The sequence below is a fragment of the Pseudomonas sp. LAMO17WK12:I10 genome, assembly GCF_900215185.1.
Classification (GTDB): Bacteria; Pseudomonadota; Gammaproteobacteria; order Pseudomonadales; family Pseudomonadaceae; genus Aquipseudomonas; species Aquipseudomonas chlororaphis.
On sequence record NZ_OBDX01000003.1, the window covers coordinates 1 to 56297 of the forward strand.

52 protein-coding genes and 3 pseudogenes (1 of these 55 running past the window's edge) are annotated in these 56297 nt (G+C 64.0%); 28 read left to right on the top strand and 27 right to left on the bottom strand.

Features of this window, described 5'->3' with window-relative positions:
* Positions 1-102: pseudogene (locus CRO75_RS04445) on the bottom strand (transposase); the annotation flags it as partial.
* An 88-nt stretch (positions 103-190) separates the two neighbouring features.
* Between CRO75_RS04445 and CRO75_RS04450 the strand changes: the two are divergent.
* Entirely contained in the window at positions 191-382 is a 192-nt protein-coding gene (locus tag CRO75_RS04450; RefSeq protein ID WP_239990557.1) for a hypothetical protein, read from the top strand.
* Between the two features lie 43 nt (positions 383-425).
* On the opposite strand, the pseudogene CRO75_RS04455 reads toward CRO75_RS04450, so the two are convergent.
* The 8 genes and pseudogenes from CRO75_RS04455 to CRO75_RS04490 all read right to left on the bottom strand — a co-directional run.
* Positions 426-578: pseudogene (locus CRO75_RS04455) on the bottom strand (porin family protein); the annotation flags it as partial.
* A gap of 392 nt (positions 579-970) precedes the next feature.
* Positions 971-1900 carry an AraC family transcriptional regulator gene (locus tag CRO75_RS04460; RefSeq protein ID WP_097134556.1) on the bottom strand — a complete coding sequence of 310 codons (930 nt, stop codon included), beginning with the start codon at positions 1898-1900 and terminating at the stop codon, positions 971-973.
* Positions 1901-1932: 32 nt separating this feature from the next.
* A complete protein-coding gene (locus tag CRO75_RS04465; protein WP_097134557.1) occupies positions 1933-2283 on the bottom strand; it encodes a hypothetical protein in 351 nt (116 codons plus the stop codon).
* A 179-nt stretch (positions 2284-2462) separates the two neighbouring features.
* Complete coding sequence (locus CRO75_RS32965; RefSeq protein WP_177409721.1) at positions 2463-2882, bottom strand: hypothetical protein; 420 nt, start codon at positions 2880-2882, stop codon at positions 2463-2465.
* A 96-nt stretch (positions 2883-2978) separates the two neighbouring features.
* On the bottom strand, positions 2979-3458 hold the full coding sequence (locus CRO75_RS04475) for a hypothetical protein (RefSeq protein ID WP_097134558.1): 480 nt from the start codon (positions 3456-3458) through the stop codon (positions 2979-2981).
* Positions 3455-4273, bottom strand: coding sequence for a winged helix-turn-helix domain-containing protein (locus tag CRO75_RS04480; RefSeq protein WP_007924524.1), 819 nt, complete (start codon positions 4271-4273; stop codon positions 3455-3457). Before CRO75_RS04480 ends, CRO75_RS04475 begins: the two co-directional genes overlap by 4 nt.
* Before the next feature lie 430 nt (positions 4274-4703).
* Positions 4704-5165 carry a hypothetical protein gene (locus tag CRO75_RS04485; protein WP_097134559.1) on the bottom strand — a complete coding sequence of 154 codons (462 nt, stop codon included), beginning with the start codon at positions 5163-5165 and terminating at the stop codon, positions 4704-4706.
* Between the two features lie 131 nt (positions 5166-5296).
* Positions 5297-5977, bottom strand: coding sequence for a DUF3313 domain-containing protein (locus CRO75_RS04490; protein ID WP_097134560.1), 681 nt, complete (start codon positions 5975-5977; stop codon positions 5297-5299).
* Positions 5978-6902: 925 nt separating this feature from the next.
* On the opposite strand from CRO75_RS04490, the gene CRO75_RS04495 reads away from it, so the two are divergent.
* The 15 genes and pseudogenes from CRO75_RS04495 to CRO75_RS04565 all read left to right on the top strand — a co-directional run.
* Positions 6903-7982 carry a Gfo/Idh/MocA family oxidoreductase gene (locus CRO75_RS04495; protein WP_087087341.1) on the top strand — a complete coding sequence of 360 codons (1080 nt, stop codon included), beginning with the start codon at positions 6903-6905 and terminating at the stop codon, positions 7980-7982.
* Entirely contained in the window at positions 7972-9081 is a 1110-nt protein-coding gene (locus tag CRO75_RS04500; RefSeq protein ID WP_009041455.1) for a DegT/DnrJ/EryC1/StrS family aminotransferase, read from the top strand. The genes CRO75_RS04495 and CRO75_RS04500 overlap by 11 nt, the downstream gene beginning before the upstream one ends.
* Positions 9081-9593, top strand: coding sequence for an NUDIX hydrolase (locus CRO75_RS04505; protein ID WP_239990559.1), 513 nt, complete (start codon positions 9081-9083; stop codon positions 9591-9593). The genes CRO75_RS04500 and CRO75_RS04505 overlap by 1 nt, the downstream gene beginning before the upstream one ends.
* Positions 9590-10696 carry a DegT/DnrJ/EryC1/StrS family aminotransferase gene (locus CRO75_RS04510; protein WP_097134562.1) on the top strand — a complete coding sequence of 369 codons (1107 nt, stop codon included), beginning with the start codon at positions 9590-9592 and terminating at the stop codon, positions 10694-10696. The genes CRO75_RS04505 and CRO75_RS04510 overlap by 4 nt, the downstream gene beginning before the upstream one ends.
* Positions 10677-12047 carry an FAD-dependent oxidoreductase gene (locus CRO75_RS04515; RefSeq protein WP_097134563.1) on the top strand — a complete coding sequence of 457 codons (1371 nt, stop codon included), beginning with the start codon at positions 10677-10679 and terminating at the stop codon, positions 12045-12047. Before CRO75_RS04510 ends, CRO75_RS04515 begins: the two co-directional genes overlap by 20 nt.
* Complete coding sequence (locus CRO75_RS04520; RefSeq protein ID WP_097134564.1) at positions 12044-12742, top strand: HAD family hydrolase; 699 nt, start codon at positions 12044-12046, stop codon at positions 12740-12742. Before CRO75_RS04515 ends, CRO75_RS04520 begins: the two co-directional genes overlap by 4 nt.
* Before the next feature lie 2 nt (positions 12743-12744).
* On the top strand, positions 12745-13857 hold the full coding sequence (locus CRO75_RS04525; RefSeq protein WP_085532662.1) for a fatty acid desaturase: 1113 nt from the start codon (positions 12745-12747) through the stop codon (positions 13855-13857).
* Positions 13854-14765 (top strand): S-methyl-5'-thioadenosine phosphorylase, encoded by a 912-nt coding sequence (mtnP, locus tag CRO75_RS04530; protein ID WP_097134565.1) that lies wholly within the window; start codon positions 13854-13856, stop codon positions 14763-14765. The genes CRO75_RS04525 and mtnP overlap by 4 nt, the downstream gene beginning before the upstream one ends.
* A gap of 4 nt (positions 14766-14769) precedes the next feature.
* Entirely contained in the window at positions 14770-15378 is a 609-nt protein-coding gene (gene nudK / locus CRO75_RS04535; RefSeq protein WP_009041448.1) for a GDP-mannose pyrophosphatase NudK, read from the top strand.
* Entirely contained in the window at positions 15371-16276 is a 906-nt protein-coding gene (locus CRO75_RS04540) for an extracellular solute-binding protein (RefSeq protein ID WP_097134566.1), read from the top strand. Before nudK ends, CRO75_RS04540 begins: the two co-directional genes overlap by 8 nt.
* Complete coding sequence (locus CRO75_RS04545) at positions 16269-17471, top strand: MFS transporter (RefSeq protein ID WP_097134567.1); 1203 nt, start codon at positions 16269-16271, stop codon at positions 17469-17471. The genes CRO75_RS04540 and CRO75_RS04545 overlap by 8 nt, the downstream gene beginning before the upstream one ends.
* On the top strand, positions 17468-18124 hold the full coding sequence (locus CRO75_RS04550; protein ID WP_085532670.1) for an HAD-IA family hydrolase: 657 nt from the start codon (positions 17468-17470) through the stop codon (positions 18122-18124). Before CRO75_RS04545 ends, CRO75_RS04550 begins: the two co-directional genes overlap by 4 nt.
* A 58-nt stretch (positions 18125-18182) precedes the next feature.
* Complete coding sequence (locus CRO75_RS04555; RefSeq protein WP_085532672.1) at positions 18183-19085, top strand: LysR family transcriptional regulator; 903 nt, start codon at positions 18183-18185, stop codon at positions 19083-19085.
* A gap of 130 nt (positions 19086-19215) precedes the next feature.
* Entirely contained in the window at positions 19216-19839 is a 624-nt protein-coding gene (locus CRO75_RS04560) for a glutathione S-transferase (RefSeq protein WP_097134568.1), read from the top strand.
* Positions 19840-19904: 65 nt separating this feature from the next.
* Positions 19905-20777 (top strand): annotated as a pseudogene (locus CRO75_RS04565) (pyridoxamine 5'-phosphate oxidase family protein); the annotation flags it as partial.
* Positions 20778-20782: 5 nt separating this feature from the next.
* Here the strand turns inward: CRO75_RS04565 and CRO75_RS04570 are convergent.
* From CRO75_RS04570 to gmd, 7 genes are read right to left on the bottom strand one after another with little or no spacing between them, the layout of a single operon-like run.
* Positions 20783-21913, bottom strand: a complete 1131-nt coding sequence (locus tag CRO75_RS04570; protein WP_097134570.1) for a glycosyltransferase family 4 protein — start codon at positions 21911-21913, stop codon at positions 20783-20785.
* Positions 21914-23044, bottom strand: a complete 1131-nt coding sequence (locus CRO75_RS04575) for a glycosyltransferase family 1 protein (RefSeq protein WP_097134571.1) — start codon at positions 23042-23044, stop codon at positions 21914-21916.
* On the bottom strand, positions 23028-24404 hold the full coding sequence (locus CRO75_RS04580) for a glycosyltransferase family 1 protein (protein WP_097134572.1): 1377 nt from the start codon (positions 24402-24404) through the stop codon (positions 23028-23030). Before CRO75_RS04580 ends, CRO75_RS04575 begins: the two co-directional genes overlap by 17 nt.
* Complete coding sequence (locus CRO75_RS04585; RefSeq protein WP_097134573.1) at positions 24401-25675, bottom strand: ABC transporter ATP-binding protein; 1275 nt, start codon at positions 25673-25675, stop codon at positions 24401-24403. Before CRO75_RS04585 ends, CRO75_RS04580 begins: the two co-directional genes overlap by 4 nt.
* The gene (locus CRO75_RS04590) at positions 25675-26472 is read right to left on the bottom strand and encodes an ABC transporter permease (RefSeq protein WP_009041437.1); all 798 of its coding nucleotides are present in this window, start codon (positions 26470-26472) and stop codon (positions 25675-25677) included. The genes CRO75_RS04585 and CRO75_RS04590 overlap by 1 nt, the downstream gene beginning before the upstream one ends.
* Positions 26472-27914: a mannose-1-phosphate guanylyltransferase/mannose-6-phosphate isomerase gene (locus CRO75_RS04595; protein WP_097134574.1), complete on the bottom strand. Its 1443-nt coding sequence runs from the start codon at positions 27912-27914 to the stop codon at positions 26472-26474. The genes CRO75_RS04590 and CRO75_RS04595 overlap by 1 nt, the downstream gene beginning before the upstream one ends.
* Before the next feature lie 3 nt (positions 27915-27917).
* Positions 27918-28889 carry a GDP-mannose 4,6-dehydratase gene (gmd, locus tag CRO75_RS04600; RefSeq protein WP_097134575.1) on the bottom strand — a complete coding sequence of 324 codons (972 nt, stop codon included), beginning with the start codon at positions 28887-28889 and terminating at the stop codon, positions 27918-27920.
* Positions 28890-29719: 830 nt separating this feature from the next.
* On the opposite strand from gmd, the gene CRO75_RS04610 reads away from it, so the two are divergent.
* Genes CRO75_RS04610 through CRO75_RS04630 form a run of 5 tightly spaced genes read left to right on the top strand, consistent with a single transcriptional unit; the run spans position 29720 to position 35490 of the window.
* A complete protein-coding gene (locus CRO75_RS04610) occupies positions 29720-31327 on the top strand; it encodes a glycosyltransferase (protein WP_097134577.1) in 1608 nt (535 codons plus the stop codon).
* Positions 31327-32631 carry a glycosyltransferase gene (locus tag CRO75_RS04615; RefSeq protein ID WP_097134578.1) on the top strand — a complete coding sequence of 435 codons (1305 nt, stop codon included), beginning with the start codon at positions 31327-31329 and terminating at the stop codon, positions 32629-32631. The genes CRO75_RS04610 and CRO75_RS04615 overlap by 1 nt, the downstream gene beginning before the upstream one ends.
* Entirely contained in the window at positions 32631-33518 is an 888-nt protein-coding gene (locus tag CRO75_RS04620) for a methyltransferase domain-containing protein (protein WP_097134579.1), read from the top strand. Before CRO75_RS04615 ends, CRO75_RS04620 begins: the two co-directional genes overlap by 1 nt.
* Positions 33515-34672 (top strand): acyltransferase, encoded by a 1158-nt coding sequence (locus CRO75_RS04625; protein WP_097134580.1) that lies wholly within the window; start codon positions 33515-33517, stop codon positions 34670-34672. The genes CRO75_RS04620 and CRO75_RS04625 overlap by 4 nt, the downstream gene beginning before the upstream one ends.
* Positions 34666-35490: a class I SAM-dependent methyltransferase gene (locus tag CRO75_RS04630; RefSeq protein WP_097134581.1), complete on the top strand. Its 825-nt coding sequence runs from the start codon at positions 34666-34668 to the stop codon at positions 35488-35490. Before CRO75_RS04625 ends, CRO75_RS04630 begins: the two co-directional genes overlap by 7 nt.
* 132 nt (positions 35491-35622) lie before the next feature.
* Here CRO75_RS04630 and CRO75_RS04635 read toward each other — a convergent pair whose 3' ends face one another.
* Complete coding sequence (locus CRO75_RS04635) at positions 35623-36249, bottom strand: LysE family translocator (protein ID WP_087087387.1); 627 nt, start codon at positions 36247-36249, stop codon at positions 35623-35625.
* Positions 36250-36395: 146 nt separating this feature from the next.
* Here CRO75_RS04635 and CRO75_RS04640 point away from each other — a divergent pair, with 146 nt between their 5' ends.
* A complete protein-coding gene (locus CRO75_RS04640; protein WP_009051665.1) occupies positions 36396-36869 on the top strand; it encodes an Lrp/AsnC family transcriptional regulator in 474 nt (157 codons plus the stop codon).
* A gap of 141 nt (positions 36870-37010) precedes the next feature.
* Here CRO75_RS04640 and lpdA read toward each other — a convergent pair whose 3' ends face one another.
* The 7 genes from lpdA to CRO75_RS04675 form a co-directional block, all read right to left on the bottom strand.
* Positions 37011-38411 (bottom strand): dihydrolipoyl dehydrogenase, encoded by a 1401-nt coding sequence (gene lpdA, locus CRO75_RS04645; RefSeq protein ID WP_097134582.1) that lies wholly within the window; start codon positions 38409-38411, stop codon positions 37011-37013.
* Positions 38412-38642: 231 nt separating this feature from the next.
* Positions 38643-39575, bottom strand: coding sequence for a phosphatidate cytidylyltransferase (locus CRO75_RS04650; protein WP_007927638.1), 933 nt, complete (start codon positions 39573-39575; stop codon positions 38643-38645).
* Between the two features lies 1 nt (position 39576).
* Entirely contained in the window at positions 39577-40200 is a 624-nt protein-coding gene (locus tag CRO75_RS04655) for a lysophospholipid acyltransferase family protein (protein WP_062824171.1), read from the bottom strand.
* Positions 40201-40209: 9 nt separating this feature from the next.
* Complete coding sequence (locus tag CRO75_RS04660) at positions 40210-40665, bottom strand: hypothetical protein (protein ID WP_009041424.1); 456 nt, start codon at positions 40663-40665, stop codon at positions 40210-40212.
* Complete coding sequence (locus CRO75_RS04665) at positions 40655-41998, bottom strand: phosphatase PAP2/dual specificity phosphatase family protein (RefSeq protein WP_097134722.1); 1344 nt, start codon at positions 41996-41998, stop codon at positions 40655-40657. Before CRO75_RS04665 ends, CRO75_RS04660 begins: the two co-directional genes overlap by 11 nt.
* Positions 41998-43755, bottom strand: a complete 1758-nt coding sequence (locus tag CRO75_RS04670; RefSeq protein ID WP_097134583.1) for a bifunctional alpha/beta hydrolase/class I SAM-dependent methyltransferase — start codon at positions 43753-43755, stop codon at positions 41998-42000. The genes CRO75_RS04665 and CRO75_RS04670 overlap by 1 nt, the downstream gene beginning before the upstream one ends.
* A gap of 10 nt (positions 43756-43765) precedes the next feature.
* A complete protein-coding gene (locus CRO75_RS04675) occupies positions 43766-44419 on the bottom strand; it encodes a CDP-alcohol phosphatidyltransferase family protein (RefSeq protein ID WP_009041421.1) in 654 nt (217 codons plus the stop codon).
* A 240-nt stretch (positions 44420-44659) separates the two neighbouring features.
* Between CRO75_RS04675 and CRO75_RS04680 the strand changes: the two genes are divergently transcribed.
* The 5 genes from CRO75_RS04680 (at position 44660) to cfaB (ending at position 52062) form a co-directional block, all read left to right on the top strand.
* On the top strand, positions 44660-46627 hold the full coding sequence (locus tag CRO75_RS04680; RefSeq protein WP_097134584.1) for a protease modulator HflK: 1968 nt from the start codon (positions 44660-44662) through the stop codon (positions 46625-46627).
* Positions 46624-47667, top strand: coding sequence for a protease modulator HflC (locus CRO75_RS04685; protein ID WP_007927627.1), 1044 nt, complete (start codon positions 46624-46626; stop codon positions 47665-47667). The genes CRO75_RS04680 and CRO75_RS04685 overlap by 4 nt, the downstream gene beginning before the upstream one ends.
* Positions 47664-48722 carry a protease modulator HflK gene (locus CRO75_RS04690; RefSeq protein WP_097134585.1) on the top strand — a complete coding sequence of 353 codons (1059 nt, stop codon included), beginning with the start codon at positions 47664-47666 and terminating at the stop codon, positions 48720-48722. The genes CRO75_RS04685 and CRO75_RS04690 overlap by 4 nt, the downstream gene beginning before the upstream one ends.
* Positions 48719-50623, top strand: a complete 1905-nt coding sequence (locus tag CRO75_RS04695; protein ID WP_097134586.1) for a cation-translocating P-type ATPase — start codon at positions 48719-48721, stop codon at positions 50621-50623. Before CRO75_RS04690 ends, CRO75_RS04695 begins: the two co-directional genes overlap by 4 nt.
* 251 nt (positions 50624-50874) lie before the next feature.
* Positions 50875-52062 carry a C17 cyclopropane fatty acid synthase CfaB gene (gene cfaB / locus CRO75_RS04700; protein ID WP_062824178.1) on the top strand — a complete coding sequence of 396 codons (1188 nt, stop codon included), beginning with the start codon at positions 50875-50877 and terminating at the stop codon, positions 52060-52062.
* A 10-nt stretch (positions 52063-52072) separates the two neighbouring features.
* On the opposite strand, the gene cls is transcribed toward cfaB, so the two are convergent.
* Complete coding sequence (gene cls / locus CRO75_RS04705; protein WP_097134587.1) at positions 52073-53512, bottom strand: cardiolipin synthase; 1440 nt, start codon at positions 53510-53512, stop codon at positions 52073-52075.
* A 222-nt stretch (positions 53513-53734) separates the two neighbouring features.
* Between cls and CRO75_RS04710 the strand changes: the two genes are divergently transcribed.
* A complete protein-coding gene (locus CRO75_RS04710; RefSeq protein ID WP_007927620.1) occupies positions 53735-54256 on the top strand; it encodes a DUF3617 domain-containing protein in 522 nt (173 codons plus the stop codon).
* 80 nt (positions 54257-54336) lie between these two features.
* Here CRO75_RS04710 and thrS read toward each other — a convergent pair whose 3' ends face one another.
* Positions 54337-56235, bottom strand: a complete 1899-nt coding sequence (thrS, locus tag CRO75_RS04715) for a threonine--tRNA ligase (protein ID WP_097134588.1) — start codon at positions 56233-56235, stop codon at positions 54337-54339.
* Positions 56236-56278: 43 nt separating this feature from the next.
* On the bottom strand, positions 56279-56297 hold the 3' portion of the coding sequence (locus tag CRO75_RS04720) for a dihydroorotase (protein ID WP_097134589.1). The gene runs 1319 nt beyond the window's last position; 19 of the gene's 1338 nt are visible here — the last part of the coding sequence; its start codon lies beyond the right edge, outside the window; the stop codon is at positions 56279-56281.

Sequence of the window (56297 nt, forward strand, 5' to 3'; positions counted from 1 at the left end):
CGGATCGCTGTAGCCGAACCAGTTCTGCATCAGGTGTATGCGTAGCATCGCCATCAACGGATAAGCCGGACGACCACCTTCACCCTTCGGGTAGTGCGGCTCGCGTTTTCCCGAGTGGCGGCGGTCCTTTGGAGTAAGTGACGTCGGAGTAGTGTTCGTGCCGGCAGCAATGGCGGGAGAGGAGACTGAGATGAACGTCATGCTTTGCGCCTACGAGGATGGGCAGAGCACAGTAGTGCACCTGGATTACCGTTTTGTGCCCAGTGACTGGCTGAAGCGCGAATTCCCCAAGCACTTCGAGCTGATCGAGATTGTTGAGGCACGTGCACAAATTGTATTGGGTGAGCTCGGACAGCCAGAGCCAGCAGCTATCCTGGATTAGGATCACGGATTGGCTTCAGCACGATCGCACCGTCGACCAATTCGATGCTGTAGCTGTAGTCCTCATCGCTCAGATGGGTTTTGTCGGTTTCGATGCTGCTCACGCCTGCGCCAAGATACAGGCCTCTGTCATCGGCCAGTGCCTGAAAAGACAGCAACGAAAGCAGTGAAACGAAGCCAATTTTTCGCAATAGCATGTGAAATAAAATCCTCTACAGGTTTATCGATTGGGTTATCTGAATTCGATTGATCGCGAGACCGATAACGACATTGATTGATTTTGATGCGTGACATCTCCCAAAAAGAAACGCGGGAGTTATTGATAGAAACAACTAACTACTGCTGCGGCGAAGTTTTCAAAGCAAGAGTATTAGTAACAATCAATCAACCAGGCCAATGCGACTCCACATAAATAGGCGGCGAGGCAATAGAAGATTTTCTGTTTGAGCGACAGTGCATTTAATCGATAGCGCATGCTTGTCCGTCCCTTGAGTTGGAAATAATCAATATTGGCCATTGGGCTTGGCGGATGAAAACTATTGATTGTCATTTCTTGGGCTTGATGCCGCTGCAGGGAGCTGCGAGGCCATCAGTTCGTGGCGTTGCGCCTGGCCGTCTCTGACGGAGGTTCCCCATAGGCGTCCTGATAGGCCTTGGAAAACCGGCCCAGGTGGTGGAAGTTCCAATACATCGCGGTTTCGGTAACCGTTGGCCAAGTGTTGCGGATCAAGTCTCGACGAACATTGGCGAGCCGCAGGTTCTTAATATAGGCGATCGGCGAAATTCCGAAAGTTTCGGAAAAGCCGTGGTGCAAACTGCGCGAGGTGGTTTCAAACTGCATGACCAGCGCGGTGATGTTGAGCGATTTCTTGGTGTTCTGGTGAATGTAATCCATGACTTCTGTCGCGACTTTCCTTCTTCTCGGAGGGTAAAGTTCGGAGCGATTAGCAGGCGTCAGGGCCCGTAATAGAGAAGCCAGCAGAACACTTTCAATGGCGGCGCGGCGGCGCTGTGTGGCGTCGATAAAATAAGTGCCAATTTTCTGCAGGGCAGCTTGAATCAGCTTGAAGTTCGCAGCCTGAAAGCGCTGCTCCTTTCGATGTGCAAATACATCAATCACCGAATGTTCTTTGAGGCACTGTGCATAATGTTCCAGCGTCGTGCTCAGGATGAAAATGGTTTCATTCGGTTCGCAAATGTAATGCACGGGCTCGCGGCTATAGAGCACGACGATTTCGTTAGGCCGCAGTGCGTGGTTGTTCACCAGCGGACGGCCGACGGAAGTCTGTGAAATGACAAAGGTCACAAAGCCATGGGGAACCGAACCGGTCAGGGTGACGGTTGAATCGAACTCCAGCCTGCTGCGTTGGAACCTGGAGCTGTGAATGAGCTTGTGTTGTCGAATGCTTGCTTTGCGCTCTGATGGAATGAGGTTCATCCCCCACGGGCCAATCGTTCTCTTGGGAGTGCCCGCGGGACTTGAAGTTACATGAAAGACGTCATCAGGGATGTTGCGCATGGAATTGAATACTCTTCAGCCAATGGATAGTGCTAAACGGTTTTTTCAGGCGTCGACGGCTCTGGCGTAAGCTCCAGTGCTGCTGAAAAAACGTACGTATCGCTTGTTGGCAAATTCAGGTTTTGAAGTTTGCATGACGCTGTTTTCGAACCGAAGATCGCTGTTTTCTGAGCTGTTGGGTCGATGGCTGCTGCATCAAAGGCAAAGTAATTGCTGGCTGGATAGTAGCTGCGAATCCTGTAGTTGGACTGTTCATCGGCCAATGTCTTTTTGCGGTTTTCAATAGTGGTCAGGTCAGGCCGGTAGACTTCCTCATCCTTGATCATGGCCTTGAGCGAAAGCACGACACCCAAAGAGACGGTTGCGAGATTTTTCAGCAGCATTGATGTGCGTTCCCTATTAATGATTTTCAGGCAGAACACAGCGTCAGCCGCATCGCTTCACGGCTTGGCCTGTGGATAGTCTTGCGATGCGTATTAAGGTCAGAACTCAGGTGGTCGATGGTCAAGTAGCGGATTTTTGCGTTTTTTCAAAGTCCGGCTAGTCCGCTAAGGAGCCATGATCAAATGGGGATTAATGAAAAGTCTTGAACTTTATTAATCGTGTTCGGTGGCGGGAAAGGAGCAGGACGATCCATCGTGCCTTCGTCGTCATGCTGTTCATTTTCAAAGTAGATTTTCAATTGCGACAGTTTCAGTTTTTCGTTCGGGCTCAACTCGATCTGGTAGAACTCGATCTCGGTGCTGGCGCTGGAGTGCTCGTTTTGCGCCGCCGAGTAAAAGGGCAGTGCAACCAAAGAGAGCACTGCCAGGATCCTGGTTATCATCGATTTGACGACTCGCAAAAAAGGTATGTTTGCATCGGGCACCCGCAAGAGTGTTTGAATGAGGGCCGCGGAGCCGGTTTTCTGCCGGGGGGCAACAGGCACGGCTCCGAACGCTACAATGGCGAGATCTTGAAGGGGAGGGAGCGTCTGATCCAAATCAGTGATTATTATTTTTCTGTTTGAATCGGCATTGGCGGACCACGGGCATCAAGCGCTGGCGCCTGGTCAAGCTCAGGTGAGGCATCGCAGGGGCTAGTGACTCATGCAGCGCAGGCGGCTCAGTTCATGCACATAAACACACATGGTGTTTTTATCGGTAGTGGGGATCAGTTCGTAATTTAGAACCGCGCCTTCTTGCAGGACGTATTGGCGTTTGAAAAAAAGATCCGGCGTCTTTTCGATGGCGAACAGTTCGTTATCCTGGCTTAACTTGACGGTCCTGATTTTAATTTGAACGTGATGATTACTCTCACGGATAACGTCCGCCGAAATAGTAGAGTTACGAATTTTTCCGTTCAAGCTTTCCAGCGTGGTTTGGGTAAGTCGACCGTGCCCGATGGTCATGTACTCTTCCGTATTGAGTTGGTTCGAATCTTCCAGCCATTGTTGGGTGATGGTTTGATAACTGATGTTTTCCATGTAGTGAGTGGGCGAGTAAGTCAGCGAGAAAATACACGCGGCGTTAATGGCTCCCAGCACTAGCCAATGGGCGGTCGATACTGTTGGCTTCATAGGGTGGCTTCCAAACATTGCCGGATCATCAGTGCGAGATCTTTCTGTTCGCTGTGCGATTGCAGGTTTGCAGTGCTTAGATCCGGGCGGACGCACGAAACGGAATAGTTTGATTTAGCGAGATTCAACCAGACCTGGCCTTTCAACTCGGGTGACTGTTGAACCTGTTTCGCCGAAAGATCCCTCAGCGATTGGGCTTCGGCGACCGTGTTGGCCACTGCATGAATGACCAGATCGTTCTGTTTTATGCTGGAAACTTCAATTTTCGGCGTGTCGAAGCCGGAGCGGAAACCGGTAAAGGCACACACGCCCAAGGTCAGGATGTAACCGATCAACTGGGCTTTGGTGATGCGAGTCGATGGCCTGGCTTTTTCCGAAGGCAACGGCAGGGCTTCTTTCGGGTTGGCCTCCAGCACTTCCATGACCGGCTCGACAGGTTGTGCGGCGGTATCTGGCGGCATCGGCAAGTCGGCGGGCGCATTGACTACATACTGGCGATTGAAGCAATAACCTCTTCGCGGAACCGTCATCAAGATCTCGTGATCTCGACTGTCGTTGAGAATGTTGCGAAGGGAAAAAACGGCTTGATTCAAACTGCCGGAGGCGACGACACGGTCATTCCAGGTGTAGTCGATGATCTCTTCGCGGCTTTTAGTCTGACCCGGTTCCATCAGCAGCAGATTCAGTAGACGCGATTCAGCCCTGCCTATCGTGGAGTTTTGCACCTCTCCAAGAGGTGTAGTGATAGAGAGCAAGGCGGTATCCGGGTCGAAAACAACCATGGCGTCGTTTTTCAACTTGAAGGCGTAGCGCATGGGAATCCTTCGTTCAGGTGGTTCTGGCTGAGTATAGAGACGGCGTCGATGGCGCGCGGATGGGCGCGCGAAGTGCAGGGAGAATCACTGGACACTGCTGGAACAGCCCATCAAAAGTCTCATTGGAATCAAGCAAGGAAATCCACGGGAGTTAATCGCAGGCAGCGATGATGCTCAGTGCGAGTCCTCTCCGCCATCCGAAAAGTGCAAGGCAGTGTATCGGACGGCCTGTTATTCAAGCACAAGCTTGCGGCCAGTCATATCCGTCGTGTCGTATTGCCGTGAACCGCTGGACAAGGATTGCAGGCAGAGGGAGAAGGAAAGATGGGGCAGGGGGGAGGGGCGAACGTGCAGGCATTCCAGTGCAGCATGCGAAATTGATTTTCCAATCTGCATCAAGAATGCCTGCGCTGTGTAAAAGTTCGGCGGCTCAAGGCAGGACGTTGTAGCCACGCTGTTGCAGGCAACTGGTGTATACCGAGTTATTGGCGGTGATGTTCTGTTCGCTGGTTTTCAGGTCCTGCCTGCGTTCCTGGCGCTGTCTCGACGCGCCGATCATTGCCCCGGCCGTCGCGGCGCTGCGTGCACGGTTCTGGCGATAGTTCTGCTTGATATCGTCGTCGATCTGATCGTAGACGTTTTCATGTTGCCGACCCCGGACCTCCGCGGCAGTGGCCCCGGCGATGGCCGCGGTGGTGGCGCCTTTTACCCGGCCGCCGGCCGGCACGGTGTTCTGTGTCGGGAACTGCGCGTTGGCCTGCGACTGGCAGGCGCTGGTGTCTTGCTGGATCGTCTGGGAAGTCTGGCCCTTTAATGGAACCACCGTCGCCGCCATCGCACCGGAGCTGGCGAGAAATACAAAGGCCGATAAGGCAAAGCTGAAAATTTTCATCAAGTCGGACTCTCAATGGCCGTCGTTACCCGGCCTGGCGGTTTGTCTTTGCAGACGCAGCGCGACTGCCGTTCCTGAAACCCTGAACCTTTCGATGCAATGCAACGTTTGCACCCGGGCCTACGCGCTGGTTACTGCTTGGAAAGCAACGTCTGCATGTCGTTTGTCATGCTTTTGAATGCAGCCTTGAAGTCATTGGCGACTATCGGCTGGCTGGCATTTTCCAAGGTCTCGCCGAACACCTTGCGAACCATCTTGGCGACCGGCAAACCGGTTTTAGCATCGATCAAATCGGCTTCGAGATACAGCTCCGCCGTCTGATCGCGATGACCGGTAGCGGCCTGTGTTGCGCCGACGATTGCAGCGATGGGGACGACCTCATACCAATGCATGCCTTCGTTGCTGGCGCTGACCTGGGTGATTGCCGCCTGCAGGATCAAGGTCTGCGAATGGGGCGCTGCCTGGCGCACACTCGAGACGACCGTGTAGGACGGTGCGAATGCGTTCCTTACGCTGTTGCTGGCGTTGACCTGCAGGTCCCTGAGGGTTTGCAGGTTGACCCGCTCGGTCGCTTTCGGCGAGGGATACAGTATCACTTCCTTGAACACGACGGTGGAATAGGCGTGAGGATCAAACCCTGGTGCTACCCAGCGCAGCACTGTCTGCTCACTGGGCGTGGTGTGTTCTTCCAGGCCCTCATAGTTAGGCAAGAAGCCCGAATATTGCTCTTGCTGCGCCACCTTCGAGACACAGCCGGCCTGGAATACGCAACTCAGGACAATTCCTACGAGCCATTTGTTCGACATGCACATATGTTCTGTTTCCCAGTGTTGAAAGTTGACATTGCGGTTTCCTGACCTTGCCCCCGATACACGCTTGAGCTGACGCGAGGCGATGCCTGCCTGTCGCTCAAGGCGTAGCGCAATGCTGCCCGTAGGGGCTGGATAATCCGAATCAATAATCCTCAACAATGATCAAACTTCAGCGCCAGGGCCCGTGCGGCCTCAGGTCGTGAGATTGCGCAACCCGCTATGCCCGGTCGTCGCGACGCTTGCGCAAAAGACGCAATGGATGGCGCGGGTCAATTTGGCCGCGGGTTCAACAACGCCGGGTCCGGGCCTATATGGCCCGTTGCCTTATGTCCGGATTATTCAAAACAATATGATGAAACGATATAGCAACTGATTTGCGCTCCTAAAAAGCCTGATCTATACCTCCAAGCCACACATTGATGAGGTGTGTGGAAAGCAAGGGCTCACGGAACCGGAGCTCCTGCATAACAAGGGATAGAAACAGCGCTTCAAGGATGATTCAGTTATGCATGCGTATCGGCATTTCGGTCGTTGTTCCGTTTTTAAACGAAGCCACAATTCTTCGATCCAGGTTTTCGGCCGGGTAGCTCATTGCCACCGGCGCTCGATTCGACCTGATTCCCCTCCTACCTATCGCCTTCGCGGCGCTATCCCTTCTGCCCATCGCGCCTCTATGGCTCCTCGGCATCAGCCGGGTGTCGGCGTGTGGCGAGAAACATCCGAGTGTTCCACCCGGGTGACCCTGGGCAACAGCCCGAACGGACTCTGTAAAGGTGATCCGTTGTTCTGAGGCAATCCTGCCTCGATTGAAGCGAATGTCGGACCGGATCGGCTCACCCCGCAGGTGACCCGAAGCGGATCCCGTGTAGTCGTTCGTCCAACCTTTTTATGACGCAGTACCCACTTTTCCAGGATGGAGATGGTTATGACTGTACTCAGAGTTGGCATCGTCGGTCTCGGCGCGCAGATGCAAGAAAACCTGCTGCCCACGCTTCTGCAAATGCCGGATATTCGCATCGTCGCGGTGTGCGACAGCGACCTGACCCGCGCCGGACAGATTCACCGCTTCATCTCCGAGGTCGCGATCACCGACGACTTCGACGACATGCTCGATACCGCTGCGCTGGATGCGGTGGTCATGGCGTGCCCGCCCCAGGCGCACCGCGACCTGGCGATCAAGGCAATGGCCAAGGGCGTGCATGTCTTCGTCGAGAAGCCGCCGTGCTTCACCCTCGCCGAGCTCGAATACCTGATCGGCGCGGCGCGCCAGGCCCAGGTCGTCACCGGCGTGGGCATGAACTTCAAATATGCCAAGCCCATGCGCCAGCTGCGCGATATGACGCGCACCGAGCAGTTCGGCAAGGTCGTGCACATCCAGCTCAACCACTATGCGAGCAAACCCACCGCGCCGCTGTGGGGGCTGGATTCCACGCTGCGTTCGTTCCTGCTGGCCCAGGCGATTCACACCATCGACCTTGGCGTGACCTTCGGCGGTGGCGAATTGCGCGATATCGAATCCCGGGTCCAGCGCCACGAGGACTCGCTGCTGGTGAGCCTGGAGCTCGGTTTCAGCTCCGGCGCGACGGTCAGCCTGCTGAGCGGGACGATGTTCCCGTACTTCGAATTCGACATGAAGATCGTCAGCTCCAATTCGATGATGGTCGAGCTCAACAACCTCTGGAACATCACCCTGCACGAGCCGGTGCATGGCACCGGGGCAACCGGCACCGCCAAGCGCTGGCGCGGCGCGTGGCAGCCAGGGCCGCTGGATTCGGGTTATGAGCGCAGCGGTTATTTCGGCGAACTGGAGAAGTTCTTCGACGCGGTGCGCAACCGTACGCCTTACGAGGCCAGCTTCGAGAGCCTGCTGCCGACCTTCCGGGTGATCGAGCAGATCTGTCATGCCGACAGCGCCCGCGCCGATGTCGCCCCCGTGCTTGCCCTCCACTCCACCCATGCCGCCAAGTCCCCAGCCTTTCTCGGAGCCCAGACCAATGTCCTCTAATCTCTCCAGCGCCGCCCGCATCTCCGTTTCCGACAAATACCGCCCGGTGTACGCCGACGATCTGCTGACCTTGCAGAACACCCTGGAACGGCCGCTGTCCGGCACCAGCGATGTGGTGGGCGAATACGAGGCCAAGCTGGCAGCCTGGTTCGAGGCGCGGCATGCGATCGCGGTCTCCTCGGGTGGCGCGGCCCTGAGCGTGGCGATCTACGCCGCCGGCGTCGGTCCCGGCGACGACGTCCTGCTGACGCCGAGCTGCCCGCTGTGCACCATCTATCCGATCATCGCCGCGGGCGCCAACCCGATCTTCGTCGACACCCGCCGTCACGGTTTCGGCGCCGACCCGGAATCGATCAAGGCCCGCATTACCCCGCGGACCCGGGCGATCATCGATATTCCGATGTGGGGCTACCCCACCGAAGTCGATGAGCTGCAAGGCCTGACCCGCGAGCTGGGGATCAAGCTGATCCTCGACCTGGCGCATTCCCATGGCAGCACCCTCAATGGCCGGCCGCTGTCGGCCTACGGCGACCTGTCGTGCTTCAGCACCCACGAACGCAAGCCGCTGGCCACCGGAGAGGGCGGGTTCATCCTCACCGACGACGACCAACTGGCCCAGCGTTGCCGCGACTACAGCCGCTTCGGCAACCTCAACGGCAAGGACTTCGGCCTCAACTACAAGCTGGCCGCGCTGCCCGCCGCCCTGGGCGCCAACCGCCTGGACTCGCTGGCCGCGCAGATCGAGCAGCGCCGCGCCAATGCCACCTACTTCCTGCAGCAGCTCGACCACAGCAAGGTGCGGGAAAAGGTCATCATCGAGGGCGGGCGGACCAACTACTACTTCCTCAACCTGGAGCTGCATTTCGCCGACAACCGGGCCTTCATCGATTACCTGGACGAGGCGGGCATCCCGTCGGACATCAAGCGCTACGGCTGCAAGGCGCTCTATGAGTTCCCGGCGTTGGCCCAGTACCGCAACGACTGCCCTAACGCCGAGGCGCTGCTGGCCAGCATGACCACCATCCCGGTCCATCCGGACATCACCCGCGCCGAACTGGACTACATGGCCGAACGGATCAACCAGTACGGGGCCGCATGATGACGGACGTTCCTGATCGTTCGACCCTGGACCGGCATTTCACGGCCTCGGCGTTCGTGTTGAACCCCGACCGCAAGATGCTCCTGCTGCACCACCGCAAGCTGGGGGTCTGGCTGTATCCGGGCGGCCATATCGAGCAGGGGGAAACCCCTGATGTGGCGGTGCTGCGCGAGATCTACGAAGAAGCCGGGATTCACGCCGCCCTGCTGGGCGAGCGTGACTTGGAACTGGCCGATGCCGAGACCGACGTCACTGTGTTGCACCAGCCTTACCGGATCCTCTGCGAATACATTGATGACAAGCGCGGGCCGCATTACCACCTGGACCTGATCTACCTCACCGCCACCGACCTGCGGGCTTGCCCGCCGGAGCGCGAGGTGGAAAACGCGCGCTTCTTCAGCCGGCAGGAAACCGCCGAGCTGAAGATGTTCCCCAACTTCCGGCGCATGGTGGACCGGGTGTTCGCCGATGCCGAGGTATGGGACATGGTCGGCCGGAAGGTGGCGCCATGAACCAGGCCCTTGCTCAACAGGCCCGGGTCATCGCGGACAAGTGCGGCCACGATACCCCCGACGATGTGCCCGAACTGCAACGCGCCCTGGCGACAGGGCTGACCGGCACCTCGCAGATCGTCGAGGACTACGAGACCGCGCTCGCCGTGTTGTACGGCGTGCGTCATGTGATCGCCGTGTCGTCGGGGGCCGCTTCGGTCACCGCGGCACTGGCCGGCGTGCGGTTCCAGCCGGGGGACGAAGTGATAGTCGCGCCCACGTGCCCGATCTGCACCGTCCTGCCGATCCTGTCCCTGGGCCTGGTCCCGGTGTTCTGCGATGTGGCGCCGGACAACTTCGGGCTCGACCCGGATGACCTGCAACGCTGCATCGGCCCGCGGACCTGCGCGGTGATCGAGGTGCCGATGTGGGGGTACCCGATCGCCTCGCATACCACCTGGGCCACCACGCGCCAGGCCGGCATCCCGCTGATCCAGGACCTGGCCCATGCGCACCTGACGCGCCTGAACGGCAGCTGGCTGGCGCAGCATGGCGACATCAGCTGCTTTAGCACCCACGACTGCAAGTTCATGTCCACCGGCGAGGGCGGTTTTGTCATGACCGATGACGACGAGCGCGCCAGCCGTATCCGCGCCTACACCCGTTTCGGCAACCTCACCGGCGAAACCCTGGGCATCAACCTCAAGCTCGGCGGCCTGCAGGCCGCCCTCGGGCTGGCGCGTTCGCGGCAGCTGGAAAGCCGCTTGCACCAGCGCCAGGCCAACCGCCGGCAGCTGCTGGAGCAACTGGACAACCCGGCGCTCCGCGAACTGCCGCTGACCCCCGGTGGAGAGGCCAATGCCTATGCCTTGCTGTTGCAGGCGGTGGGGCACGACGGGCGTGAACTGGTGCACTACCAGCAGCGTCACGGCATCCCTTCGGACATCGGCAAGTACGACAACCAGCCGCTGTACCAGCTGCCGCTGCTGGCGCAGTACCGCCGCGATTGCCCCAACGCCGCCCGGTTGCTGCGTTCGCTGACCACGGTGCCGCTGCACCCGGGCCTGGCGGGCGACGACCTGGCTTACATTGCAAAGGTGCTCAATGACTACTCCCCAGCCTGATACCGCCACGGGCGGTCGACATGCCGTGGTCATCGGCGGCAGCGTGACGGGCTGCCTGACGGCCGCGGTCCTGGCCCGGCGTTTCCAGCGGGTCACGGTGATCGAGAAGAGCGATTTCTTCGACGAGACCGGGCCTCGCCAGAGCCTGCCCCAGGAGCACCACGTCCACCTGTTGCTGCTGCGCGGCAAGCAGATCATCGAAGGCATCTTCCCCGGCACCCTGAGCGCCCTGGAGCAGGGCGGCGCGCAAGTGGCCGACCTGGGTCACGACGTGAAGTGGTACCAGGGCGGGCGTTGGAAAAACCGCTACCGCAGTGGCATTTATGCCCATTACTGCAGCCGGCGCCTGATCGACAACCAGCTGCGCCGGGCTTTGCTCGGTGTGCTGAACGTCGAGGTGCTGTCGAGCACCCGGGTCACGCAGATCGAGTTCACCGGGGTCGATCCTTCCCGGCGGGTCGAGGCGGTGACCGTCGACGATGGGCAGGGCGAACGTAGGCTGCGCTGCGACCTGCTGGTCGACGCCAGCGGGCGTGGCACGCGCTTGCCGACGTGGCTGAAAGAGGCTGGCTTCGGCGAGGTCGAGACCAGCGTGGTCAAGACCGAGCTGGGTTATGCATCGCGCATCTACCGGCGCCTTCCGGCCTATGCCGAGCAATGGCAAGTGCTGCTGGTACTGCCCAAGGCGCCGTTGCAGCGTTCCATGGGAGTGATCAGCCCGATCGAAGGCGACCGCTGGATGGTCACCACCGGTGGCTGGTTCGGTCACTTTCCCGGCAACGACCCGCAGGAGTTCCTGCAGGCGCTGGCGGCGCTTCCGGTGCCGGATATCCATGAGGTGATCCGCGACGCCGAGCCGCTGTCGCCGGTCCATACCTTCAAGATGCCCGGCAGTCGCCGCACGCACTTCGATCGGGTCGAGCACTGGCCGGCCGGGCTGCTGGTGGTCGGCGATGCCCTGAGCAGCATGAACCCGCTGTACAGCCAGGGCATGACCATCGGCGCGCTGGAGGCCGATTGCATCGACCGCCACATCGACCAAGTATTGCAGGGCGGCCAGGGCTTTCGCCAATTGCAGGGCCGCCTGTGCGAAGTGGTCGATGGCGCCTGGAGCATGGCCACCACCGAAGACTTCCGTTTTCCCGAAACCGTGGGCCAGCGCAGTTGGCGCACGCGTTTCCATCATTGGTACGGCGCCGGCCTGGGCCAGGTCTCGGCGAACAATCGGCGGGCCCTGGAAACCCAGATTGGCGTGACCAACCTGGTGATGGAGCCGAGCAAGCTCTACACACCGGCGATCGCCTCGCGCATCGCCCTCAACGCCCTTCTTGCGGAGAAAACCCGACCATGATCGATGATCGACTGCACTTCTCGGGGATCGAACACCTGGTCTTCGACTGGAACGGCACCCTGATCGACGACATCGCCCTGGCGGTCAGCGCGGTCAATCGCTGTGGCGAGCGCTATGCGGTGCCGCCCATCGATGCCGCGCGCTACCGTGCGCTGTTCGACTTTCCGATTGCCGATTTCTACGCCTCCCTGGGGTTCGACCTGCAGCGCACGCCCTTCGCGCGAATCGTCGAGCACTACCTGGAGCATTTCGATACGCATGTCGCGCAGTGCCCGCTGCACGACGGGGTATTCGAGGTGCTGGAGGCGGCGCGTAATGCCGGTATCGGCATCTCCATCGTGTCCGCCTCGCATTGCGCCGTGCTGCGCAAGACCCTGGAAGCCAAAGGCCTGCTCGGACATTTCGAGCATGTCGTGGGGCTGAGCCACAACCAGGCCACCAGCAAGACCGCCGAGGCCCTGATGCTGCAGGAGAAGCTCGGCACGCCGGCCGGGCGTACCCTGTTCATCGGCGACACCCTGCACGACTACGACGTGGCGCGGGCCGTCGGCTGGCAGCCGCTGCTGGTCAGCACCGGCCATCAGGACCTAAACCGCCTGCGGCAGGCCGACGCCCCGGTCTTCAGCGGATTGGGCGAACTGCTGGGCCATTACGCCAGCAACGAGCGGCGCGCCGTCGTTCACGAGGGGGCCTGATCATGGACACCGAGCACATGGTCCTGCTGGGCCTGATCGCTGTTTCGCTGCTGTTGCGCGCGCTGGTGGCGTTTTATTACCGGGATGCGCAGCGGGTGCTGCGCCTGCTCAAGCTGATACCGCGCCTGGAGGGGCGGCGGGAGCAGTACTACCGCCCGCTGGATACCTGGTTCGCGCCGCTGCCCTTTGTCTGGACATGGCTGGATATAGTCGCCGCGGTGCAGGCGGCGTCGATCTACTCGTCGCCGCTGGCCTGGCTGGCGGTGCTGCTGTGGAGCGGCGGGCGCATGCGCGCGTTGCAGGAGTTCGGGCACAACGCGGTGCACTTCGCCCTGTGTCGCCACCATGCCTGGCAGTGGTGGCTGAGCAACGTGTTCTACCAGTTCCCGATGTTCAAGCGCGACATGCGCAGCCGGCACCAGACCCATACCCTGGAGCACCATCGCCACCCCAACCATCCGCAACTCGACCCCAACCGCGCCCGGGTGCATGCCGGCGGCTATGTGGCGGGCCTGTCGCCCAGCGGTTTCTATGCGCTGTTGCTGTACCCGCTGACTCCTCGCGGGGCTTGGGTGAACCTTACCACCCTGGTGCGCAGCAGCCTGCTCAACCATTCCCGCCTGACCACCCTGGTGCGGTGCCTGAGCGTGGCGGCGGTGGCGGCGTTGCTGTACGCCTTCGGCGGCTGGAAAGGCGTGTTGTTCGGCTGGTTGCTGCCGTTGCTGACGTCCTATCCGGTGTTTGCCTGGATCTCGCTGCTGACCGAGCACCGCTGGTTCATCGAGGGCACCGCGCGCAATCGCCGCGAGCTGGAATACCTGGCGGGCCGGCCCACCGATTACTTCGGGGTTTCCGGCTGGCTGGTGCGGGTATTCATCGCCCCGACGTCCGACGCCTATCACCTGGCGCATTCCCTGTACCCCGGCGTGCGCTGGAACTACCTGCCGGCGATCGACCGGCACCTGAAAATCCACGAACCGCGCTACAGCAGCAACGCCAGCGAAGGGTTGCTGTTGCCTCGCGGCAATGCGCCCACGGCCCTGTCCGAACTCTATGAGCGCCTGGTGTGCAGCGAACACGAACCGTCCCCCCTGAAGTCGAGAGGTAGCCTGTGACCCATTCCACTCCAACCCAGCACGTTCAACGTATCGGCATCATCGGCGGCAGCGGCCTGCAACAGCTGCCAGGCCTGCAGGACATTCAGCAAGTGGAATGCACGACCGCCTTCGGCACGCCGTCGTCGCCGCTCACCCTGGGCACGCTCAATGGCGTGCCCGTGGCCTTTGTGCAACGGCATGGCGTGGGGCACGTGATACCACCGGCCTCGATCAATGCCCGGGCCAACATTGCCGCGCTGCGCAGCGTCGGTTGCACGCAATTGCTGTCGGTCAGCGCGGTGGGCAGCCTGACCCACGACGCGCCTCCCGGCAGCTTTGTGCTGATCGACCAGTACATCGACCGCACCATCCAGCGGGAAAAAACCTTTTTCGGCCCCGGGCTGGTCGGCCATGTGCCCTTCGGCGAGCCGGTCTGCGCGCGCATGCGCGGCGTGCTCGCCGAGAGTGCCGAGGCTGCCGATATCCAGGCGCGCAATGGCGGCACCTACGTGGTCATGGAAGGCCCGCAGTTCTCCACCCGCGCCGAGTCCCACCTGTACCGCCAGTGGGGCGGCACGGTGATCGGCATGACCGCGATGCCCGAAGCCAAGCTGGCCCGCGAGGCCGAGCTTTGCTACGCGATGATCGCCATTCCGACCGATTTCGACTGCTGGCACGAATCCCACGAACCGGTGAACGCTACCCTGGTGGCGCAACGCATGGCGGACACCTTCAACCTGACCCGGCGCCTGGTGACCGAAGCCGTGACGCGCCTGGGCCAGCATGCCGGTGCCTGCCCCTGCGGTTGCGACCGCGCCCTGGACACCGCGGTGATGACCGCGCCCGAGCACCGCGACCCGCGCATGGTCGAGCGTCTGCTGAGCGTTGTGCCCCATGCCACTTATCTCTCTGCGAGCAAGGAATAAAGCGATGAACCAGGCCATCTCCACCAAGGACCGGGTGCGGATCCATCAGGTCGAAGTGCTTTCGGACAACTGGTACGTACTGCGCAAGACCACCTACGACTTCCAGGGCCGCGACGGTGTCTGGCGCACCCTGGACCGGGAAACCTACGACCGCGGCAATGGCGCCACCATCCTGCTGTACAGCAGGGCCAAGCAGACGGTGGTGCTGACCCGGCAGTTCCGTTTCCCGGCCTTCGTCAACGAACACGACGGCATGTTGATCGAAACCTGCGCCGGGCTGCTGGACAAGGACGATGCGCGGACCTGCATTCACAAGGAGACGGAGGAGGAAACCGGCTATCGCATCCGTGAGGTGCGCAAGGTGTTCGAAGCCTTCATGAGCCCGGGGTCGGTCACCGAGCGCCTGCATTTCTTCGTCGGCGAATATTTCGATGAAGACAAGCAAAGCGAGGGCGGCGGCCTGGAACACGAGGGTGAAGAGATCGAAGTGCTGGAGCTGCCGATCGACCGGGCCCTGGCAATGATCGACAGCGGCGAGATCTGCGACGGCAAGACCATCATGCTGCTGCAGTACGCCAAGCTGCACCGGCTGCTGGAGGCCACCGATGACTGAGCTCAACGCCATCAGCTCGATGGAAAACGCCGAGCTGGCCGAATTCATCGCCGGCATCAGCCAGCACATCGGCATGCCGGTGCGCCTGACCCGTTGTTCCACCTCGGAGCTGATCGAGCGCCTGCACGGTGGCAGCGCCGGGGCCTGGGACCTGTTGCTGGGCACGGCGGCCACCGCCTTGCTCGACCCGGCCCTGGCCTGGCAACTGATGCCGCTGACGGACATCGAATTCTCCGGCCTGCCGGACGCCGCGGTGGCCACCGATCGCCGCTGGTTCGCGGCATCGGGTTTCGTCCCGGCCTTCTGTTATGACCCCAAGGTCCTGGCCCGCGAGGGCCTGGCGGCGCCGACCCGCTGGCAGGACCTGACAGGCCCCGAATGGGCCGGGCGCATCGCCTTGCCCGACCCCGCGCGCTCCGGTGCCGGTTACCTGCACCTCAGCGCGTTGCTCGAGCATTACGGCGAACCCGCCTGGACACTGCTGGCCCAGGTGGCCGGGCACGGCCCTGCGATCAGCGGTTCCTCCACGGCGCCGATCGAGGCCGTCGTGCAGGGGCAGGCCTGGCTGGGGGTGACGGTGTCGACCGCGGCCACCCGCGCCGCCGAACAGCACCCGCAGCTGCGCTGGTGCGTGCCCGAAGATGCACGCTGTTATGAGGACGAGGTGTTCGCCTGCCGAGCCGGCTCGCCCAACGCCGCCTATGCGCAGCAGGCATTGCAGTGGATGCTCACCCCGGCCGCGGCGCAGATCAGCCAGCGCTATGGCAAGGTCGTGCCGGGCCAGGCTCACCCGGTCGGCGCGCTGCAACCGCTGCCGGCCTTGCAGGCCAGTCGCGACAAGGCGGCGCGCTGTCGGCATTGGCAGGCGCTGTTCAGCCGGGAGACGGCCCATGGCTGAAGCCGCGCGGGATTCCAGTCAAGCGCTTAGCCGCCAGGAGCAGGTCCGCGAGGCGCGCCCGTGGTTTCTTTACCTGCTGTTCGGGCTGTTCGGCGCCCAGCAAGGGCTGCTCGGGCCGATCATGCCGTTCCTGCGCGACACCCTGGCCCTCGACCTCGGTTGGGCCGGCCTGCATTTCGCCGCCTATGCCGCCGGCCTGGCGCTGGTCGGCTGGCCCTATCGCTGGCTGGAACGACGGTTGCGCTCGACGAGCATGAGCACCATCGCCTGCCTCTCGGTGGTTATTGCCAGCAGCCTGTTCGCCCTTGCCGGACACTGGTCGCTGAGCTTGCTCGCCGCCGGGGCGATGGGCCTGTCGGGCGGATTTGTACTGGCGGTAGGGCAGGCAGCCCTGGGCGAGCGTTATCGCGAACAGGCCGCACCGAGGCTGGTGGAGGCGCACATCGTCGCCGGGTTGTGCGTGCTCGGCGGCGCCCTGCTGGTGGGTGGCATGACCGGCCTGGGTCTGTCCTGGCGCCTGGTGCCAAGCAGCATCGCCGCTATCGCGCTGCTGGTGACCTTGCTCTCGCTGAATGCCTGGAACGCCCCGGCGACACTCGCCGCCACCGATCAAGCCTGCGAGAGCGGGCAGACCCTCATGACCCGGCGGGTGCAACTGAGCCTGTGGGCCTCGGTGCTGCTGGGTATTTCCGCGGAATGGGGCGTCGGTTTCTGGGGCGCGGAATACCTGGCCGTGCATGTCCAGGTCAGCGCCTCGGCCGCGGCCACGCTGATGAGCCTGTATTTTGCCGGCACGGTGTGCGGGCGCCTGGCCAGCCGTTATGCGTTGATCCGCATCAGCCCGTTGCCGCTGCTGGTCGGCGTGATGCTCGGGGCCATCGCCACCCTGGTGCTGCTGTACTTCAGCCAGACCCGGCTGCCGACGGCCTTGTTCATCTTCGTCCTGGGCGCCTGCCTGGGCAATTTCTTCCCGTTGATCCTCGGTTCGGCGATGCGCATCGCGCCCCAGGCCAGCTCGGCCATCAGCGCCCAGGCCTCGCAGGCGGTGGGCGTGGCGCTGCTGCTGGCGCCTTTCCTGCTGGGCTTGCTGTCCTCGCGGATCGGTGTCGAAGCGGCTTTCAGCCTGTTGATCGTCTACCCCTTTCTCATGCTGCCGATCGCCTGCGGTCTGCATTTTCCCGGAGCACGCCCTTGAAGCTTTCTGCCCTGTTGTTCGATCTCGACGGCACCCTCATCGACACCGATGACCTGCACCTCAACGCCTACAACCAGTTGCTGGCGCGCTGGGGAAAATCCATGAGCCTGGATTACTACAAGGCCCACGTGATGGGCTTTCCCGACGACATGATTTTCTCCGGCCTGTTTCCCCAGGCGCCGGCGACGCAATACCCGGAGCTGGCGGCACAGAAGGAGGCCATGTTCCGCGCCCAACTGCGCGAGACCATTCCGGTGCCTGGCGTGCTGCGCACCCTGGATTATGCCCAGGCGGCCGGTATCCCCATGGCGGTGGTGACCAACGCGCCTAGGGAAAACGCCGAAGCCATGCTCCAGGGCCTGGGGATTGCCGAGCGCTTCGATGCGCTGGTGATCGGCGGTGAGCTGGCGCGCGGCAAGCCCGACCCGCTGCCTTACCTGACGGCTTTGCGCTTGCTGGACGCGAGCGCCGATCAGGCGCTGGCCTTCGAGGACTCGCTGGCCGGCGTGCGTTCCGCGGCGGCGGCGGGCATCCACACCTTTGGCATGCTCTCGGGCCTGGAGGAAACTCAGCTTCGCGAGGCGGGTGCGCGGAGTATCATCCGGGACTTCAACGATGAGGCCTTGTGGCAGCGACTCCAGGTCCCTGCCTGAGCCCGGGCGGTCCATGCGGGACGGTGCCGGGGCAGGGCGCCGTACTGCGAGGACCGTCATGGACCGATTCCAGGAAATGCAGGTATTCATCAGCGTCGCCCAGGAGCAGGGCTTCGCGGCCGCGGCCCGGCGCCTGGGGCTGTCCGCGCCCAGTGTGACCCGGGCGGTGGCGGCGCTGGAGCAACGTATCGGCACCCAACTGCTGACCCGCACCACGCGCAATGTGCTGCTGACGGAAGCCGGCCAGCGTTACCTGGAAGACAGCCGGCGCATCCTCGCCGAGTTGCAGGACGCCGAGGCCTCGGCCGCCGGCATCCATGCCCTCCCGCGCGGACAACTGACGATCACCGCTCCGGTGCTGTTCGGCGAGCTGTTCGTGACTCCGCTGATGGTGGATTACCTGGAACGCTTTCCCGAGGTCAGCATCAATGCCCTGCTGGTCGATCGGGTGGTGAGCATGGTCGAGGAAGGCATGGACGTCGCGGTGCGTATCGGCGAATTGCCCGACAGCGGCCAGCACGCGATGCGCGTCGGCGAGGTGCGGCGGGTCATCTGTGCTTCCCCGGCTTTTCTGGCGCGGCATGGCCGACCACGGCATCCCCAGGAACTGCGCCAGGCGCCGGTGATTGCGCCGTCGTCCATCGGCCAGTCCAGAAGCTGGCTGTTCGACGATAACGGAACACCCTTGAATATTCGTCCGGAGCCGCGGCTGGTGGTCACCGCCAACCAGGCGGCGATCAGTGCCGCGTGCCTGGGGCTGGGCCTGACCCGGGTGCTGTCGTACCAGGTCGCGGGCAAGGTGGCGGCGGGCGAGCTGGAGATTATCCTGGCGGAGTTCGAACTGGCGCCGCTGCCGATCCATGTGGTGTATCAGGGCGGGCGCAAGGCCCCGGCGCGGGTGCGCAGCTTCGTCGACTTCGCGGTGCAGGCGCTGCGCGAACATCCGGCGTTGCAGTCGTAGCGCGGATCATTGCGCTGGCTGAAATGATGGATTGTGTTTTCTGGTGATTCTGTTGTTTTGACCCGAGAGGGAAGATGGCGTCTGTCAGTGCCGCTCTTGTGAGCCGCACCCCTGCCCAGCGGAGTCTGCCATGCACGCCATCAAGCTCTACAACTTCCCCCGTTCCGGTCATGCCCATCGCGTCGAACTGATGTTGTCGCTGCTGGGGCTGCCTTTCGAGCTGGTCTTCGTCGACCTGGCGAAAGGCGAGCACAAGCAGGCGGACTTCCTGGCGCTGAACGCCTTTGGCCAGGTGCCGGTGATCGACGACCAGGGCGTGGTGCTGGCCGACTCCAACGCGATCCTGGTGTATCTGGCGCAGAAGTACGGCCAGGGCCGTTGGTTGCCCAGCGATCCGATTGGCGCGGCGCGAGTCCAGCGCTGGTTGTCGGTGGCGGCGGGGCCGATTGCGTTCGGCCCGGCGGTGGCGCGGCTGATCACCGTATTCGGCGCCCAGCGCAACGCCGAGGAGGCCATCGACCGCTCCCATGCGCTGCTCAAGGTGGTCGAGCAGGAACTGACGGCCAGCCCTTACCTGGCGGGCAGCGAACCGACCATCGCCGATATCGCCGGCTACAGCTACATCGCCCACGCCCCCGAGGGCAATGTGTCGCTGGCGGATTATCCACAGGTCCGCGCCTGGCTGGCGCGCATCGAAGCCTTGCCTGGCTTCGTCGGCATGCCGCGCACCGCGGTGGGCCTGCAAAGCGCCTGAATCTGGCGGCCCGGCACCCTCCGGGCCTGCTGACTGCTGCGTCATCGACGCAGGGGAGACCCATCATGAACATCGAATCCCCCTGGCATGCAGGCGAAACCCGCCTGCAAGCCCAGGCTGGCGTTGCCGAGCGCATGGACGTCGTCGGGCGCAAGGTGATCCGCAGCGAGATGCCCGACCAGCACCGGCAGTTTTATCAACAGCTGCCGTTCATGCTGCTCGGGGCTGTGGATAACCAGGGCAACCCCTGGGCCAGCGTGCTCGAAGGGGCTATCGGTTTCGCCCACTCGCCAACCCCCGGGCGGCTAAGGCTCGACAGCCTGCCCGCCGCCGAAGATCCCGCCCAGCTGACGCCGGGCGCGGCCATCGGCCTGTTGGGCATCGAGCTACATACCCGGCGGCGCAACCGCCTCAACGGTCGGATCGTCGAGCTGGACGACAGCGGTTTTGCCCTGGGGGTCGAACAGTCCTTCGGCAATTGCCCGCGCTACATCCAGCTGCGTCAGTTCGAGTCGGTGCCGCTGGCCACGCATCGGCCGGTGCAGCGCCTGGATGCGCTGGATGAAGCGGCGAGGGCGATGATCCGGGACGCCGATACGTTTTTCGTCGCCAGTTACGTGGAGCTCGAGGGACGGCTCTGGGTCGATGTGTCCCACCGCGGCGGCCCGGCCGGTTTCGTGCGGGTCGAGGGCAACCGCCTGAGCATTCCGGATTTCGCCGGCAACCTGCACTTCAACACCCTGGGCAACCTGCTGCTCAACCCCCGCGCCGGCCTGCTGTTCATCGACTTCAGCCGCGGCGACCTGCTGCAGCTCAGCGGCCGCACTGAAGTCGTGCTCGACGACCCGCAGATCGCCACCTTCCCAGGCGCCGAGCGCCTGTGGCGCTTCGAGGTCGAGCAACTGGTGCGCCGGCCCGCGGCGCTGGCCTTGCGCTGGACGGATCAGGCGTAGGACAGGGCTTTTTCCTCCAGTAACTCCTGGTACAGCTCGCTCCACCTTTGGCCCATCTGGTCGGCGGTGAACAGCTGCCGGTAACGGGCTTCGGCCTTGAGGCCCATCCGAGCGGCCTGTTCCGGGTTGTCCCAGAGCTGGCGCATGGCGGCGCGGAAGGCCAGGGGATCGCTGGGCGGCACCACCAGACCGGTTTCGCCATGGATATTGATGTAGCTGGTGCCGGTGCCGATCTCGCTGGAGATCATCGGTTTGCCGTACATCGCGCCTTCGAGCAGCGAGATGCCGAAGGCCTCGGAGCGCAGGTGCGAGGGGAAGACGATGGCGTAGCTCAGTTGCAGCAAGGCCACCTTGTCTTCATCCCCCAAGCGGCCGAGGAAATGCAGGTTGCGCAGGCCCAGCGCCGCGGCCTGGGCATGCAGTTCGGCCTCCAGCGGGCCGGCGCCGACGATCACCACCGGGTAGTCCACGTCCTTGAGGGCATCGAGCAGGATGTGCAGGCCCTTGTAGTAACGCATCACCCCGACGAACAGGAAAAAACGCTCGCCCAGGCGCTGGCGCCACTGGGCCATGCGTTCGGCGTCAGGCTGTGGATAACCAGCCTTGTCCAGGCCGTAGGGGATGACCCGGGTCTTGTCCGGGAACTGTTGCAGCACATCGCTGGTGTGCAGGTAGTTCGGCGACGCGGCGACGATCCGGTCGACGCTGCCCAGGAAGCGGTTCATCAATGGCCGGTACAGCTTGAGCAGGTGGCGCTGGCGGATGATGTCGGAGTGGTAGGTGGCCACACAGGGCTTGTTCATGCCACTCATGAAATGCACCAGGTCCATGAACGGCCAGGGGAAGTGATAGTTGACCACATCGGCTTCGGCGGCCATTTCGCGGAACTGCTTGAACACGCTGTAGGAGAAACCGGTGGAGGCGAACTGGAAATCCAGCTTCGCCTGGTGCACTTCATGCTGGCCCACCTTCAGCGCGCCGGGCGAGGGATCGGGGCTCAGCGTCAGGACCTGGCCGTCGATGCCATAGTGGGCACCGCTTTCGCAGAGCTGGAAGATGACCTGCTCAGTGCCGCCGACCGAGTCAGGCAGGTATGTTTTGTAGAAGTGTAAAACCCGCATTCAGCCTCCCATGGCCTGACGGTAGGCACGCGCGGTGATCCGCGCGCAGCGCCCCCAGGAAAAAAGTCTTGCCTGTTGCAATCCCGCTTCGCGGCACGCCTGCCAATGGCCGTCGTCTTCGATCAGGCGCAGCAGGGCGTGGCGCAAGCCGTCCACATCGTCGGGGCCGACATAGTTGCCGGCCGTATCTGCGACTTCGGGCATTGCCGAACATCGTGTCAGTACCACCGGCGTACCACTGGCCATGGCTTCCAGGACTGGAAGACCAAAGCCCTCGTAACGCGAAGGAAAAACCAGGGCCCTGGCTCCGGCGACCAGCTGTGCCAGCTGTTCGTCCGGCAGGTAGCCCAGCAGGCGCACATGGCCGCTGGCCAGGGCGCTGGACAGCGTTTCGCTGAATTGCCCTTGCTCCCAGCCCACCATGCCGACGATCAGCAAGGGATAACGCTGGCGCAGGGTTTCCGGCAGCCGGGCATGCGCCAGCAAAGCCAGGGACAGGTTCTTGCGCGGTTCCAGGGTGCCCACGCAGAGTAGATAGCCGTGGGCTTGCAGCTTGTAGGTCGCGAGGCAGGGCTCCAGCTCGGCCGGCTCCCGGGGATGAAAGCGTGGAGCCGCACCCAGCGGGGCCACGACAAAACGCTCGCGCGGCAGGCCGAAGTAGGCCTGGGCTTCATCGGCGACGAACTGCGAATCGGTCAGGATCACCCGCGCCTGCTCCATGCCGGCTCCCAGGCGTCGCTCGATTTCCTTCAGCCGCGCCGGTGGCTGGGTGGCCGGGTAATGCACGTGGGTCAGGTCGTGCAGGGTCATCACAGTCGGCCCCTCGAACGACATCGGCCACAGGCTGGGTTCGTGGTAGAGGTCGATGGTGGCGTGCCGGCCCTGGTCGAAGCGCCGCTGTTCCAGCCAGCGCCGCGCCTGGTAGGCCCCGGGAATCTGGCGCAGCCAGGGGCTGAGCCGGGAGTAACCGGGCATCGCGGCAGTCGGCAGTTCATTGCTCCAACCCCAGCCATGGAACAGCGCCAGTTCAAGGCCCGACTCGCCGGCCAGGGCCGGCGCCAGTTCCGCGACGTAGTGGCCGATGCCGGTGCGTGGCGCCTGGAGAATGCGCGCGTTAAGGGCTACACGCATCGTTCATCTCCAGGACCGCAGGGGCGTTCCGGTGCTGGCGGACAATACGTTCGATCAACTGGTTGCTGGCGTCGCGCCAAGTCAGCCAACGCCACTCATCCACATCACGGGCAGCGGGGAACACCCCCGTGCGCTCTTGCTGGATGACCAGCTCGGCCAGGCTCTGTGGATCATTCAGGTCGAAATAGGCCATGAATTCGCCGCCGATTTCGCGAAATACCGGGATGTCGCTGCCCATGGCGGGCAGGCCACGCTGCATGGCTTCCACCAGGGGCAGGCCGAACCCTTCGACATAGGAGGGGAACACCAGCGCCGTCGCCTTGGAGTAGGCGTACTCCAGGCTGTTGTCGTCCAGTGAATTGAACATGAACAGGCGCCGGTTCAACTCCGGGTGCCGGCGAATCCGTTCGATCAGCGCCTCGCACTTCCAGCCGATGCGCCCGGCGATGCACAGGCGGGCCTGGGAACCGCTGGCCCAGACACGCTCGAAGGCGTCGATCAGGAACCCGTGGTTCTTGCGTGGTTCGATGGTGCTGACCATCAGGAACACCGGCGCCCGATGCTTGAACAGCTGCGTCAAGTCCGGGTCTATCCGCGAGTTCTCGCTGCACAGATCCAGCTCCGAACCCAGGTGGAAAAAATCGAACCAACGCTGCGTGACCTGCTCGCGGCCAACCCGGCGGAGCATTTCCGCGTGCACCTGATCGCGGATGGTCGCGGAGATCGCCACGTAGCCGTCGGCGGTGCGGGCTATCCAGTCGAACCAATGGTTGAACACCCGGACCAGCCCGGCGTCGCAGAACTGCGGATGAGTCAGGGGGATCAGGTCGTAGATCACCGAAACTATTCCCACGCCGTCGCGCTTGAGCTGTTCGGCCAAGGGGAAAAAGTCGGCGTGCCACGACGAGTCCAACAGCACCAGTTGATCGCCCGGTTGATGTTGCAGCGGCACACAACGCTGGGGGATTTCATCCACGTTCACCAAGCGGTTGCACAGGCGCAGGGGAATGCTGAGAAAGGCAAAGGCCGTCAGGCGGCACGCGATGTAGAGCAAGCGCCGGGCGATGTATGAATCGGCAAAGGGTTTGCGGCGTTCCAGAGTCCGGTGGCGCAGCCAGAAAACGTTAGCGATCTGCTCCAGGCGTACCCGCAGGCTCATCAGGTCCCAGCGCCGGGTCGGCAGCGGCTTTAGGCTCAGAACCCGATACAGCTTGCCGCCGAGCATCGCCACCGGAATGCACTCCACCGCGCCGCTGGCCGCGGGCAACTCGCGGATGACGTTGCGCACCACGCGCTGGATGCCTGAGTTGGTTTCGGGGTGTTCGAACACGTAGGTGCATTCGATCAACAGGCGGCTCATGGTTCCACCTGCTGGCTGATTGGCTGGACGGGCTCCACGAAGCCCGGGAGGGTGCGCTCGATACTGGTCCGCGCCTGCAGCCAGGAACAACCGACAAAGTCTTCCTGGCGGTTATTGATGACGTGGAAGACCAGGCCGTAGTCGCGCCATTCGAAGTTGCGATCCAGGTGCGAATCCAGCCGCGAAAGGCTCAGGGCCACCGAGTAGTTGCCCTTGCCCAGGCCCATGGTGAAGGCGAAGCGGAAGGTGACCTTTTCGCCGGCACTCAAGTCGGTCAGGGCCTGGTCCAGGCGATGGGTGTTGATGCCATACATGGGCTGGCCGAGACGGTCCTTGATCATGAAACCCAGCACCAGCCGTTCGATGTCCTGGCGCACCTCGACCTGTACTTCCAGCACCACCGGCTGGCCGACTTCGGCCATCTCGATCGAGCGCTCGCGTTCGTCGCGCAGGTGCACACTGAGGATCGCGGCTTCGCCGGTGCCGGAAATGGTCCGTACCTGGCCGTTGGCGAGCATTTCCTGGCGCACCGTCTGGCCTTCGCGTTCGGCGAGCATGGCGTTGTAGTAGTCCATCACTTCTTCCGGCTTGCCGTGCATGGCCACGCGGCCCTGTTCGAGCAGGATCGCGGTGTCGCAAATCGACTGGATCGCCGAGCGGTCGTGGGACACGATCAGCAGGGTGGTGCCGGCGCGGCGGAAGCTGCGGATGCGCTCGAAACTCTTGTGCTGGAAGTAGGCGTCGCCCACCGACAGCGCCTCGTCGACGATCAGGATGTCCGGGCGCCGGGCCGTGGCCACGCTGAATGCCAGGCGCATCTGCATGCCGCTCGAATAGGTACGTACCGGATGATCGATGGCCTCGCCGATCTCGGCGAAGGCTTCGATTTCCGCCATCAGGGCCTGGATTTCCTCGACCTGCATGCCCAGCAGCTGTCCGGCCATGACCGCGTTCTGGCGCCCGGTGAAGTCCGGGTGGAAGCCCATGCCCAGCTCCAGCAATGCCGCCACCCGACCCCGCAGATGGATCTCGCCGCAGGTCGGCTGGGTGGTGCCCGTGATCATTTTCAGCAAGGTGCTTTTGCCGGCGCCGTTCACCCCGACTATGCCCACGGCCTGGCCCGGCTCGATCTCGAAATCGACGCCTTGCAGCACCCAGTGCAGGTGATGGCGCGGCCTGGAAAACGGAATCATCCATTCGAACAGCCGGCTCCAGCGGTTCGGGTACTGCTTATAGGCCTTGCCCAGGCCGGTGACGCGTATATGTCCCATCAGAGCTCATCCACCATTTCACCGACGCGCTGGCGGAAAAGCCGCAGCCCCATGCCACAGAACAACAGGCTGATCACCAGCATCGGGGTCAGCGAACTCCATTGCGGCCACTGGTCGTACAGGAACAGGTTCTGGTAGCTGTGCATCAGCGCGGTCAGCGGGTTGAGCGCCAGCAGGCGCTGGATCGACTCGGGCAGGATGCTGATGGGATAGACAATGGGCGTCAGCCAGAACCAGAACTGCAGGAAGATGCCAAAGAACTGCCCGACGTCGCGAAAGAACACGTTCAGCACCCCGAGGATCATCCCCAGGCCGGTGCAGAACAGCACCTGCAACAGCAGCAGCGGGATCAGCGCGAGCAGCGCCAGGCCCGGCAGGCGCCCGGTGATCAGCAGGAAACCGAGGAACAGGCCGAGGATGATCGCGAAGTTGATGCCGGCGTTGAGCAGCACGATCACCGGCAGGCAGATGCGCGGGAAGCTGATCTTCTTCAGCAGGTTGGCGTTTTCCAGGAACATGCTCTGGCTGCGCAGGGTCAGCTCGGAAAACAGGCCCCAGGTCAGCAGCCCGGCGCACAGGTAGACGCTGTAGGCCAGGCCGTCCTCGACCCCTGGCAGGCGGGCGCGCATCACCTGGGAAAAGATCACCGTGTAAACCACGATCATCGACAGCGGGTTAAGCACGGTCCACAAGGCGCCGAACAGCGAGTTGCGGTAACGCGCCTGGAATTCGCGCTGCACGCTGCCGAGGATGAAGCCTCGGTAGCTGCGCAGCGAGCGGTACAGATTGAGCAGCATCAGGCCGTCCTGCCGTATTGGTCTTCGAAACGGACGATGTCGTCTTCGCCCAGGTATTCGCCGCTCTGCACTTCGATGATGACCAGGTCGATCACCCCCGGGTTCGCCAAGCGGTGCTTGTGCCCGGCGGCGATGAAGGTGGATTCGTTGCTGTTGAGCAGATGCGAGCCTTCGCCGTTGTTGGTGACTCTGGCCGCGCCCTGGACTACCACCCAATGCTCACTGCGGTGGTGATGCATCTGCAGCGACAGCGCCGTGCCGGGCTTGACCACGATGCGCTTGATCTTGAAGCCCGGGCCTTCCTCCAGCACGGTGTAGCTGCCCCAGGGCCGGTTGACCGTGCGATGCAGGCGATAGGCTTCGTGGTTGCGATCCTTGAGCTGCCTGGCCACCTGGCGCACGTCCTGGGCGCGGTCGGCGTGGGCCACCAGGATGGCGTCGGCGGTTTCGACCACGATCAGGTTGTCGACACCCACCGTGGCGATCATCCGGCCTTCGCTCTGTACGAAGTTGCCGCGGCTGTCGATGAACAGGGCCTCGCCAGTGGCGCGGTTGTCCTGGGCATCGGCGTCGATCAGGGCGCTGATGGCGCACCAGGAACCGATATCGCTCCAGTCGAAGCCGGCCGGGATCACCGCGACCTTGTCCGAGATTTCCATCAGCGCGTAGTCGATGGAAATATCTGGCATATCGGCGAAATGCGCCGCCGACAACTCGTGCTGGACAATGCGTCCGGTTTCCACTGGCGTGCTGGCCGCCTGGCAGGCGCGGCCCAGCTCCAGCAGCGCGGGAGCGTGCTGCTGCAACTCGGCCAGCAGGGTCGCGACCGTGAAGCAGAACATCCCCGAGTTCCACAGGAACCGGCCGCTGTCGAGGTAACCCTGGGCGGTCAGCGGGTCAGGTTTCTCGACGAAGCGGCGAACCCGGGCGCCGCCACGTTCGTCCAGGCTATCGCCGGATTCGATGTAGCCAAAACCGGTTTCCGGCGCGGTCGGAGTGATGCCGAACGTCACCAGGTAACCGGCTTTGGCCAGTTGCACGGCGTGGGCGACAGCATTGCGAAAGGCCGCCTCGTCCTGGATCAGGTGGTCGGCGGGCATGACCACCAGGGTTGCCTGATCGCCGTGCCGTGCCTGCACGGCCAGCGCGGCGGCGGCAATCGCCGGTGCTGTATTGCGGCCCGAGGGTTCGAGGATGAAGTGGCCGTGGTGCTGTTCCAGCCTGGCGGCCTGGAAATGGTCCTTGCTTTGGAAAAAGTGCTCACGGTTGGTCACCGTGACGATCTCGCCGTTGCCGGCCAGCAGCCCGGCAGCACGACGGTAGGTCTTGCCCAGCAGGCTCTGGCCGTCGGGCAGGGTCATGAAGGGCTTGGGCTGCCCTTCGCGCGACACTGGCCATAAACGGGTGCCGGCGCCGCCGGAAACAATTACAGGAATCAACATGCCTTACTCCTTGGCAACACGTGTCATGTCCGCATCCACCATCATGTGGATCAGGTCCTGCAGATCGGTTTTGGGCCGCCAGCCAAGGAGCTTTTGAGCTTTGGCCGGGTTGCCCAGCAGCACGTCGACCTCCGCCGGGCGCAAGAACGCCGGGTCGATCTTCACGTAGTCACGGTAGTTCAGGCCGACGTGTTCGAAGGCGATCTGGCACATCTCGCGCACGGTGGTGGTGACGCCGGTGGCCACCACGTAATCGTCGGCCTTGCCCTGTTGCAGCATCAGCCACATGGCTTCGACATAGTCGCCGGCGAATCCCCAGTCGCGCTTGGCGTCGATGTTGCCCAGGCGCAGCTCCTGCTGCTTGCCCTGTTTGATCCGCGCGGCGGCGTCGGTGACTTTGCGGGTCACGAACTCGATGCCGCGCAGGGGCGATTCGTGGTTGAACAGGATGCCGCTGCTGGCGTGCAGGCCGAAGCTCTCGCGGTAGTTCACGGTGATCCAGTGCCCGTAGAGCTTGGCCACGCCGTAGGGGCTGCGTGGGTAGAACGGGGTATTTTCGTCCTGCTGCTCGGCCTGGATCAGGCCGAACATTTCGCTGGTGGACGCCTGGTAAAAGCGGGTGTGCGGGCTGAACTGGCGGATCGCCTCGAGCAGGTGGGTCACGCCCAGCCCGTCGACGATACCGGTGGTCACCGGCTGGTCCCAGGAGGCGGCGACAAAGCTTTGCGCCGCCAGGTTGTAGAGTTCGTCGGGCGCCGCCTTGATCACCGCCCGTTGCACGGAGCAGGCGTCGGCCATGTCGCCATCCAGATAGCGGATCTCGCCCTCGATGCCCATCTCACGCAAGCGCCAGCGCGAGTCGCTGCTGCGTCGCGCCACCAGTCCGTGAACCTGATAGCCCTTGTCCAGCAGCAACTTGGCCAGATAGGCGCCGTCCTGCCCCGTGATCCCTGTGATCAGTGCACTTTTTGTCATTCTTGTAGTACCCGTGACTCCCAGTCGGACAGGATCGCCCGCGGGGATTGTTGTATAGGTGTTTCAGGCGCCCATTCGCTGTACAGCCGCTCGCCATGGCCACCATGGGCGCGACGCAATGCTGTCCACCATTGACGGGCAGGGGACTGGAGCGTGGTGGTGGAGGCCGGGGCAAGCGGGGTCAGAGGCTCGAGCAGAGGGCGGATGTTGTTGCGCTGGCCAGTCAGGTGGATCGCCGGGTCGGGTGATCGGGGTAACAGGCGCTGGAAGTTTTGGTGGGCGCTCGGGCCATGGGAGGAGGCAGGCAGCGACCTCCGGCCTGAGCCGATGCTGCTCAAGCGGGATTGGGTGTGACGACCCATGAATCCATTCAGGCCCGTTACAAACAGACGCTTCTTCAAGCGGCAGTCCCCTCATCACGAACTTGCGCGAAATCCCGAGTTTAAAGGCGGGAAAATTCAGGAACTTCCGAAAAGTATCGAAAATGGCCTGCCACGCGAAGTTATTGTTGTAGTTATTTGGCAGTCAATCTGTGCCAATTGCGCGGCAATTTCAATAAGTCCTATCGTGACCGGTAAGTTCTCCTTTTTGAGCATAGGAAAAATCTCTCCGGTAGGTTCCCGAACATTCGATGGATGTGTTTAGAATGCCCTTCGTCTCGACCCAAACGATCAGAGGCAGCTGTCTTTAGCCGCTGGAAACTGACCAATAGAACAAGAACGTAGACGGGCATGAGAACGATGGATGCACGCCCGCAACACAGGCGTGGCGCCATGGCTCTACCGTCATTGTGTGAAGGTGCCAGGACGGCGGCTTCATCGTGAGATGCCATGAATTTCATTCTTTATTCGGATGTTAACGACGGCTCCATCAGCCAGAGCCTCGGGCGTCCGGAATACAGCTATTACTTCGTGCTCAAGGCCTATCGCCCGGTGTTGGAAAGCCTTGGGCGCGTGCATGTGGTGCAGACGCCGGCCGAGGTCGACCGGCTGTATCACGAGCTGCGGCTCAAGGGCGAAGACTGCCTGTTTCTTTCGTTCACCCCACCCCAGAAAACCCCGGTCGACCTGGACTGTCCGACCCTGTGTGTGGTGGCCTGGGAGTTCGACTCGATCCCCCACGAATACTGGGATGACGACCCGCATCAGGACTGGAGCCGCACCCTTGGCCGCCATGGCCGGGTGATCACCCTGTCCAGCCATACGGCCCGTGCGGTGCGTCGGGTGCTGGGTGAGCATTTTCCGGTGCTGGTGCTGCCTACCCCGTTGTGGGAGCGCTTCGACGGCGTCCGCGGGCAATACCCCAATGTGCCGGTCAACGCCGGTACCACCCTGCAGATCAAGGGCTGCATCATCGACAGCCGGGCCCTGGGGCTTTCCGCCGACGGTCTGATCGCGCCGGTGCTGGATGAGGCGCCGCCGTCTCCCGCTCCCGTCGAGGTCGAAATCGTCGAAGCCCCAGCGCTGACCGTCAGGCGCCGGCTGTTCATCGCCAAGCACTATCTGCGCGAATGGTATCGAGCGCTGGCCGGCGGCGAATGGCGCCGGCCGCTGTTCATCAGCAAGCACTATGTTCGCGAATGCTACCGCGAGGGGTTGCGCGACCGGGTTCCCGAGCGCCTGCGGGCGCTGATGGCGAAATCGAGACCGGAGCACGCGGCAGCGTTGCCTGTGGTCCTGCCGGCACCCGCGCCTGAGCTGGAACACCCCCAGGCCGTCCTCCCGGCCACCGACCAGCAGGTGGAGTTCCAGGTCGATGGCGTGGTCTATGTCAGCGTGTTCAACCCCGACGACGGCCGCAAGAACTGGCATCAACTGATTACCGCGTTCTGCTGGGCGATGCGCGACACCGAAGACGCCACCCTGGTGTTGAAGATGACCCAGAACGACCTGTCGTCCTATTACGTCGAAATGCTGACCCTGCTGTCGCAGCTGTCACCGTTCAGCTGCCGGGTGGTGGCCATGCACGGCTATCTGGACGACGAGCAGTTCGCAAGGCTGTACGGCGCGGCCAGTTTCTACGTCAACGCCTCGCGGTGCGAAGGCCTGTGCCTGCCGCTGATGGAATTCATGGCCTGCGGCAAGCCGGTGATCGCGCCGCTGCACACGGCCATGCTCGATTACATCGACGAGGACGTGGCCTTCATCGTCAAGTCCAGCCAGGAGCCGGCGATCTGGCCGCAGGACTCGCGCATCCTGTTCCGCACCCTGCGTCACCGCCCGGATTGGGGCTCGTTGAAAACCGCCTACCAGGACAGTTACCGCATGGCCAAGGAAAACCCCGCGGGGTACCAGTCGATGTCCCTGGCCGCGGCCCGGCGCATGCAGGAGTACAGCAGCTTCGCCAGCGTCCAGGGGCGCCTGCGGGAGTTCTTCGCCCTGACCCCGCTGACCGAGGCCGGTGGCGCATCCTCCCTGGCCGTGGCGGGTAACGCCTGATGCTGATCCTCATCCATTCGGAAACCAACAAGAGCAACATCCAGCAGAACCTCGGCCGTCCCGAATACAGCTACTACTTCGTGCTCAAGGAGTTCCGGCCGGTACTGGAACGCCTGGGCCAGGTGCTGGAGGTCAGCAACCCCGACGAGCTGGTGGACCGCCTGTATTTCGACTGCCAGAGCCGCGGCGAGGCGTGCATCTTCCTGTCGTTCTCGCCGCCCCATCGCACGTCCAACCATTACGCCTGCCCGACCATCCCGGTGTTCGCCTGGGAGTTCAGCACCATTCCCACCGAAAGCTGGCAGGGCGAGCCGCGCCATGACTGGCGGCTGGTCCTGGGCACCGCGGGCGCGGCGATCACCCACTCCAGCTTTACCGTGCGAGCGGTGCGCGAGGTGATGGGCGAGGACTACCCGATCTGCGCGATCCCGGCCCCGGTCTGGGATCGCTTCGCCCGCCGTGGCGAGCAACTGGGCAAGCAGCCACGGGCGTCCCGTGTGACCCTCAACCTGCACGGACTGTTGCTCGACAGCCGCACCCTGGACCTGAATGCCTATGGCCCGAGCCCGCTGCGCGAAGGCTCGCCAGTACTGCTCAATGCCCCGGCCCGCGATTGCCAACTGCTGCTCGACGGGGTGGTCTACACCTCGGTGTTCAACCCCTACGACGGGCGCAAGAACTGGCAGGACATGATCAGTGCGTTCTGCACCACCTTTCGCGACTGTGCCGACGCCACCCTGGTGCTGAAACTGACCCACCACGATATCGGCAACGCGCTGGCCGACATGCTGCACCACCTCTACAAGAACCAGTCCTATCAGTGCCGGATCGTGCTGATCCACGGCTTTTTGTCCGACCCGGACTACGAACGGCTGGTGGAGGCCACCCGCTATGTGGTCAATTCCTCGTTCGGCGAAGGGCAGTGCCTGCCGCTGATGGAGTTCATGTCCTGCGGCAAGCCGGCGGTGGCGCCGTGCAACACCGCGATGGCCGACTACATCGACCACGACAACACCTTCATCGTCGATTCCACCGACGAACTGACCGCCTGGCCCCACGATCCGCGGGCGGCCTATCGGACCTTGCGCTACATCACCAACTGGGATTCGTTGTGCTCGGCCTATCGCGCCAGCTACGACGTCGCCCTGCAGGACCCCAAGCGTTATGCGCGCATGTCGAGCCATGCGGTCGAAAGCCTGCGACGCTTCTGTAGCCAGGCCACGGCCGAACAGCGCCTGGGCGAGTTCTTCCAACAAGTGCTGGAGCGGCGCAAGGCGTCTGCCGCCCCCGGGCTTCCCGCGTGATGCGGGCGTTTCTGCGGCGTTTGCGCAGGGGCGCGCCGTTGCCTGCGCCGCTGCTGGCCGAAGCGCCCAGGCCCGCGGTTTCTCCCCGCGATTGCGGCTTGCGCGACGCCATGCTCGATGGCTGGTTCCGTTCCGAAACCGGCGAGCTGCTCAAGGGCTTTGCCATCAGCGCCGAAGACACCCTGCTCGATGTCGGCTGCGGCGAGGGCGTGGCGACGCTGTTCGCCATGCGCCAGGGCGCTTCGGTGATTTTCACCGACAGCGAGTTCGACAAGGTGCGCGACCTGGCCCGGCAAGTCGCCGAGCAATCGGACGTGCCCGCCCTGGGGCTGGTCAGCAACAGCCTGCCGTTGCCGCTGGCCCAGGGCTGCGCCAGCAAAGTGGTGTGCATGGAGGTGCTGGAGCACATCGAACAGCCCGCGCCGTTTCTCGCCGAGCTGGTGCGCATGGGCCGCCCCGGCGCGCAGTACCTGATCAGCGTTCCGGACCCGGTGGGCGAGCATTTGCAGAAGGGCATCGCGCCGCCCGGCTACTACCGCGCGCCGAACCATGTGCAGGTATTTTCCCGCGAAGGCTTTGGCCAGTTGATCGAGGACGCCGGGCTGGTCATCGAACATCGGCAGGCCACGGGCTTTTTCTGGGTCATGGGCATGATCTTTTTCTGGGCCAGCGAACGGGCCGCCGGACGCGAGCCGCCGGGCGCCGTGCGCGACCGCATCCAGGCGCCGTACCCGGCGCTGATGGAAGGCTGGGCGCGGACCTGGGAGGAGCTGCTGGCGCAACCCGACGGGCTGGCGATCAAGCAGGTGCTCGATGGTTTCATGCCGAAAAGCCAGGTCATCATCGCCCGCAAGCCGCTGCCCGGCGCCGTGGCTGAGCCGTCTTGAACGACAAGCGGATCATGGACATCGAGCTGCTGCGGGGCATCGCGGTGCTGGGCGTGGTGTTCCATCATCTGCAAGGCAATCTGTTTCCAGGCGGGCTCGCCTGGTTGGGCAGCGTCGCCGCCTACGGCCAGTTCTGGTGGGGCGTGGACCTGTTCTTCGTCATCTCCGGTTTTGTCATCGCCCGCAGCCTGGTCCCGCAGCTGCGCGCCTGCACCAGCGCCGCGCAGTGCTGGCAACGGACCCGCGACTTCTGGATTCGCCGCGCCTTCCGCCTGCTGCCCTCGGCCTGGTTGTGGCTGCTGCTGATGTTGCTGGCGAGCCTGTTCCTCAATCGTTCGGGAGCCTTCGGCAGCCTGTACGCCAACCTCTGGGCCACGGTTGCCGGCCTGCTGCAGTTCGCCAATTTCCGTTTCGCCGACAGCTTCTTCCACTACGAATACGGTGCCAGTTTCGTCTACTGGAGCCTCTCGCTGGAGGAGCAGTTCTACCTGTTGCTGCCGCTACTGGTGCTGTTGTGTCGCAGGTACCTGGTCTGGGTGTTGCTGGCGCTGGTGGTCGTGCAACTGGTGAGTTTGCGTTCGGTGCTGTTGATGTTCATCCGCACCGACGCCATGGCCCTGGGCGTGCTGTTGGCGCTGTGGACAGCCCGATCCAGCTACCGGCACTGGGAACCGAAGTGGCTGGGTCGGCATCCGGGGCTCGGCCCGTTGCTGCTGATCCTGTGTGGCCTGGGCCTGGGCTGGCTGGCCACCGATGGGTTCAATGTCACCCACTATCGGGTCGGCGCCCTGGCGGTGCTCTGCGCGCTGTTGGTGTGGATCGCTTCCTACAACCGCGACTACCTGCTGCCCCGCGGCCCGCTGAAAAGCCTGCTGGCCTGGGTCGGCAGTCGTTCCTACGGGATCTACCTGATCCATATCCCGGTGTTTCTGCTGGTCCGCGAAGCCTGGTTCCGCCTGGCGCCCCTGGGCACGGCCGGGCTGAACGAGCAGCCGCTGCTGGCGCTGGCCTGCGCCCTGGGCTTGCTGCTGTTGCTGAGCGAACTCAACTACCGTGTCATCGAGTTGCCCCTGCGCAATCGGGGCGCTGAGCTGGTGCAACGCCTGGGCACATCCCGTTCTCCCGTTCCTTCCACTGGAGTCACTTCATGCTGAGCCTTCTGAAAAAACTCACGGCGAGCGCTCCTGCGGCCGTGACGCCCGACGCACCGCCGCCGGCCAAGGTCGATCCGTACATGCTGGGCCTGCAGGACGCCATGCTCAGCGGCTGGTTCAACCAGGAAAACGGCGAGCTGTTCACCGGCTTTCCGGTGACGGCCGAGGACACCCTGCTGGACGTTGGCTGTGGTGACGGCGGCAACGTGCATTACTGCGCGATGCGCGGGGCGAAGATCATCATTGCCGACATCGACGCGGCCAAGGTCGAGGCGACGCGCCAGCGTCTGAGCGATACGCCGGCCCGCGGTGTGGAATGCCATGTCACCGACTGCAATCCACTGCCGATTGCCGACGGCACCGCCAGTCGCGTGGTGTCCACCGAGGTCATCGAGCATGTGGACGATCCGGCGCAGTTTCTCTGCGAACTGGTGCGAGTCGGCCAGCCGGGCGCGCTGTACCTGCTGAGCGTGCCGCACCCGAGCTCCGAGGACCTGCAAAAGGACATCGCCGCGCCGGAGTATTTCCAGAAGCCCAACCATATCCGCATCATCAGCGAAGAGCAGTTCAAGCAGATGGTCGGCGACGCCGGGCTGGAGGTGCTGAGCCATAGCCAGTACGGCTTCTACTGGTCGATGTGGATGCTGCTGTTCTGGGAAGCCAAGGTCGAATTCAGCAACCCCGACCACCCGTTGCTCGACCAATGGGCGAACACCTGGCAGACCATCCTCAACTCGCCGCGCGGGGTGCAGATCAAGCACGCGCTGGACGCCGTGGTCGCCAAGAGCCAGGTCATCATTGCCCGCAAGCCGGCCTGAACCGGCCCCTGTAGCCGCTGCCGCAGGCTGCGCAAGGCCGTAGGCCTTCGGCGATCTTGCGACCCTGCGCGCCCTTCGGTCGCGATCGTCCGAACGCGGCCCGAGCCTGCGGCAGCAGCTACAGGGTCTGCTTCAGGCCTGTTGCACGAAAGTCAGGCGCACGGCGAAGCCGATCAGCAGGCTGCCGAACAGCCATTGCTGGACCCGCTGGGCGGCGCGGTTGTGCGCCAGCCAGCGGCCGATCCAGGCGCCGGCCAGGGCGTAGGCGCTGTCGAACAGCAACCCCACCAATACCAGCAGCAAACCGAGGCTGGCGAACTGCGCGGCCACGGGGCCGGCCTGCGGGTCGATGAACTGGGGCAGCAGCACCGAGCAGAACAGCAGCGCCTTGGGGTTGAGCAGGTTGGTCAGCAGGCCGCGGCGGATCGCTTCGCGCCAGCGTAGGGCGCTCGCGGCCTCGCCATCCTGCAGGCTGGGCAGCAGGTTGGCCCGCAGGCATTGCACGCCGAGCCACAACAGGTAGGCGGCCCCGCCCAGGCGCACCACCTCGAAGGTCCAGGGCGCGGCCTTGAACAGGGCGGCCAGGCCCAATGCCGCCAGCGCCACATGACAGCCCCGGGCAATCGCCAGGCCCACCGCGGTGGCCAGCGCCAGGCCCTTGCCCTGGCGGGCGCCGGTTTGCAGCAGGAGGATCATGTCGGGGCCGGGCAGCAGATAGACCACCGCCAATGCCAGGAAAAACATCCACAGTTGCGCCACCTTGCCACTCCCTTTCGTTGTCGATTCGGTAGGTAGAGTCTAGGGCCGAAGGGCTGGGCAGGTGCTTGCGTAGTCAGCCAGCAAGGAGGTGGAAATGGGCATAATCTTCCACCTGGACATGGAGTGACTATCGGAAAATGCCAAAAATGAAACTGGACGCCTACGACCGCAAGATTCTCGCCGCCCTGCAGCGCGACGGCCGCCTGAGCAACGTGCAACTGGCGGAGGAGATCGGCCTGTCTCCTTCGCCCTGCCTGCGCCGGGTACGGATGCTGGAAGAAGCCGGGGTGATTCGCGGCTACCAGGCCAACCTCGATCGCGATGAAGTGGGCCTGGGGCTGACGGTGTTCGTCGGGGTCAAGGTCGAGCGGCACACCGACGAGCATTCCGAAGCCTTCCACAAGGCGGTGACGGCGCTGCCTGAGGTGCTTTCGGCGTTCCTGGTGTCTGGCGAGTCGGACTTCCTGCTGCAGGTGGTGGTGCCGGACCTGCGCGCCTACGACCGTTTTCTCACCGGCAGCCTGCTGAAACTGCCGGGCGTCAGCGATATCCGCAGCAACTTCGCGATCCACACGGTGAAAACCCCAGGCGCGCTGCCGCTGGGGCATTTACCGGCCTGACGCGATCATCTGTAGCCGCTGCCGAAGGCTCGGACCGCGTTCGGACGATAAGGCCGAAGGCCTTCGGCGATCTTGAGAGCTTGCGCGCCCTTCGGTCGCGATCGCAGCCTGCGGCAGCGGCTACAGGGGCGGGACCGGGCTCTACATCTGCGTCGCCATTCCCTCGACATCCATCGCTGCCTGGCGCAACGCCTCGGAGCGGGTCGGGTGTGGGTGGCAGGTCAGGGCGATGTCTTCGGCCGAGGCGGAAAACTCCATGGCCACGCAGTATTCACCGATCATTTCGCTGACGCTCGGTCCTACTAAATGCACGCCGAGGATTTCATCGGTCTGCGCGTCCGCCAGGACCTTGGCGAAACCTTCGGTCTCGTGGTTGATCTTGGCCCGGCTGTTGGCCGTGAAAGGGAACTTGCCGGCCTTGTAGGCCCGGCCCTCGGCCTTGAGCTGCTCTTCGGTCTTGCCGACGCTGGCCAGCTCCGGCTTGGTGTAGATCACACTGGGGATCAGGTTGTAGTTCACTTCGCCGGCCTTGCCGACGATCTGCTCGATGCAGGCCATGGCCTCGTCCTCGGCCTTGTGGGCCAGCATCGGCCCGGACGTGACGTCGCCAATCACCCACACGCCGGGAGCCTCGGTGCGGTGCTGGCGGTTGGCGAGCATGCCGCGCGGGTCGGTGCTCAGGCCGACGTTCTCCAACCCCAGGCCCTGGGTATAAGGCCGGCGCCCGATGGCTACCAGCACATAGTCGGCTTCCAGCAGCTCCGCGGTGCCGCCCGCTGCCGGCTCGATACTCAACTGCACGCCATTGGCCGAGGTGCTGGCGCTGCTGACCTTGGTGCCGAGCCTGAAGGCGATCCCCTGCTTGGCCAGGGCCCGTTGCAGGGTCTTGCCGGCCTCGCCATCGACCCCGGGGCAGATGCGGTCCAGGTACTCGACCACCGTCACCTGGGCCCCCAGGCGCCGCCAGACCGAACCCAGCTCCAGGCCGATCACCCCGGCGCCGATCACCACCAGGTGCCGGGGCACTTCGCCGAGAGACAGCGCGCCGGTGGAGTCGAGGATGCGTCGGTTGTCGATCTCCACCCCGGGCAGTGGCGTCGGCTCGGAGCCGGTGGCGATCACGATGTCCCTGGCCTGCAACCGGGTCTTGCCGCCGGCGCTGTCGGTGACCGTGACCTGGCCGGGGCCGTCGATATGGCCCCAGCCCTTGATCCAGTCGACCTTGTTCTTGCGAAACAGGAACTCGATGCCCTTGGTCAGGCCGGCCACGCTGTCGTTCTTCTGCTTCATCATCTGGGCGAGGTTGAGGCTGGGCTGGACCTCGATGCCCAGTTCGGCGAATTCCTTGCCCATGGCCGCGTCGTATAGCTCCGAGGCGTGCAGCAAAGCCTTGGACGGCATGCAGCCGACGTTCAGGCAGGTGCCGCCGAGGGTGGCGCGACCTTCGACGCAGGCGGCCTTGAGGCCCAGCTGGCCGGCGCGAATGGCGGCGTTGTAGCCACCGGGACCCCCACCGAGGATGACGACGTCGTAGCTGCTCATGGCTGTTCTCCTGCGATCGCAAAGAAGAGTTTAAAGGTAGTCGAGCAAAAAATTATGACCGTAATATGGGCGTGCGAAGGGCGGGCGGTCAAGGAGAGGAATTCATATTTGCTGTAGGCGCGGCCGGTTGATGCTTGATTGCTCGCGATGCGGCCAATGCGGTTTAGCGACAAGACCGTATTGGCTGCATCGTGAGCAAGCTTCGCTCCTACAGAAGAAGGGTGTGGGTGTTCAGGTCCACCAGTAGCGCACGAGGTGGAAGAAGATCGGCGCGGCGAAACACACCGAGTCCAGGCGGTCGAGCATGCCGCCGTGGCCTTCGATCATGTGGCCCCAGTCCTTCACCCCGCGGTCGCGCTTGATCGCCGACATGACGATGCCGCCGGCGAAGCCCAGCAGGTTGATCAGCAGGGCGATCAGGAACGACTGCCAGATAGTGAACGGGGTGATCCACCACAGCGCGCCGCCGATCAGCGAGGCCAGGAGGATGCCGCCGACAAAACCTTCCACGGTCTTGGATGGCGACAGCCGCGGGGCGATCTTGCGTTTGCCGAAGAGTTTTCCACAGACGTACTGCAACACGTCCGACATCTGCACCACGATCACCAGGTAAGCGATCAGCAGCAGGTTGCGCCCTTCGTAGCCGGCGATATCCAGGGTCAGCAGCGCCGGCACGAACGACACGCAGAACACCGCGATCATCAGCCCCCACTGGACCTTGGAGGCACGTTCCAGGAAGTGCGTGCTGTCGCCGCCCAGGGACGCGAGGATCGGCAGCAGCAGGAACACATAGACCGGGATGAAGATCGAGAACAGCCCGTACCAGTCGAAGTAGATCAGCAGGTATTGCACCGGCAGGGCCAGGTAGAACGCCGCCACCAGCGCCGGGTAGTCGCTGCGTCGGGTCGGCATCAGGGTCAGGAACTCGCGCAGGGCGTAGAAGGACACCGCGTAGAACAGCAGGATCACCGCGCTGGTGCCGAGCCAGAAGGCGATGCCGATCACCAGCACCATCACCCACCAGGCGTTGATGCGCGCATTGAGGTTATCGATCACCGAGCTCGGCGCGCCACGGCTGCGCAGCTTGAGCAGAAAACCGATCAGCGAGGCCAGCACCAGTACCGCGCCGATCCCGCCGAACAACATCAGGGTTTGCCTATCCATCTCAAGAATGCTCCGGGGCCATGGCCAGCAGCGCTGCGCGGCTGCGTTCGAGGAAGTGCTCTTTGCTTTCGCCGTCCTCGAGGGACAGCGGCGCGCCGAAGCTGGTGGTACATAACAGCGGCAGGGGCAGGAAACGGCCCTTGGGCATCACACGGTTGAGGTTGGCGATCCACACCGGGATCACCTGGGCCTGTGGGTAACTTTTCGCCAGATGGTAGAGGCCGCTCTTGAACGGCAGCAGGCCTTCCTCCTCCAGGTTGCGCGTGCCTTCGGGGAAGATGATCAGCGAATCGCCGTTGGCCAGGGCGTCGAGCATCGGCTGCAAGGGGTTATCCACAGGCTCCTTGCGCTCGCGGTCGATCAGCACGCCGTTGAACACGCGGTTGATGATGTAGCGGCGCAGGGGGCGGGTCTGCCAGTAATCGGCGCCGGCCACCGGCCGCGTCACCTTGCGCAGCGCGGGCGGAAGCGAGGCCCAGAGCAGCACGAAGTCGCCGTGGCTGCTGTGGTTGGCGAAGTAGATGCGTTGCACCGCCTGCGGCCCGCAGCCGAGCCACAGGCTGCGCGCCCCGGTGATGGTACGGGCGGCGGAGGTGATGAGGGTGGCGACCAGGGGTTCGAGCATGAGAATTCCTTATCCGGCGACGGCCAGCCAGGGGCTGGCCAGGATGAAGCCCAGTGTCAGCAGTACTTGCGCCGCCAGCAGCCAGGCCTGGCGACGCAACAGGTTGAGGGCGCCGTGGCTGCGTTGTTGCCACGGGCGGCCGCCGGCGTTCGCCGGTTGCAGGTTGAGGGCGCTCAGCGCCTGGTCCAGGGCGGCGCTGCGCTCGGCCAGCGGCAGCGGGCTGTCCGCCACTCGCTGGAACAGCTCGGCATCGAAGGCCACCCGCAGCGCCCAGTACTTTTGCAGCAAGCCCAGCACCAGCAGGGCAACACTCAGGACGATGGCCCAGGGAGCGGACACGCCGAGCAACCACTGACCGAAGCCGAGCAGGGCGCCGAGCAGGCTCAGGCCTGTGGATAACAGGTCCAGCGAATGCCCGCGGCGCAACAGGCTGGCCACCGCATGCAGTTCCATATCAGTGGCCATGGGCGCTCCCCTGGGCTGTGGATAAAGGCTCCAGGGCCTTGCGGTGTGCGGGTTGCAGGACGATCTGCGGGCGTGCGCGGCGGATCTGCACGATGGCCGCATCGACGCTGGCGGCGCGGCCTGTGTACAACAGCCACGCGGCCACGGCGGTGGCGCTGCGCGAATAACCCAGGGCGCAGCAGACCAGCAACGGCGCGTGCTCGCGCAGGCTTTCGATGGCTTGCGCGGCCTCGCGGCATTGCTCGGTGGTGGGCGCGGTCAGGTCGAGCACCGGCACGCAGCGATAGGCCAGGTGGCGACCGTCCATGGACAGTTCGGCGCACAGGTCGAGCACCGCGCTGAACGGGCTGTCCTGCAGCTCGCCCGGGGTCGGGATACGCCCCAGCCAGACGTTATCCACAACCTCGTCGGGCTGTGGATGCTGGCGTGTCCACAGCCGGGAATTGATCCAGGCCGCCGCCAGATAAGGCGCCAGCAGCCAGCGCGTGGCGTTGCCCAGGCGGCCGTCCGCGCCCTTCTGGAAACCCTTGGCGTCGAACAGCCCATAGTTCAACGCCACCAGCAGCAGGGCCACCGCCGGCCATAGCAGCCACAGCCAGGCCCCGCCGCAGATGAAGGCCGGGATGGCGAGCGCCACGGCGCCGAGGGCGTAGCGCAACGCCAGGCGCCAGCGCTGGCGGTCGCGGGCCAGGCGCAGGTTGTGCAGCATCCCTGGGCGGTCCAGCGGCCACAGCCAGACGCACAGCCAACCGGCCAGGGCGCCTGTGGGCACGTCGATAAAGTGGTGTTGATAAGTGGTCAGCACCGACACGCCGATCAGCGCGAACCAGCCGTGCACCAGCCAGCGCCAGGCGCCCTGGACATGCCGCGCGTAGCAGACCCACAGCACCACCAGCAGCGCGATGTGCAGTGACGGCGCCTGATTGAACGGCTTGTCGAAGCCGGCCAGCACGTCGAACAGCCAGCCGAACAGGCCATCCAGTTCCGGGCGCTGGAAGGTGAAACGCAGCGGCCAGAGCAGGAAGCAACTGACGGCGATGGCTTGCGCGGTCAGCAGCCGCAGGGCGTGGCGCTTGAGCTCTTCGCGGCTGGTGGGCAACAGCAGGGAAAAGCCGTACAGCAGGTCGATCGACCAGTAGGGCACGATGCTCCAGGCCCAGAACGGCATCTGCCGCTCCCAGTCGAACACCAGGCTGCCGACCTCGGCGCGTTGCGCGGTGACCCAGGTGGCGAAGCCGTAGGTGCCGAAAAACAGTGGCGCCAGCAGCAACAGCCAGAGCACCGCGGGTTTCAGCAGGCCGGGCTCGCGGGTGTATGTCGCGGCGACCGTCATCATTGCACCCGCTGCGCCAGCGACACGCTGAAAATGCCCCACTGATCGACGCGCAGGGTGATCCGGCGGAACCCCGCGGCTTCCACCAGTTGGTCCATCTCGGCCTGGGTCCGGCGACGCATGACCCAGGCCTGGCCCGCGCGGTGGCTGGTCAGGGCGCGAGCGATCAGCTCCAGCTGCGGGTGCCACGGTTGCCCGGTGTAGACCAGGTAACCGCCAGGCTCCACGGCGGCGGCCAGGCCCGCCAGGGAATCGCTGACCATCTGGTTGTCGGCGAACAGCTCGTACAGGCCGGAGACCACCGCCAGCGTCGGTTTGGGCGCCAGGGCCGCGAGGTCGTCGCGGTCGAAGGCGTCGGCTTTGACGAAGCGGGCAATCTCGCCCAGGCCTTTCTCGGCGATCAACGCGCTGCCGTCGCGCACGTTGATGTCGCTGTAGTCGCGCAGCAGGATCGACTCCGGCAGCGGGCTGACCCCCTGCAAGGCTTCGAGAATGTAGCGCCCGTGGCCGGCGGCGATGTCGACGATGCGCACTTCGCGCTGCTCGGCGCGCAGTTTTTCCATGGCCAGGCGCAGCAGTTCTTCCACATGCAGCTTGCGTTGGCGAATACCGCGCCAGCCGATGGAGTCCAGGTAGTTGCGGTCGATCATCCGGCCCAGGGCCGAGGTGCCGGTCGCTTGGTTGCGGTACACGTAGTCCAGGGTGCTGCCGGAGTCGAAACCGCTGTCGAAACCCAGCTTGACCCCGGCCGAGAGCTGGCTGCCCAGGCGCATGCTGGCGCGGGTCATGCGCCAGTACAGGTCACGCAGGGAGTTATGCGGCAGGGGCGCCGCCAGCGCCTCGGACTCGGCGCAGGTCAGGCCCAGGCGGTCGGCGTCGAGCAGGGCAGGGCGGTTCAGCGGTCGCGCGAAGTTCTGCAGGATGAAGCGCCGGGCGCTGGCGACGGCCGGGGCCCGGGCCTTCTCGCCGAGGGTGTCGTGGAAGAAGCCCGGCAGGATGTGTTTTTCCTTGTGCAGGCTGCCCAGGCGCTCGAAGAACTGCTCCTGGGGCCGGCGATGGACGACGAAGTCGGCGCCGGAGATCAGCAACTGGGTCGGCACCTGGATTGCCTGGGCATCGGCCACCACCCGTTCGGCGGCTTCGTACAGGCCGAGCAGCACGTTCACCGAGATCGCCTTGGTGATCAGCGGGTCGCTGTCATAGGAGGCCACGCGCGCCGGGTCGTGGCTGAGGAAGCGCGCCTTGACGTAGCTGTTGACGAAAAAGTTGCCGCGAAAACGCCGCATCAGCGCCAGGCCCGGGCGGGCGAAAGGCACGTAGAGCTTGACCTTGAACGCCGGCGACGCCAGCACCAGGGCGCGGATGCGCGGCGCGTAATCGTGGACCCAGGTGGCGGCAATTACCGCGCCGACGCTCTGGGCCACCACGGCCATGTGTTCTTCGTCGATGCCGTGGCTGGCCCGCAGGTGATCGCAGAAGGTCTGCACGTCGCGCACGCTGGTGGCGAAGCTCGGGCTGTCGCCCCGGGCGCCGGGCGATTGGCCGTGGCCGCGGGCATCCCAGGCGAAGAAATCGAAGGCCGGCAGGTCCAGTTCGTCCACCAGGTGGGCGATGCGCGCGGAGTGTTCATGACCACGGTGGAACAGCAGCACGGCCTGGCGCGGGGCGTCCGAGGGGGCGGCGGTGGCCGGCCAGTGGCGGTAGAACAGCTCGACGCCGTCGTGGGTGGTGAAGGTCTGGTGGAGAGCTTCGCGCATGGCAACTTCCTTATTCCGAGGGGGCGTTTTGCTGGACTTCTTGTCGTTGGGTGTCTTGCTGTTGTACGTCGAGCAGGCCCTGTCGGACCCGGTTGATCAAGGTGTAGACCAACAACGCGGCGACCAGCGCCAGCACGCCGTTGATCCAGGCGGCGCTCAGCCAGCCCAGGGCGATGCCGGTGGCCAGCACGCCGAGCACGAACGCCCGGTCGCTCTTGCCCATGGGCCCGTCGTAGCGGCGGGAGGCACCGATCATCGGCCCCAGCACGCCGGCGTATTCGCTGAACAGCGCCAGCAGCGTGACCAACAGGACCAGCGGCAGGCTGACGCCGGCAATCAGTGCGAAGGGCAGGATTAGCGCACTGTCGGCAATCACGTCGCACAATTCGTTGAGGTAGGCGCCCAGGCGCGATTGCTGGCCGAATTCCCGGGCCAGCATGCCGTCGATAGCGTTCAGCGCCATGCGCAGGATCATCCACAGCGGGATCAGGATAAACAGCCAGAGGTGGCTGGCGAAGCTGGCGATCAGGGCGCCCACCAGCACCGAAATCACTCCCGCCAGCACGGTGATCTGGTTGGCCGTGGTGCCATTGTCGTACAGGCGCTGGACCCATGGCCGCAGCAGGTTCTGGAAGCGCGGTTTGAGCTGGTAGATGGAGAGCATGGCTGGACGTTTCCTTGTCACAAATTGGGCCACGGATTATGGCCACAGATCTCGCGGGCTGGCATCAGCACAGCAGCGGTTTTCCCTGGGTTTGTGACGCGCCCATGGCAAATAAAGGCATAGGTAAGGGACAAAAATTTCACTACTATCGTTATATCGTAACGATTTGTGACAAATACAGCGGCCTGCCGGAGAGTTATCCACAGGCCGGAATGGGTTAACGACCAGCGTTGGGGTGCTATGCAAGTCGATCTTGAGACTGAAGGGGCGGGGGTCGAAGCCTTGCCGAGGTTTCAGCGGGCGGCCTTTCACGAACGCCGTCTGAAGCGTTGGGGCATCGGGCTGGCGGGGCTGGCCGGGGTGGGGCTGGTGTTGGCGTTTTTCGTCGGCCTGTTTGCCCCGCAATCCTTATGGCCGGCGTTGCTGGTCAATCTGGCCGCGGCCTTGCTGGTGCTGGTCGGCGGCCTGCAGGCGGCGGGCTGGGTCAGTGCCTGGCGCGCGGGTGCGTTACGGGCGCCGGAGGAGGCGCCGAGCCCGGAGCCGGTTGCGGATGAACCGCTATCCGACGACGGCTGGTACGAGCGGCTGCTGGAGGGCATCAGCCGGCGTTGGTCCAGTGTGTTGGCGCAGATCGGCGCGCCGACCTTGTGGCTGGGCGGTTGGGCCTTGCTGGTACTGTTGGTGATCGAGCAGACGTGGAACCTCAGCCTGCCCGTAGCGAGCCTGGGCCTGGCGGGCAATGTCGGCGCGGTGCTGGCGCTGTTGCTGGCCTTCGGTTTGCTGGTGTTCGAGCGCCAGCTGAGCCAGGAACACCCCGGCGAATGGCCGGAAGCCGCGGCGCTGGCGCAGTTGGCGCGAGTGGCGATCATCAGCCTGGTGTTGGCGGCGCTGTGCCTGTTGTTCAGCAGCGACACGGCGCTCTGGCCGGTGCGCCTGGGCGTGCTGATCGGCGTGTTGCCGGGGCTGGTGGCCCTGGAGTTCCTGCTGCGTGCGGTGCTTTCGCTGTTCAGCCCGCGTCGCGCGCAACTGGAGCCGCGCATGCTGGCCCACAGCGTGGTCGCCGATCTGCTGCGCTGGCCGCCGCAACCCTTGCTGGCCTTGCAGCACGAATTGCACAACCGCTTCGGCATCGACCTGCGGCAGATCTGGGCCTTCACTTATATGCGCCGCGCGTTCCTGCCGGTGCTGCTGGTGGTGCTCGGGGTGGGCTGGCTGCTCACTGGCCTGCATGAAGTGCCGTTGCAGGGGCGGGGCATCTACGAGCGTTTCGGCAAGCCGGTGGCGGTCTTTGGGCCGGGTTTTCACGCAGGGCTGCCTTGGCCGCTGGGCCGGGTGCTGAGTGTCGAGAACGGCGTGGTGCACGAGCTGGCCACCAGCGTCGGCGAAGTGCCCGGCGTGATCGAACCGGCCTCCGCCGAAGGGCCGCCACCGCTGGTGGCCAACCGCTTGTGGGACGCCAGCCATGTCAACGACAAGTCCCAGGTGATTGCCAGCGGCGCTGCCGACAAGCAGAGCTTCCAGATCGTCAATATGGACGTGCGCTTCGTCTATCGCATCGGCCTGAGCGATCAGGCGGCCCTGGCGGCGACTTACAACAGCGCCGACATCCCGATGCTGATCCGCAGCACCGCCAGCCGCATCCTGGTCCACGACTTCGCCTCGCGCACCCTCGACGGCCTGCTGGGCGAAGACCGTACCAACCTGGCCGAGGATATCGGCCGCGCGGTGCAGGCCGACCTGGAGAAACTCGACAGCGGGGTGGAGATTCTCGCCACCGTGGTCGAGGCCATTCACCCGCCGGCCGGCGCCGCCAATGCTTATCACGGCGTCCAGGCCGCGCAGATCGGCGCCCAGGCGCTGATCTCCCGCGAGCGCGGCGCGGCCAGCGAGCAGACCAACCAGGCACAGTTGCAGGCCAGCATCGCTCGCGATCAGGCCCAGGCCACGGCCCATGAAGTGCAGGCCACGGCGCAAGCGGCCGACCTGCGGTTCAGCGCCGAGCAAAAGGCCTATGCCAGCGCCGGCCAGGCATTCGTGCTGGAGCAGTATTTGAGCCAGCTGAGCCAGGGCCTGCGCAACGCCAAGTTGCTGGTGCTCGATCATCGCCTGGGTGGCGCCGACGCACCGACCCTCGACCTGCGTACATTCACTTTGCCGACCGAGCCTTCGGTACCGGGTAACACCGCTCAGCCAGGAGCCGTCCATTGAGCCAGTCCCATTCCCACGATCATCAGGATCACGCCGGCCACGATCACGGCCACGGCGGCCATCACCACGGACACCATCATCACCACCACGGCGCGCCGGAAGAGGCGGGGCCCTTTCCCTGGCGGCGCATGGCCTGGGCGCTGTTGCTGGTGTTGTTCGCCGTCGCCGCGGCGAGCCTGGTGCAAGTGCGCTCCGGCGAAGCCACGGTGATTACCCGTTTCGGCAACCCGGCGCGGGTGTTGCTGGAACCGGGCCTCGGCTGGCGCTGGCCGGCACCGTTCGAGGCGGCGATCCCGGTGGACCTGCGCCTGCGCACCACCTCCAGCGGTTTGCAGGATGTGGGTACCCGCGACGGTCTGCGCATCATCGTCCAGGCCTATGTGGCGTGGCAGGTGCAGGGCGATGCGGACAACGTGAAGCGCTTTATGCGCGCGGTGCAGAACCAGCCGGACGAAGCGGCGCGACAGATCCGCACCTTTGTCGGCTCGGCCCTGGAAACCACCGCCAGTAGTTTTGACCTGGCCAATCTGGTGAACACCGATGCCAGCAAGGTGCGCATCGCCGACTTCGAAGCCCAGTTGCGCAAACAGATCGAACAGCAGTTGCTGAGCACTTATGGCGTGCGTGTGCTGCAAGTTGGCGTCGAGCGCCTGACCCTGCCCTCCGTGACCTTGACCGCCACCGTCGACCGCATGCGCGCCGAGCGTGAAACCATCGCCACCGAACGCACGGCCATCGGCAAGCGCGAAGCGGCGCAAATCCGTTCCGCCGCCGAGCGCGATGCGCGCATCGTTCAGGCTGATGCCACGGTGAAAGCCGCGGACATCGAAGCGCAATCGCGGGTGCAGGCGGCGGAGATCTACGGCCGCGCCTATGCCGGATCGCCGCAGCTGTACAACCTGCTGCGTTCGCTGGACACCTTGGGCACGGTGGTGACCCCAGGCACCAAGCTGATTCTGCGCACCGATGCCGCGCCGTTCCGGGTGCTGGTGGACGGGCCACCGACGCTCGGCAATAAAGCCGCCGGGTCGCAACCATGAGTTTGGTTCCACGTGGAACACATGAACTGGGCAGCCCATGGATTCAGGCCGGTCGCCTGGCGTTTCTCGCCTTGTATGCGGTGACCGTGCTGGCAGCCCTGGCCTGGGCGTTTTCCAATGTGCGGCAGATCGATCCACAGAGCCGCGCGGTAGTCCTGCATTTTGGTGCCCTGAATCGCATCCAGAACGCCGGCTTGTTACTGGCCTGGCCGCAGCCGTTCGAACAGGTGGTGCTGTTGCCCGCCGCAGACCGGGTGATCGAACGCCGGGTGGAAAGCCTGCTGCGTTCCGATGCGGCCTTAAAGGGTGACAAGGTGGCCAGTTTCGCCGTACCGCTGAGCGATGCCCTGGCCGGCTCCGGTTATCTGCTGACCGGCGACGCCGGGGTGGTGCAACTGGATGTGCGGGTGTTCTACAAGGTCACCGAGCCTTATGCCTTTGTATTGCAGGGCGAGCATGTATTGCCGGCGCTGGATCGGCTGGTGACCCGCAGTGCCCTGGCCTTGACCGCCGCCCGCGATCTGGACACCATTTTGGTGGCGCGTCCGGAACTGATCGGGGCCGACAACCAAGCCGCCGAGCGCCGCGAACGGCTGCGCGGTGATCTGGTGCAAGGCATCAATCAGCGCCTGGCGGATCTGGCGGCGACCGGGCAGGGGATTGGCATCGAGGTGACTCGGGTCGACGTCCAGTCCAGTTTGCCGGGGCCCGCGGTCAGCGCCTTCAATGCGGTATTGACTGCCAGCCAGCAGGCCGACAAGGCGGTGGCCAATGCCCGCACCGAAGCCGAAAAACTCACGCAAACCGCCAACGAACAGGCCGACCGCACCTTGCAGGTGGCGCACGCCCAGGCCGGTGAGCGCCTGGCCAAGGCCCAGGCCGATACCGCGACCATCCAGGGCCTGGCCCAGGCGCAACGCAACGGCACCGACCCGGAAATGCTCTTGCGTATCTACCGTGAGCGCTTGCCGAAGATCCTTGGGCAGGCCGGCTCGGTGACCACGGTCAATCCCAAAGACGATTCCCGCCTGATCATTCAGGGAGCCCAACCATGACTGTTCACACCCATGCCGCCGCGCCGGCGAGCATGCTCACCTCTGCCGAACAACGCAGCGCCGCGCGTCAGCTGACCCTGGCCATGCTCGCGTTGGGGCTGCTCGGCCTGGGCCTGGTCTGGCGCTGGCTGGCCCCGGAGCAGACCGGCGTCAGCCAGTTACTGCTGGGGTTCGCCTCGTTGCTGGTGGCGCTGCCGGTGATGCGTTCGGCCTGGTACAGCCTGCGTTACCCGAGCCTGCATGGCATCACCGACCAATTGATCGCCCTGGCCATGCTCGGCGCCTGGGCCACCGGCGACCTGCTGACCGCGGCGCTGTTGCCGATCATCATGATCTTCGGCCACGTGCTGGAAGAGCGCAGCGTCATCGGCTCCCAGGAAGCCATTCATGCCCTGGGCCGCTTGACCCGCAGCCATGCGCGACGGGTGCAGGCCGACGGCAGCATTCTGGAAGTGGACAACGCCACGCTCAAGGCCGGCGATATCGTCGAAGTGCGCGCCGGCGACCGGGTACCCGCCGACGGCCTGGTACTTTCCGGGCAAGCCAGCCTCGACACCGCACCGATCACTGGCGAGTCAGTGCCGCTGGAGGCCGATGTCGGCATGCAGGTGTTCGGCGGGGCGATCAACCTCGACGGCCTGTTACGCCTGGAAGTGACCCGCACCGGCCACGAATCGACCCTGGGCAAGGTCATCGCGCTGATGCAAAGCGCCGAGCGTTCCAAGCCGCCGATCACCCGTTTGCTCGAACGTTACGCCGGCAGCTACATGGTGCTGGTGTTGCTGCTGGCGGCGGTGACCTGGTTCATCACCCACGATGCCCAGGCGATGCTCGCGGTGCTGGTGGCTGCCTGTCCCTGTGCCCTGGTGCTGTCCGCGCCGGCCACGGCGATTGCCGGGATCGCCGTGGCGGCGCGGCACGGCATCCTGATTCGCAGCTCGGCGTTCCTCGAGGAACTGGCGGACCTGACCTCGCTGGTGGTGGACAAGACCGGCACCCTGACCTTCGGCACCTTGCGCCTGCAGTCCATCGATAGCCCGCGGGAAGATCGCCAGGCTTTGCTGAACCTGGCGGCGAGCCTCGGTTCGGCCAGCAGCCACCCGGTCAGCCGCGCGCTGGCCGGCCTGGTGGCCCAGGAGCATTTCCTGGTGTTGTCGGATATTCGCGAGCGCCAGGGGCTGGGAGTGGTGGCGCAGACCGAACAGGGCGAGGCCGCCCTGGGGCGCCCCGAGCTGTTCGGCCAGCTCGGTATCGCCACTACGGCAGTGCCCGAACATGACGGTCCGATTGCCGGGCTGGCGCTGAACGGTGAGTTTCTCGCCTGGCTGTTGCTGGCCGACAGCGTCAAGCCGGAAGCGCGTTTTGCCCTCGACGAGCTGCGCGAACTGGGGCTGGGCCGCCAGCTGTTGCTGACCGGTGACCGCCAGAGCGTGGCCGCCAGCCTGGCGCGGGATGTCGGCATCGGCGATGTCGAAGCCCAGGCGCTGCCGGAAGACAAACTCAAGCGCGTGCTGGGGGAAATCGACAGCGGTTTCCGGCCGATGGTGGTGGGCGACGGGATCAACGATTCCCTGGCGCTCAAGGCCGGCGTGGTCGGTGTGGCCATGGGCGCGGGCGGGGCGGACATTGCCCTGGCGTCGGCCGATATCGTGTTGATCGGCAGCGACCTGCGGCGCCTCGGCACCTGTGTGCGCCTGAGTCGCCAGTGCCGCCAGACCCTGCAGGTCAATGTGATCATCGGCCTGGGCTGGACCCTGGCCATCGTCGCCTTTGCCGCGTTCGGCTGGCTTGGCGCGGCGGGGGCGATGATCGCGGCGCTGCTGCATAACCTCAGCACCTTGCTGGTGCTGGGCAATGCCGGGCGTTTGCTGCGTTTCCAGGAGCCGTTGTTGAAGCTGTAGGGGCGGGCTTGAAGAGTCGGGTGGAAAGCGCGGGTTTGAGCGTCTGGAGCTAGAATTAAACTAGGTCGAACTGTGCGCCCGCTTGGCGGTCATCTGTGAAGAGGGCCCAGCTTCCGGGACGGTCGGCTGGCTGTTCAGCAGGGATTGTGGCACTGCCGGCACTGATGAATTTCAGCTATCAGATCGATAGCCTGCTAATTTTTCAGTATGGTCTAACCTCACTCAGACGTCTGAAACAAGGGGGATTATCCATGCTCGCGCAACTTCCACCGGCCTTACAGAATCTGCAACTACCGCTACGCCTGCGACTCTGGGATGGCCACGAGTTCAACCTGGGGCCGGCGCCCAGCGTCACTATTGTGGTCAAGGACCCGCAACTGGTCACCCAGCTCGCCCATCCCACTCTCGACGCGCTGGGGGCGGCGTTCGTCGAGGGCAAACTTGAGCTGGAAGGCTCTATCAGCGAAGTCATCCGGGTTTGCGATGAACTGAGCCAGGCACTGCTGGACGGCGAGGAAGAAGCGCTGCCGGTACGTTCCCTGCACGACAAGGCCACCGATGCGGCCGCCATCTCCTACCACTACGACCTTTCCAACGACTTCTACCAGCTGTGGCTCGACAGCGACATGGCCTATTCCTGCGCCTATTTCGAGACCGGCAGTGAAAGCCTGGAACAGGCCCAACAGGCCAAGTTTCGCCACCTGTGCCGCAAGTTGCGCTTGCAGCCCGGCGAGTACCTGCTGGATGTCGGTTGCGGCTGGGGCGGGCTGGCGCGGTATGCGGCGCGAGAATTCGGGGTCAAGGTCTTCGGTATCACCCTGAGCAAGGAACAGCTGGCGCTGGCCAGGGAGCGGGTGGCCGCCGAAGGCTTGCAGGACCTGGTGGAACTGCAATTGCTGGACTACCGCGACCTGCCCCAGGACGGCCGTTTCGACAAGGTGGTGAGCGTCGGCATGTTCGAGCACGTGGGCCACGCCAACCTGGCGCAGTACTGCAAGACACTGTTCGGCGCGGTGCGCGAAGGCGGCCTGGTGATGAACCACGGGATCACCGCCAAGCACACCGATGGACGTCCCGTGGGCCGTGGAGCCGGCGACTTCATCGAGAAGTATGTGTTCCCCAATGGCGAGCTGCCGCACCTGGCGATGATCTCGGCCGAGATCAGCGAAGCGGGGCTGGAGATCGTCGACGTGGAAAGCCTGCGCCTGCATTACGCCCGCACCCTGGACCACTGGAGCGAGCGTCTGGAAGACAACCTGGAAGCCGCCTCCCGGCTGGTGCCGGAACAGGCCTTGCGCATCTGGCGCCTGTACCTGGCCGGCTGTGCCTATGCCTTCGCCCGCGGCTGGATCAACCTGCACCAGATTCTCGCGGTCAAGGCTCACGCTGATGGCAGCCATGAGCTGCCCTGGACTCGCGACGACCTGTATTACTCATGAAACACCGACGCTAAAGAATCGGTGAAATAAGCCGGGCGACCCGCATGCCAAGCTGTTGCAGGCGGTGGGTTTCCCGGCTTTCTTCTTTGGCGATTTCGCGGGAACGCTCGAAGTCGAGGTTGAGCATCTGTTCCACCTCCCTGGCGAAGGCTTCGTCCACGGTCAGCAACATCACCTCGAAATTCAGGCGGAACGAGCGGTTGTCCAGGTTGGCGCTGCCGATCGCGCTGATTTCGCTGTCGATCAGCACCACTTTCTGGTGCAGGAAACCGGGCTGGTAACGGAACACCCGCACCCCGGCGCGTACGGCTTCGAAGGCGTACAGGCTGGAGGCCGCGTAGACGATCCGGTGGTCCGCGCGCGACGGCAGGAGGATCCGCACATCCACCCCGCGCAGGGCGGCCAGGCGCAAGGCGGCGAACACGGCCTCGTCGGGGACGAAATAGGGGCTGGTGATCCACACCCGTTCGGTCGCCGCGTGGATGGCTTCGACGAAGAACAGCGAGCAGGTTTCATAAGGGTCCGCCGGGCCGCTGGCCAGCACCTGGCACAGCACGCCGTCGTCGGGGTAGGTGTCCGGCAGGATCAGCGGTGGCAATTGCCGCGAGGCCCAGAACCAGTCTTCGGCGAAGGATTCCTGCAGGCAGGCCACCACCGGACCGCTGACCGAAACATGGGTATCGCGCCAGGGCGCCAGAGGCGGTTTTTTCCCCAGGTATTCGTCGCCCACGTTATGCCCGCCGACAAACCCCAGCAGGCCATCCACCACCACTATCTTGCGGTGATTGCGAAAGTTGATCTGGAAGCGGTTGAGCCAGCCGCTGCGGGTGGCGAAGGCATGCACCTGGATGCCGGCATCGCGCAGGGGCTGCACATAGGCGTGGGGCAGGGAGTGGCTGCCGATGCGGTCGTAGAGCAGGTGGATCGCCACGCCTTCGCTAGCCTTTTTCAGCAGCAACTCTTGCAGGCGTCGGCCAAGATCGTCGTCGTGGATGATGAAGAACTGGATCAGCACCGCCGTGCGGGCGCGTTCGATGGCCGCGAAAATCGCGGCGAAGGTGGCATCGCCGTTGACCAGCAGTTGTACATGGTTGCTGGCCAGGCAGGGCATGCGCCCCAGCTTGGGCATGGCCCGCAGCGAGGTGTAGGCGGCGGAGGCGCGGGCGCTCAGGGCCTCCTCGATCCAGGGGCGCCAGTTCAGCTCGTTGATCGCCTTGCGCATCTCCAGGTTGGCCTGGCGCCGGGCCTTGATATAGGCATCGAAGGTGCTGCGGCCGAACACCAGATAAGGGATAAGGGTCAGGTACGGCATGAACAACAGCGACAGGGCCCAGGCGATGGAGCCTTGGGCGGTCCTGACGGTCAGCACGGCGTGGATGGCGGCGATCAGGCCGAGAAAGTGCAGCAGGGCAATCAGATAGCCAAAAATATGTGGGCCAAAATAATCCATGGGGACAGCCTTGCTCCTGAAGATTCAATGCTGGGGTCCGTATGAAAAGCGGAGCGCCGGGCGCCTTCGGCGCTATGTGCAAACAGGCGCGGCCTTGCTCGCCAACTCTTCGTTGCAGACCCTAACAGACCATGTTCGAGCATGATTGTCGCTAATTAATTCGCCATGCAACGCCGCTGCATTTTTGGCGTCTAACGGCCACTACTGTCTAGGAGTCATTCGATGAAGCTTCGTCTACTGGGTTTGGCCATGGCTGCCGTTGTCTCGCTTCCGCTGGCCGCGCAGGCCCAGATGCTGCAACCGGGCCTGTGGGAACTGACCACCAGCAACATGAAAGTCGATGACCAGAGCCTGCCGGACCTGTCGTTGATTCTCGGTCAGTTGCAACAACAGCTGACGCCCGAGCAACGGGCGCAGTTGGAGAAGCAGGGCGTGACCATGGGCGGCAAGGGCATCCGCGTGTGCCTGACGCCGGAGCAGGTGAAGTCCGACACCATCCCGTTGCAGGACCCGCAATCGGGTTGCCGCCAGGAGGTCACCGACCGCACCTCCAACCAGTGGAAATTCCGCTTCAGCTGCCCGAAAGCCCAGGGCTCGGGCGTGGCGAAATTCCTCAGCGATCGCGAGTTCACCACCAACGTCATCGGCACCTTCAATGCCACCGGCTTCCAGCAGAAGGGCAGCATGGACACCCGCGCGGTGTGGCTGGGGCAGGATTGCGGGACGGTCAAGCCAAGAGCCTAAGAGCATCGCGAGCAAGCTCGCTCCTACAGGGGATCGTATTAAACCTGTAGGAGCGAGCTTGCTCGCGATGGCGTCTGTCGCTACAACTCCACCCGCAAGCGCTCCACCACCTCGCTCACCGCCCACCGCCCCAGGTCCTCGCCATTGCGGCTGCGCAAGCTGACAAATCCCCCGTCCTTTTCCTTGTCGCCCACCACCAGCAGGTACGGCACCTTTTGCAGGCTGTGCTCGCGGATCTTGTAGCTGATCTTCTCGTTGCGCAGGTCGGCGCTGGCTCGCAGGCCCTGGCGTGACAGGCTGTCGGCCACCGACCGGGCATAGTCCGCCTGGCCTTCGCTGATGTTGATCACCACCGCCTGCCGTGGCGCCAGCCAGCAGGGCAGGGCGCCGCTGTAATGCTCGATGAGGATGCCGATAAAACGCTCCAGGGAACCGAACAGCGCGCGATGCAGCATCACCGGGCGCTGGCGTTCGCCGTGCTCGTCGATGTAGCTGATATCGAAACGTTCCGGCAGGTTGAGATCGACCTGCAGGGTGCCGCATTGCCAGTCGCGGCCGATGGCGTCGCGCAGCACGAACTCCAGTTTCGGGCCGTAGAACGCGCCTTCGCCGGGGTTGATCCGGTAGTCGATCGCCATCGTTTCCAGGGCGCCGGACAAGGCGCCTTCCAGCTGGTCCCACAGCGCGTCGCTGCCGATGCGATGGGCCGGCCGGGTGGAGAGCTTGACCACGACGTCGTGGAAGCCGAAGTCGCGATAGATGTCGAAGACCAGGGCGATGGTGCTCGCGCATTCCGCCTGCATCTGCGCCGGGGTGCAGAAGATGTGCGCGTCGTCCTGGGTGAAGTGGCGCACCCGCAGCAACCCGTGCAACGCGCCGGAGGGTTCGTAGCGATGCACCTTGCCGAACTCGGCGATGCGCAGCGGCAGGTCGCGGTAGCTTTTCAGGCCGCGGCTGAAGATCGACACCGCGCCGGGGCAGTTCATCGGCTTGAGGGCGAACACCCGCTGGTCTTCGGTGGTGGTGCTGAACATATGGTCGCGGTAGTTCTGCCAGTGCCCGGAGGTTTCCCAGAGGCTGCGATCCATCACGTCCGGGGTGTTCACTTCCTGATAGCCGGCCTGGTCCTGGCGCCGGCGCATGTAGCCGATCAGTTGCTGGAACAGGGTCCAGCCCTTGGCATGCCAGAACACCGAGCCCGGCGCGCAGTCGTCGAAGTGGAACAGGTCCAGTTGCTGTCCGAGCTTGCGGTGGTCGCGCTTGCCGGCTTCTTCCAGGCGGGTCAGGTAGTCCTTGAGGTCTTTCGGCGTGGCCCAGCAGGTACCGTAGATCCGTTGCAGCGGGGCGTTCCTGGCGTCGCCGCGCCAGTAGGCACCGGCGACCTTGGTCAGCTTGAACGCCTGGAGGATGCCAGTGAACGGCACGTGGGGGCCACGGCACAGGTCTTCGAAATCGCCCTGGCGGTACAGCGACAGCACCTGGTCCTGCGGGATGTCGTGGATCAGCTCGGCCTTGTAGTGCTCGCCCAGGCTGGCGAAGTATTCCAGGGCGTCGTCACGGCTCAGCTCGCGCCGGCGTACCGCATGGTTGGTCGCGGCCAGGCGGGTCATGCGCGCTTCGATGCGCTGCAGGTCGTCGGGGGTAAAGGGCCGTTCGTAGGCGAAGTCGTAAAAGAAGCCGTCCTCGATCACCGGGCCGATAGTGACCTGGGCCGAGGGGTACAACTCCTTCACCGCCATGGCCAGCAGATGCGCGCAGGAGTGGCGCAGGATTTCCAGGCCCTCGGGCTCGCGGGCGGTGACGATGCTGACCCGGGCATCGCCCTCGAGCACGAAAGAGCAATCCACCAGTCGATCGTTCACCCGGCCGGCGACGGCCGCCCTGGCCAGGCCGAGGCCGATGCTCGCGGCCACCTCGTACACGGAAAGCGGCTGGTCGTACTCACGTTGTGAGCCGTCGGGCAGGGTGATGTGAATCATCGGGTGTTCCTTGGTGTTCCAGGGGAGGGATTCAGGGAAGGGATCAGCGGGTAAAACGCAGC

What these genes read in the sequence shown, in the direction of transcription:
- CRO75_RS04450 (WP_239990557.1), top strand. Translation starts at nt 191, where the DNA reads ATGAACGTCATGCTTTGCGCCTACGAGGATGGGCAGAGCACAGTAGTG.
- CRO75_RS04460 (WP_097134556.1), bottom strand. Translation starts at nt 1,900, where the DNA reads ATGCGCAACATCCCTGATGACGTCTTTCATGTAACTTCAAGTCCCGCG.
- CRO75_RS04465 (WP_097134557.1), bottom strand. Translation starts at nt 2,283, where the DNA reads ATGCTGCTGAAAAATCTCGCAACCGTCTCTTTGGGTGTCGTGCTTTCG.
- CRO75_RS04475 (WP_097134558.1), bottom strand. Translation starts at nt 3,458, where the DNA reads ATGAAGCCAACAGTATCGACCGCCCATTGGCTAGTGCTGGGAGCCATT.
- CRO75_RS04480 (WP_007924524.1), bottom strand. Translation starts at nt 4,273, where the DNA reads ATGCGCTACGCCTTCAAGTTGAAAAACGACGCCATGGTTGTTTTCGAC.
- CRO75_RS04485 (WP_097134559.1), bottom strand. Translation starts at nt 5,165, where the DNA reads ATGAAAATTTTCAGCTTTGCCTTATCGGCCTTTGTATTTCTCGCCAGC.
- CRO75_RS04490 (WP_097134560.1), bottom strand. Translation starts at nt 5,977, where the DNA reads ATGTGCATGTCGAACAAATGGCTCGTAGGAATTGTCCTGAGTTGCGTA.
- CRO75_RS04495 (WP_087087341.1), top strand. Translation starts at nt 6,903, where the DNA reads ATGACTGTACTCAGAGTTGGCATCGTCGGTCTCGGCGCGCAGATGCAA.
- CRO75_RS04500 (WP_009041455.1), top strand. Translation starts at nt 7,972, where the DNA reads ATGTCCTCTAATCTCTCCAGCGCCGCCCGCATCTCCGTTTCCGACAAA.
- CRO75_RS04505 (WP_239990559.1), top strand. Translation starts at nt 9,081, where the DNA reads ATGACGGACGTTCCTGATCGTTCGACCCTGGACCGGCATTTCACGGCC.
- CRO75_RS04510 (WP_097134562.1), top strand. Translation starts at nt 9,590, where the DNA reads ATGAACCAGGCCCTTGCTCAACAGGCCCGGGTCATCGCGGACAAGTGC.
- CRO75_RS04515 (WP_097134563.1), top strand. Translation starts at nt 10,677, where the DNA reads ATGACTACTCCCCAGCCTGATACCGCCACGGGCGGTCGACATGCCGTG.
- CRO75_RS04520 (WP_097134564.1), top strand. Translation starts at nt 12,044, where the DNA reads ATGATCGATGATCGACTGCACTTCTCGGGGATCGAACACCTGGTCTTC.
- CRO75_RS04525 (WP_085532662.1), top strand. Translation starts at nt 12,745, where the DNA reads ATGGACACCGAGCACATGGTCCTGCTGGGCCTGATCGCTGTTTCGCTG.
- nudK (WP_009041448.1), top strand. Translation starts at nt 14,770, where the DNA reads ATGAACCAGGCCATCTCCACCAAGGACCGGGTGCGGATCCATCAGGTC.
- CRO75_RS04540 (WP_097134566.1), top strand. Translation starts at nt 15,371, where the DNA reads ATGACTGAGCTCAACGCCATCAGCTCGATGGAAAACGCCGAGCTGGCC.
- CRO75_RS04545 (WP_097134567.1), top strand. Translation starts at nt 16,269, where the DNA reads ATGGCTGAAGCCGCGCGGGATTCCAGTCAAGCGCTTAGCCGCCAGGAG.
- CRO75_RS04555 (WP_085532672.1), top strand. Translation starts at nt 18,183, where the DNA reads ATGGACCGATTCCAGGAAATGCAGGTATTCATCAGCGTCGCCCAGGAG.
- CRO75_RS04560 (WP_097134568.1), top strand. Translation starts at nt 19,216, where the DNA reads ATGCACGCCATCAAGCTCTACAACTTCCCCCGTTCCGGTCATGCCCAT.
- CRO75_RS04570 (WP_097134570.1), bottom strand. Translation starts at nt 21,913, where the DNA reads ATGCGGGTTTTACACTTCTACAAAACATACCTGCCTGACTCGGTCGGC.
- CRO75_RS04575 (WP_097134571.1), bottom strand. Translation starts at nt 23,044, where the DNA reads ATGCGTGTAGCCCTTAACGCGCGCATTCTCCAGGCGCCACGCACCGGC.
- CRO75_RS04580 (WP_097134572.1), bottom strand. Translation starts at nt 24,404, where the DNA reads ATGAGCCGCCTGTTGATCGAATGCACCTACGTGTTCGAACACCCCGAA.
- CRO75_RS04585 (WP_097134573.1), bottom strand. Translation starts at nt 25,675, where the DNA reads ATGGGACATATACGCGTCACCGGCCTGGGCAAGGCCTATAAGCAGTAC.
- CRO75_RS04590 (WP_009041437.1), bottom strand. Translation starts at nt 26,472, where the DNA reads ATGCTGCTCAATCTGTACCGCTCGCTGCGCAGCTACCGAGGCTTCATC.
- CRO75_RS04595 (WP_097134574.1), bottom strand. Translation starts at nt 27,914, where the DNA reads ATGTTGATTCCTGTAATTGTTTCCGGCGGCGCCGGCACCCGTTTATGG.
- gmd (WP_097134575.1), bottom strand. Translation starts at nt 28,889, where the DNA reads ATGACAAAAAGTGCACTGATCACAGGGATCACGGGGCAGGACGGCGCC.
- CRO75_RS04610 (WP_097134577.1), top strand. Translation starts at nt 29,720, where the DNA reads ATGAATTTCATTCTTTATTCGGATGTTAACGACGGCTCCATCAGCCAG.
- CRO75_RS04615 (WP_097134578.1), top strand. Translation starts at nt 31,327, where the DNA reads ATGCTGATCCTCATCCATTCGGAAACCAACAAGAGCAACATCCAGCAG.
- CRO75_RS04620 (WP_097134579.1), top strand. Translation starts at nt 32,631, where the DNA reads ATGCGGGCGTTTCTGCGGCGTTTGCGCAGGGGCGCGCCGTTGCCTGCG.
- CRO75_RS04630 (WP_097134581.1), top strand. Translation starts at nt 34,666, where the DNA reads ATGCTGAGCCTTCTGAAAAAACTCACGGCGAGCGCTCCTGCGGCCGTG.
- CRO75_RS04640 (WP_009051665.1), top strand. Translation starts at nt 36,396, where the DNA reads ATGAAACTGGACGCCTACGACCGCAAGATTCTCGCCGCCCTGCAGCGC.
- lpdA (WP_097134582.1), bottom strand. Translation starts at nt 38,411, where the DNA reads ATGAGCAGCTACGACGTCGTCATCCTCGGTGGGGGTCCCGGTGGCTAC.
- CRO75_RS04650 (WP_007927638.1), bottom strand. Translation starts at nt 39,575, where the DNA reads ATGGATAGGCAAACCCTGATGTTGTTCGGCGGGATCGGCGCGGTACTG.
- CRO75_RS04655 (WP_062824171.1), bottom strand. Translation starts at nt 40,200, where the DNA reads ATGCTCGAACCCCTGGTCGCCACCCTCATCACCTCCGCCGCCCGTACC.
- CRO75_RS04660 (WP_009041424.1), bottom strand. Translation starts at nt 40,665, where the DNA reads ATGGCCACTGATATGGAACTGCATGCGGTGGCCAGCCTGTTGCGCCGC.
- CRO75_RS04665 (WP_097134722.1), bottom strand. Translation starts at nt 41,998, where the DNA reads ATGACGGTCGCCGCGACATACACCCGCGAGCCCGGCCTGCTGAAACCC.
- CRO75_RS04670 (WP_097134583.1), bottom strand. Translation starts at nt 43,755, where the DNA reads ATGCGCGAAGCTCTCCACCAGACCTTCACCACCCACGACGGCGTCGAG.
- CRO75_RS04675 (WP_009041421.1), bottom strand. Translation starts at nt 44,419, where the DNA reads ATGCTCTCCATCTACCAGCTCAAACCGCGCTTCCAGAACCTGCTGCGG.
- CRO75_RS04680 (WP_097134584.1), top strand. Translation starts at nt 44,660, where the DNA reads ATGCAAGTCGATCTTGAGACTGAAGGGGCGGGGGTCGAAGCCTTGCCG.
- CRO75_RS04690 (WP_097134585.1), top strand. Translation starts at nt 47,664, where the DNA reads ATGAGTTTGGTTCCACGTGGAACACATGAACTGGGCAGCCCATGGATT.
- CRO75_RS04695 (WP_097134586.1), top strand. Translation starts at nt 48,719, where the DNA reads ATGACTGTTCACACCCATGCCGCCGCGCCGGCGAGCATGCTCACCTCT.
- cfaB (WP_062824178.1), top strand. Translation starts at nt 50,875, where the DNA reads ATGCTCGCGCAACTTCCACCGGCCTTACAGAATCTGCAACTACCGCTA.
- cls (WP_097134587.1), bottom strand. Translation starts at nt 53,512, where the DNA reads ATGGATTATTTTGGCCCACATATTTTTGGCTATCTGATTGCCCTGCTG.
- CRO75_RS04710 (WP_007927620.1), top strand. Translation starts at nt 53,735, where the DNA reads ATGAAGCTTCGTCTACTGGGTTTGGCCATGGCTGCCGTTGTCTCGCTT.
- thrS (WP_097134588.1), bottom strand. Translation starts at nt 56,235, where the DNA reads ATGATTCACATCACCCTGCCCGACGGCTCACAACGTGAGTACGACCAG.